Consider the following 57,671-nt stretch of genomic DNA (forward strand, 5'->3'; position numbering starts at 1 on the left):
ATGAACGGCTTGGCCCTCTGATGGAAAAATACGACAAAGATTTCTAAAAAAAATTACACAAAATTCTTGACATACCCACTTGGTCCATTTCCAGTTATTGTAGATGGACTGAACCGCTAAGGGAATAAGGATGAGGCCCCATAATCCTAAATGGAAGTAGGCTAGTCCGATATAGGTGGCACTGATACTGATGACGCCAAAGAAGATGAAGCTGAAGGTATATGGCAGCTTATTCATGGTACTGATGAAGCAAGCAGAACTTCGATGGCGATTCAAGAGATAAATGGACAGTGCCAGCATCAGGAAGGCCGGTCGTTCAATGACGAAGTCATGGCGCAAGAGTTGTACGATGGGAATACCAATCGCTGCAAAGGCGATTTCACCTCAGAAACTGAAAAAAATCCCAGACTGCGCCTTGACACAATGCGCATTATGCGTATAATATAAGTATTCCAGTATGAAGGTGGTGATAAATTAATGACCTTCATTGAAGTCGATAAATTACTTCAGAAGGATGGCTGGCAGTTAAAAAAAGTTAGAGGTTCGCATTATATGTATGAGAATCCTAACAAACCCAAATGTGGAAAAATTACAGTTCCTTATCATGGTAAGAACAAGGAGCTGAATCCAAAGACTGCTAATGCAATCTTCAAACAGGCTGGGCTTTAATAGCCCTTGCTTGTTTGAACATTGTTTAACATAAAATCATTATCATGAAACTCTACTAATGTTTAGAAAGGATGAAAAGCATGGAAAAGTTAATTTATCCTGCTTGTTTTTATCCATGCGAAAATCAAAAGGATACTTATACCGTTATTGTTCCTGACCTACCAGGATGTATCACTGAAGGTTCTTCTCTAGCAGAAGCTATTGAAATGGCTACAGATGCTGCTTCTGGATGGATTTTAGATGAACTGGAAGAAGATAACCCTATTCCAAAAGCTCGAAACATAAAAGATGTTAAATTAAATGAGTCCAGTGGGTTCATTTCTCTACTAACCCTGGATATAGACTCATATGCTGAAAAAAATGGAGATAAGCTTATCCGAAAAAATTTGACTATTCCAGCATGGTTAAATACATTTGCAGAAAAAAATCATTTGAATTTTTCACAAGTATTAAAAGACGCCTTATTTGCTCTTTTTAAAAAGAAACATAATCTCTCTTGAAAATTTTCTGAGAAGTTCTCAGAAGAAAAAATCCGACCTTGCAATTCACTGCGGTCGGATTTTTTTATGATTCCTTATCTATATTTTATTTTTATCAAATAATTTTTCTTATATGCCTATTTCTAAACATCATCTACATTCCAATAAACACTCATTACAATTTATAAATATCAATGAAAAAGTTGTAAAGCGCCAGCGCTTCAAGTAACATCATTTGTTCAATCTATATTTTTTAATTTGTCTCTTAAATCCAGGTTCATTTATTGGATTTGTCATTATATTGATAATACGTTGCTCAGAAACATTTTTACCTATTTCAATCCAGCTTTCCTTAAAATTGTAATAAAAATATTTGTAACTTTTGCATTCAAATACCATTGATAAAGGAATCTTAAAATCTGGAACTTTTGAATCTATATTCACACCAATAAATATAGCAGCATAATCTTTTACATGACGTGTTCGATATCCAAGGCTTTCTAAATATTGAATATGATCTTGAACAGGATGATGATGGGTATTATTGACACCATAAGAATATATAGCCATCTTATTCTTAACTCTATTCTCTCTCTTATCAGAAGAAGGTGAGCATTGAGAAATTCCTGCCTCTCCGCCATGATGAGCAGCTATTAGAAAATTATATTCATGCTCTGGTATCTTCAAATCATCTGGCCAAGCACAGTACGCACAATCTCCAGGAAAAATAACCTTATTCCCAGTAACAAATATCAAGCCCTGGTCATTATATTTTTCATTCGAGTCCTTTCTCCCTGTAGTCCCCGTATTCCCCTTATAGATAGCAAAGTTCTCGTTCTGCCATACATTATCATTATTAAAGTCCTCGCCAATCATAATGAGTTCATAATGATTCCGGCACAAATAAGCAAGCAATCTACATAAAAACATTTGATGCCTATTTGTTTCTACAACAGATGGCGCTATCCATATTTTGGGAAAGTTTGGATCATCTATCAAACATATGCCTAATAAGTGATCAATATCCCAGTGTGTCAAAAGGATAACTTGTGGTTTTGCTTTGTTAATACATTCATAACTATGTTTTATAACTTCTTTCTCTTCTGCCGGTAATGGATGCGTTTTCCAAAAATATCTCTGATCCATTCCAATGTCAATAAAGATGCGTTTTTTATCTTTTGTGCGCATATATCCACAAAATCCTTGTCCAACATTGTAAATTTTAATAAGCCCAGGAGAACTCTTACTAGGAATATAAGATAAAATATGATAAAAGCTTTCATTAACCTGTACCGAATTATGAACTATATACTGTTCTAGATTTCTCCATTGAACGCTCTGATTATTTTTAAGCTTTTTGCTCTCCTCTTTTAATTGTTTAAGTTCCTCTTCTTCGGCTCGACTGCATGGAGTGATATTAAAATATAAAGTGACAGAATTGCTTTTAAACGGACTCGCTGCAAAAACAACTGTCGCATCAATTCCTCCAGCACCCGTATCTTTGACTAATCGGCAAGGAATGCCTTTCTCAACAGATTCTAAGATAAGTTGCTTGTTTTGATAAACAAACTCTATCATTTGGTCATCAATAGACAAAAACATGGCATATAGATACGGCGTATAAAATTCTTGATTTCTCCCTTCATAGAAAGCATTATCATTTTTAGCCATAGATAAATTGATAATAGAAAACCAAAGCATACCGCATCTTTTTAATGTTTTCACTATATCCTTACCTTCTGAATCAGGGATCCAGTGCGCTAAAACAAGCTGCGAACTAGGAGAGTTGGGGGGTTGATACTCAGTAAGAAATGGTTCTAGTTCTTCAACAAATAATTCATGTTTTTTCTTATACTCATCATTCATCTCTTTCTTATCAGGCATCATTCACCACTTCTTTCAATAAATTTCATTTCTCCTCACTATACAATCTAACAGATTATTTTATATTTTTTCTTCATCCATTTTAAATTGACAAATTTTAAGTATTGCCTCTTTTCAAAATACCGCCTTCACCAAAAAGCTTAATATTTTCACTATTAGGACGATATTTCTTCGCTAATTGCTGGATTTTTACAAAGCATGGCATATTCATTCCCGTCCCCGAAACCACACATTCTCCTAGCCCTAATACAGTTAATGCATTCATTGAGTTCTCATCTAAAAATGCTACTGCTTTTCTTATTCGATTCAAATCATAAGGATTTACTAATTTACAGCAAAGTTTACAACTTTTTGAACAACTAAATATCGCGTAACCACACTTTGAAGTATAATGAATACGTTCGTTAATTTATCTTTAGTTTATGGCAAAACAAATATCGTGTCAAGGCATCTCTATACTGTCATAAACAATCCGGCCCAGTGATTTCACCGCAGCCGGATTATTTTTATGATTTGGTTTTAAAGAGTTTATTCCCTACTATCCGCATAAGATCCGCCGTTCCTTGTCTCATCAATCTGATTTCTGTGGTATGCAGATAGCGATTGACGACTTGGTTCCATTTCCAGTTATTGTAGATGGACTGGACCGCTAAGGGAATAAGGATGAGGCCCCATAATCCTAAATGGAAATAGGCTAGTCCAACATAGGTGGCACTGATACTGATGACGCCAAAGAAGATGAAGCTGAAGGTGAATGGCAGCTTATTCATCGTTGAGATAAAGGCTGCAGAATTACGATGCCGACTCAATAGATACATGGCAAACGCCAATACGAAAAAAGAAGATTTTTCAATAATAAAATCATGCCGTAAAAGCTGTACAATAGGAATACCGACGAGGATAAAGCCAATGACTCCCCAAAAGCTCAGATGAAAGGTACAAGCCATGGACTTAGCATATAATTGCCGCATTAACTTCCGATTTTTAGAAATATAGGCAGATTGAATCGCCGGGAAATAAGCTCCAAACATCCCATTAGCAATCCCTAAAAGGGCATTAATGACTTGCATGGAAAACGAATAGATGCCTGTTTCATATAAAGTAAGGAAGCTGCTGCTCATAAGCACCGTCGCCTGTCCTGTCAAATAGAAAGTAACCGTAACCAGTCCATCCCGCCAGGCATTGGGCCACATCATAGCTAAGACATGGCGTTTGGAATATTCATTCTGGTGATGAAATTGAAGGAATAATTCATCGAAATGATGGGTTTTAATCAAATAATGCTTACAAAGAAACCGGGTAACAAAGCCACTCACAAAGTAAGCCACACCTAAACTTAAAATACCAAATCCGCTTATCAAGCCGATAGTACCCAAAATCAAAAAGAAAGCTTTCGCTAAAATATTTGCTTTATTTTTATGAAAAATATCCCCAATCCCCACTAGGACGACCGCATAATAGCCAATATAAAGATTGATAAATGTAGACGCAATATAGAGTCCCCATGTCGCATATACTTGCCAATTCAGATAAGAAGCCGCAATACGTTGAAGATAAAAAGTCCCAGCCACAAGCATCACCAACGAAGCCACAACAGCAATGCCGAAATACAATGTCCTGCAAGTGCTTAAAATGCCATAAACCAACGGATAATTCGGTCCACTGCGGTCTTCAGAAAAAACAACTCCCTGCTTTTTTAAATCTCTTGCCCCACTCCAGGCATACGACATAGAATGGCTAAGTGTGGGGGTAAAGCCACTATCTAATAATTCTACCATCCCCCCTATACTGACAAAAACATACCATAAGCCCAGAATATCTGGCGGTAAGTAGTGAATCAGTACAGGGAGCCATATAACCTGGGATCCTAAGGAGAAAAAGATGCCTAAATAGTTCCATATAATATCTTTTTTCCGTATATTAATTTGCATATCGTTCACCTAAATCATATTTCATGATTAACAATCAATCTTCGCCATGATTTCTTGATCATATTTTTTTAAAATATCTGAATCGAATTCTTTAATAAAGCCTCCTGCTTCATTAACGTATCGGCCCACCAAGGGAATTTTCTTGGTTGCATGTAACTTGTACCATTCATATTCCACATCAATATGTCCAATATCTAATGCCTGATAGCCCGCATCCACTAAAAAAGGAACCATAATAGTGGCCGTCGGCCCTAGAGCTAATAAAATCAAGGACGACGGTTCTAAAGGAACATTTTCCTTTACAAAAGACAAGATTTTTTGATAACTAGAAAACGCATTCTTAGCCGGTGCCAGAATACGATGAACAGAAGAAGCCGTCGAAAATAAATCATTCCCTACACCTAGTCGAGAAAATTCTCCCTCAACAATATAAATATTGCGATGAGAAAAAATACTCTTCCAATAATCAAGTATTGTTTCAACATGGCTCTTATCCAAATAGTCCATATAAAAACGAGTAATATTAAGATTCCCAAAAATATATTCATCTGGAATAAAGGATTGTATCATATTACGACGTTTATACATTTCATGACTCCAATAATTTATCGCAAACGCATTATATTGGGACAAATCACCAAATGTATCAGGAATACAAAGCAATAGGCGCTTATCTCGTAAAGCGAATGTCTTCGTTAATAATTCCCGAAGTTTAGCATCATCATTCTGAAATGATTGCTGTTTTATCCCCATCATCCATTTAAATTCACCATCGCCAAATCGAGAAATAGATAAATGATTATCCAAAATATCTTTTAACGACTCTTCCAAAGTCATAATGCGTGGCTGCCAAGCACCTCTTTTTACATTAGCCGCATTTTTTCTTCTGTAATATGGATTTAAGCATCTTTCTTTTAATCGACTCAATAAAAACATGTCCATCCCTCTCATTTATTTTTCAAATTCAATAAAGCTCTTAATAGACTATCCATTCCTATTATGGCACAAATAGCTTTAATCTTTACCCTTTTACCCACGCCTTTATCACGTAGAATCTCACCTTGATGAAGGCGTAAATTTCTCCGAACGATGGCACTTTTTTCTGACCATTTTATTCCATGACATTCATTTTGATACAAATATCCTACGAAATGAATAGCACAGTCATTTATACTTATCGGTAACCCTAATGCCTTATAATAATCATAGCGTCTTTGGACGATATCTATATTATTCCAACGAACCTCAGATGAAACGGTATGGGTCAGACTGCTTTCAGTCTGGACATAATGATATAAGCATTTATCGATATGTACAATTTTTTTGAACTTTGGTGTCACCTGAGTCAGTACATCATAGTCTTCCAACATATGGTACGTTTCGTTAAACTTCACCTTTTTAAGCAATGACGCCCGAATTACCTGGTTCCACAAAAAGTTTTTCAATTCACGCTCAAGACTCTGCTCGTAAACAAAAGCCTTTAAATCCACCTTTTCTGGCAAGGCAATATGCCAAGGTTCGTCGACATCGTCACGAGTATAAAAATAATCAAAGACGAAACAATCGGGTTTGTATTTTTCCAATCCCTCATGAATCGTTACATACCAATCCGTTGTCACATAATCATCTGAATCCACCCAGGCAATATAGTTTCCTGCTGCTTGGGATAAACCTAAGTTTCTTGCCGATCCTACTCCACCATTTTCCTTATGGAAAATGCGGAGGCAAGCATATTTCTTTGAATAGGATTGCAATATATTCCAAGTATCATCTTTCGATCCATCATCAACACAGATAATTTCCACGGGAGCTTGCTGTACAGACTGCAATAATGAGTCTAAGCAGCGCCCAATTGTTTGACCCGCATTATATGCAGGAATAATTATAGATAACTCTATAGAACTCATTCGATAATCCCTTCATCTTTTTATATTTTTTCAAAACTATTTTTTTCGAAGTAATTGCCTCTTTATCAACTTCTAAAATTTCTTTTCCACATTTTTGGGCATATTTTAATTCACGTTGAACCCAATATGAACTTTTAGAATTAACAGATGACACAAAAATAACCGCGTGTGACTGCCGTATCCTTTGCTCTAAAATGTGCACTGTATCCTCACAAAATAAAGTTCTTTTAAGATAATCTTTATCAGAAATCCAATCACAGTATATATTCTTCTTTTTATAATTAAGAAAATCTATCAAGTATTGAACCGACTTAAAGTCTTTATAGCTGTGTGAAATAAAGTAATCATAATTCTTATACTTTTGTTCTTTGGCTTGATTGTTTATTCGATATGCTAATTCTTTCGGAGTTTCTGGTATGATATACCTAATTTTACCGCTTTCTTTGATTCGCTTTCTCCTTCTTTTATTTTTTGTATGTATCTGCATGTATTTCTGTTTTCGCAATTCTACAAAATGACCAAAGCTCTGTAAATAATAGAAAGCCATTTCTCGTAATTGAAAATTATATTCACTGTTTGTGAGTTTTTTAAAAAATCTAACCGTTTTCGGAGAATAATATTTTTTTAATTCCATTAATATATATACTTTATCTTTTTGGCTAGCATTTTTTCTATCATAAAAGCCCATAAGCTTATCTAAAAAAGCTGGGCCAACCATTTGAACATATTGCCGAGCTTGATCAATTTTATTTCTCTTTTTATTAATTCTAGGCAACCGTACTTTTTTTAACTCATTTTCTCTTTGTTCTTGTATTAATTTTGAAAACGTCTCCTTATGATGCTTCAAAACCGTTAAAGTCAGAAGTTTTTTCTTACGAATAATCCTTTCTAAAAAAGTATTAGGTTCTACCGGATTATATCTTCTTTTTTTATGAACTTTTACTAGTTTTATATCTGCCCCATTATAGTATTTATATTGTTCTTCTAGTAAGCTATATTCAAAAGGATAATATTGTTTTAGATAGTTAATAATAGTCTGAGCCGTATACTCTGCTGGCAATATAGGAATAATTGTATCAATATACTTCGCAAAATCTGTTTGGTTCTTTTTGAAGATTTCCTCATACTTATGTTTTGTATACGACATATATCTCACTCCATGTAATAAATAGCATCTACTCTGAAACTATCATTATATCACTATTTAAAATTACTTTTATCTATATTCTGGGGCACCATTTGTATGACACGATTCCATTGATTGTCCGTATGAGAAATTATGCTTTCAGTTCTTTCAACTAACAACGAAAAACAATCTTGACAATTTGAATATTTTGAACTCTGTGTTTCAAAAAAATATTTTTCTTTTTGCAATAACTCATAAGCAGTTCTGTATTTATACCACAATTCATAATAAGTTTCTATTCTACTCCAAAATTGTAAGTACGCAATAATTGCACCAATTAAAATTAAAAACAGTTTATTAATTGCATAATCTCCTAAGGGAATTATTCCAACTACTGGCAAAAAGAAGGTCAAAAAATATTCTGCCTTCTTAAACCTTTTATATCGCTTTTGATTATATATACTTTTTTCATCAAACCATTGTATTTGAGCATTTAATCGCGTACTTATATACTCTTGTGGTGATATTTGCATATAACTCTTCTCTTTCGGTATTTTCGCCACTAGCTCACACCCGCTTATCTATTATTCCAGTAATCACTTTAATAACGTTTAATAGCATCAATAAGTGATTTACGTTGCCATCCTATCATTTCAGTTGCACAATCTTGAATTTTCCTGGGTATACGTTCACTTCCCCAAGGTTTTAACCCTAATATTGTTTTATTCATCCGAATAGCTTCATCAATTTCATAATCAATCCACTGACTATACGCAGCATACATCCCAGATATAACAATAACGACACTGCTAGGGCTGATCTGACCCGTGAGTTCTTCTTTCAATTTTTTTGTATTATTAGCATCTAGCGGATCATGAGAGGGAACACTATAATTTTTATACTTAATATCCGAATCATCTAGCCATGATACTACTGTGCAATAATCCGCATCATATTTCCAAGCATGACTAATAAATAAATTATATGTTTTTTTCTGTCTAAATTCATAAAAATTCATAATATTACCTCCGAACATATTTTTGATTCTCAATAAATTATTTGTTTTTATTTTGTTTGTCAAAAACCACCTGGATAATCAAATCTTTTGTATTTTTGAAAGTTTCTTGTTCCCATTTTACAGGACCACTCTCTAAGAATTTTTTTTCATATTTCGCTGCATTGGTTCTATCCCCTAAGTGCAGGTAACAATTAGATAGGGTTGCAACTTCCCATTTGTCCAAGATTTTATCTTTTACTTCTTTATTTGATAATTGTTTTACAAGTTCTCTACATACTTGACGACGAATGTAATTCAAACCTCTCCAATCATCTTCATCCAGTCTACTATTCTGAAGTTTTAGTAGAATACAATTTGCATAATTTTCTCCAGTATAATAATCATGCTTTAAAAGATATCCATTCTGATAAAAACCGATTGCTTGATCTAAATATTCTTTGGTTTCTTTCAGTGAATTCATCTTTAATTGAGATAAGTTTTTACAAATTGCTCCTGCAATTCCTAAAGTTTCTGTATCTAGAGTTTTACTTACAGGCAAAATATTAATAATTTTCCAAGCCGCTTCTAATGCTTCTTTTTCTGACGGCTTCTTCAATTTATAAGTAGCCAATGCCCATTGTTGGATAAAATATGAATTGTTAGGTAAAATATCATGCAACGACTTCCAACAAGATATAGCTTTATCAAAATCAGAATCGCTCATTGATTTCTGCCCTAAAGATGCCTTCTCTGCAATTTGTTGAATTTTATCAATTTCCTCATCAGTTATATTCGAGCCTTCACTTTTCGTAGGAGGCTGCAATTCTCTTAAATAAGTATAAACAGGACTATCTACATGTCTGTCTTCTGAGCTACGAATAGCTAATTTTAAGGTCTCCGATAATTGTTTTTTATGTAATTCACCATTAGGGGTATCTAACTTGTCGTAAAAAAAGATTCGAATATGACTCAAATCAAAGGGTATATGATTCTTTCCACCTTCTTCACACTGTGCAGTTACAATTGTACTAGCTTGCCTTAAGGCATAACGAACTCCCAGTTCATATAAAGCATTATCATTATGGGTCGTTATATCAGCTATAACCAGGTCTGCATCCAAAAGTAATTTATACATAGAAAGATCAATCTCTCCTGATGAAGTTATGTCGTCCCCCCGTATCACTTCATATTCAGGAAACTCTTTTTCCATTAATGGTTTAATTACATCATTATAGACAATATCTAAATCAACAGTATTACCTGTTATATAATCCATTTTTTCCCCGAATCCCATAACGACAAAGCACTTCTTCAATGTGAATCCCTCCTCAATTTCAACTATATTTTTTTAATATTATGTCAAATCATTTAAAACCGCTTCAAATTTATCTACGGACCGATTCCAATCCAAGGACAGAATATCTTCATATCCTTGTTGTGCTAATTTGATGCGTTCGTCATCGTAATCAAATAAATAAGAAATATGTTCGACAAGGCCTTCGACGTCTTTTGGAGGTGAAAGCAGGACATTGCGCCCATCTGTTGCATATTCATGGACACCACCATAGTCGCTGGCAACGTAAGCACATCCACAAGCCATGGCTTCGGCACCTGTCAGGCCAAAGCCTTCTTTGATGGAAGGGCAAAGATAAATTTTGGATTGGTTATAAACTTGCCGCAATTGAGGCTGCGTTGCACTCTGAATATATTGAATCCAAGCAGGTAAATTATCGGGGCGTTTCGGTACACCGAATAAGGTAGCCTGTAAATCAGGATATCGTTCTTTTAATTTTTTCAATGCAGCAATTCCATATACCGAGCCCTTATGCACCTGCTCATGGTACAGCATGGAAACCGTATGCCCCTTTCGAGAAGCAATGGGAATATCAATATTAAAAACATCAAAATCTATCCCATTAGGAATCAAGACACAATCGGCTCCGCTATCTAGAACAATCTTTTCTAACCATTTAGCAATAACAATATTCTTCATCCTCAAGCGGTAGGTCTCTTTTACTGCATCAGCAGTCCAGCTTCCCCAATTTTCAAAGTCTTGTATAAAATATAGTTTTTTCCCTTTATTTATACTTAACTTAGCTACATCATCAGCTGTACCTACAGCAGTCGCGCAAACAAAGTCCGCATCCGGAAGCTCTTGATCATTGATGCCGGTATAAGCACAAATTTTATGAACTTTAGGATTTAAAGCAAACCATTTTGGATAATACCACACCAGAAATTTATAACAAAGCCTCCTAAAAAAAACTGGAATCTCTTGATGATGTTTTGCTCCACCAGAACAATCAAAAACAATGGATACTTCGTGTCCACGTGTAACAAAGCGATTTGCATATTCAAAAACCATTTTGAAACCGCCAATAGGTGCTTTGGAATATCCTGGCAATACCAATGTAATCCTCATATCATTTATGCCTTTCAAGATAATATTTAATGATCAAAATTTAAAAGTGTCTTTCAACCCAAGCCACTGCTGATCTTTATCGCTCAGATTCAAGGTTGTGCCGTCTTCGAGATGATAACCGGCGGCGCTGGGCGAACCCTGATAGTCGCCGACGAGCTGCGGCCACTGGATGCCGATTTCCGGGTCATTCCAGGCCATGCCGCCTTCATCATTGGGATGCCAGAAATCATTGACCTTATAGCAGAATTCCGCCACGTCGCTGAGAACCAGAAACCCATGGGCAAAGCCTTCAGGAATGAGGAACTGCTTCTTATTTTCTTCCGTTAATTCGACACCGTACCATTTACCATAGGTCTTAGAATCGCGGCGCAAATCGACAGCCACATCGAAGACACTGCCGCGGACAGCACGGACAAGCTTGCACTGGGGAAAATGCTTCTGGAAATGAAGCCCCCGCAAGACCCCTTTCGTCGACATAGACTGATTATCCTGGACAAAATTAATATGGAATCCCGCTTCCTCCATATCCTTCTGATTATACGTTTCCATAAAATATCCACGGCCATCGCCATGAACCGTCGGCATAATGACACAAAGCCCGTCAATGCCGCCCACATTCTTTTCAACCTTTATCTGACCCATTGTTGTATCTCCCTTCATGTATATTTCTTTATTATAACATATTCAATTTGCAGGCCGCCCTTATCGTTCATCGTAGTTCGTTCGTCGTTCATCGAAAGGTGCCCCTGCGAAAGGGCGCTGTTAGCGTAGCGACTGAGGGGTTCTTTTTTGCCTCTATACGCTTGTCCTGTAAGCCTTTTTGGCCCATCAGGTACCGACCAAAGGGAGGGTGTAGGCCGGCTGCCAAAACGGACAGCAGAGGCTGGCGTCCCGCGTGAATTCCGTACACAGCCAGAATTTATGACAAGTATCACACGGTCATAATACAATCATAAGTCTGTCGCCGCGCAGCGGCATCTGAGTCCGAGGCGAACTTCGGCCTGCGAACTGCGACCTGCGGCCGGGACTTCAGTCCCGGCTCCCATACATCTTCTGGTAATACTGCTGGTATTCCCCGGAAATGATGGGCTGCCACCAGTCTTCGTGATCCAAGTACCACTGGATGGTTTTCTTGATGCCGTCGGCGAATTTCGTTTCCGGCAGCCAGCCTAATTCGTTGTGGATTTTCGTCGGGTCGATGGCGTAACGGCGGTCATGGCCTTTGCGGTCGGTGACATGGTGGATGAGGCTTTCCGGCTTGTCCAATTCTTTGCAGATTAATTTGACGATGTCGATATTCCTCATTTCATTATGGCCGCCGACGTTATAGACTTCGCCGACACGCCCCTTCTGGAGAATGAGGTCGATGGCCCGGCAATGGTCTTCGACATAGAGCCAGTCGCGGACATTGAGTCCATCCCCATAGACAGGCAGGGGCTTGTCATGCAGGGCATTGATGATCATAAGGGGAATCAGCTTTTCGGGAAAATGGTACGGTCCATAGTTATTGGAGCAGCGGCTGATGGTCACCGGCAAACCATAGGTTCGATGATAGGCTAATACCAGGAGGTCAGCCGAAGCCTTTGAGGAACTATACGGACTGGACGTGTGAATCGGCGTCGTTTCCGTAAAGAACAAATCGGGCCGGTCCAAGGGCAAATCGCCATAGACTTCATCCGTCGATACCTGATGATAGCGCTGGATACCGTATTTGCGGCAGGCATCCATGAGCACAGCCGTCCCCATGATATTCGTTTCCAAGAAAATCGCCGGATTCTCAATAGACCGGTCGACATGCGATTCCGCCGCAAAATTGACGACCACATCGGGATGTTCCTCTTCAAACAACTGATACACCGCATTGCGGTCGCAGATATCAGCCTTGACAAAACGGAAATTATCCTGACCCATAACCGGTGCCAGCGTAGACAAATTCCCGGCATACGTCAACTTATCCAAACAAATCACCCGGTCCTGCGGATGCTCCTTCAACATATGAAACACAAAATTCGAACCAATAAACCCGGCACCGCCGGTTATTATTATAGTCATGTTAGGGTTCCTCCTCATCATGTACTACGTATTTTTTCATTTATAGCAGTTAGCCATTAGGGACTAGGGATTAGTCGGAGATATCGTGCAATGCACTCATCTCCTAAATCGACAATTGCTTCTTCCTAAGTTTAGCAATCAGCGCATTCAATAAACGGCCTACTTCATTACTCTGCAATTTAACCCGTCGGACATCCACATCGGTTAAATATCCAAAATCAACACACAAAATAAGCTGCGTCATTAATTCCGCATTCGAACCACGGGCAATATATAAGAAATGCACAAATTCCTTATCAGAACCGCGCGCATGCCCTTCTGCAATATTCGAGGGAATCGAAACTGCCGAGCGCCGCAGCTGGTCAGATAACGCAAATTTTTCCTCACACGGCAATTTTTTTGCAATAAGATATGCCTCCCGAGCCAAACGCATCGCTTTTTGCCAAACGACCAAATCTTGATAACATTTCACTGGCATAGTACATTACTCCCTTCCATTTACGAAAAAAGAAAAATGCCTTGCCAATACACACCCATCAGACACTAACCCCTGACAGCTAATCCCTAACTGCTGATTTTTAATCCTTTAGGAATCTCCCTTCCGCGACTTTCTTCAGATATTGTCCATACGGGCTCTTGCCGTATTTGACAGCGCTTTCCATGAGGGTGGCTTTGTCGATCCAGCCGTGGCCGTAGGCAATGTCTTCCAATGCAGCAATATGAATGCCAGCTCTGGTTTCTACGGCTTTGACGAAATTGGAGGCTTCGCTCAGGCTGTTGACTGTTCCCGTATCGAGCCAGGCATAGCCCCGTCCGAGGGTGACGACATTGAGATTCCCTTTTTCCAGATACATCTGATTCAAATCCGTTATTTCCAGTTCGCCCCGCGCCGACGGCTTGACTTGTTTGGCATATTCACAAACATGCTCATCATAAAAATACAGCCCCGTGACGGCATAATTCGTCTTAGGCTGTGCCGGTTTTTCTTCAATGGAAATCGCCTTGCCCTGCTCATCGAACTCAATGACGCCGAACCGTTCCGGATCGTCAACGTAATAACCAAAGACCGTGGCCCCTTCCGTGTTGGCCGCAGCCTGCTGCAAATGGTGGGTCAGACCGGCGCCGTAGAAAATATTATCGCCCAAAACCATGGCACACGGTTCTCCGTCGATAAATTCTTCGCCGAGAATAAAGGCCTGCGCCAATCCATCTGGCGACGGCTGCACCTTATAACTCAGATGGATACCATAACGGGACCCATCCCCCAGAAGCCGTTCAAAATTCGGCAAATCCGTCGGCGTTGAAATAATCAAAATCTCCCGGATTCCAGCCAACATCAACGTCGACAACGGATAATAAATCATCGGCTTATCATATACCGGCAACAACTGCTTAGACGTCACCATCGTCAGCGGATACAACCGCGTCCCGCTACCTCCAGCTAATACAATACCTTTCATATAACCAGCTCCTCGCACAATTACATATTATATCAAATCACGCTTATAAATCCGGAATATTTAGTGAAAAGAACCGCTCTATACCACAATGATGCAACATACAAGGATTCCCATTCTTACAAACTTCACAATGATTGTTCGTGCAATATCGTCTCCCATATAACCAAGGATGATTGAAATAGTGTTCTGAAATAGATTGATAATTACCGTATTGCCCATTAGATATAATCAAATTACAGCTTTTAGGCAAACGAACCGTATAATATGTGCTGGTTCCATGGTGAGGGCATTTCATATATTTATAAAAATTATTTTTAAAATAATCTCTATATAAATATTTATCAACAATCCTCCTAGGAACATCTCCTGTCATCACATGATTAAATTTTAATACTTTTTTAAGCTCTATTTCTTTAGGCCATAAAACTTCCATTTCCGTATTTGAATGTTGAAAAAAGTCACCTTGTCTCAAGGCATACACCAATCCATCAAGCTCTACACATTCACAAATAAATATGATTTGATTGCTTAACAGAAAAGAAACATTTGCAGCGGGTTTTATATATAAAAGATATAAATAGATAGCAATATCGCATAAATCCACTCTTTTTTTATCAAAATTTATCCAAGGTAAATATAATACATCCGCTTTGCGTCCACTATGATGAACTAAAGCTTCAAAATGGTTAAAATGGTCTTCGTGAAAATGCGTAAGCATAAAGCTAATGCTCTTGGAGTCATTCATACCACTCCAAATCCATTCGATTTGCGATTCTACATTATCTTTCCGTTTGCTACCACAATCCACAAGTAAGGACTCTCTATCCTTTTGTAATAAGATACTCTCCCCAAATCCCATATTAAAAACATTCATCAGCATATAATCACCTCCTACTCACTCATTCGTATTTGAACCTTGATTGATACTTTCACGCCTCTGTTATTTTATCAGGCTCATTTCTTTTATTCATTATCAAAGAGGTAAAATATAATAATACTGGGGAATAGTTAAAAAATAAAGGAGTGGACTCTCCAAAGCAATATACTTCACAAGCAAGAATAGTCAAAAATAAAATGCTATTTTGTTTTTTATAAGCATACCTAGATATATATATAAACATAAAATTATATACTATTGACATGCTAATCCCGTAATATATCAATAAATATAAAAATCCATTATCCAACGCATCCGTATTTAAAGTCATGTTATTTCCAAAAAATTGAAGTCCATATGTTTTAATAAAATTTTGCCATAAAAATAATCGCCCAGACATCAATAGATTTAAATCTTGCCAACTTGAATCTAGCGCATAAAAATTAAATGCAACAAAAATGGTGAAAATCGTACCACCAAGGAATAGATATTGTAACGGCCATAAGATCCATCTGAGAGATGAAAAAATAAAACGTTTTCGCAAAAATAACAAGAGTAACAAATATACTGCAGTAACACCAGAGGCCGTTCTACTCTGAAATAAATAAAAAACAATACCATTAATGATAAACTCAATAATTATCTCTTTATTGCGAAGAGCATATCCTCTTAGTAAATTATATCCAGTTATAAAAGCAAATATAATAATTGGCGGCGTATTAGGATTCCTAAAACCAAAAACATATACGACTTGGCGATAAGAAATTTTATCTGATGTGGCTACCCAATGCATATCAGTAATTCCAACTAGACTCGACATAACGACCATCAAAAACGCAATAAACAGCATTTTATTATTATAAGAAATCATTTTTTTATACGTAAGTCCTCGAGCAATTAATGTAAATAAAAAAACACGAAATGCCGCTAAGGTTCCTGTATAAATGTAAGATAACACCGATATAAAAAATAATATTATCGCAAAGATAATTCCCGTGACCTTAACTGCTCCCAATTGAAAATAACTGCACAACAATAATATTCCCGCAACAAAAAGTAACCCCATAGTTCCCACTTGGGGAACCGTAATCTGACTAGTACTTAAACAATTTGATAGACTAATACATAGAAAAAACAACAATGCTGTAATATCTATTAATGAATATCTCGATTCCATTAAATCACCACTTAACTCTAGAAGTAATATATCAGCTCATTTGCTAAATGCCCTTTTATAATAAAATTTGGCAAAAATATCCTTGAATATGTTTCTAATCGCTTGTCTACTATCTACACAATATTTAAAATACATCTTCCAACTAATAAAAGAATATTTGAAACAGATATATTGGATTCTATTCTCTATAAACTTCAATAATTGATTAACATTGTTTTTAAAATCTGAATCAATATTATCTGAATAGTGATAGCAAAGAACATTCAATACCGTTTTACGATTTTCAATTTGTTGCACATGTTTTTTTACAGATTCTCTAGCTTTTGTACGCCAAAGATGGATACCTTGATGAAAGGTCCGAACTTCACCACCAATTTGATTATTTCCCTGCCGATATTTCATCAAAGGCTGAGAAATGGGAAGAATCCCTCCCGAAATAGCAGCTACCAATGCCAACCACTCATCATGAACAGCTTCCTTGGGAAAAGGAGAAGCTGTTCTAAAAAGTTCTCGGCGAAATGCACACGCACTTCCTTGTACAACATTTCCTAATAGTAACCTTTTATATCCAGTCCGTGAAAAATCATCAGGATTAAAACTCAACAAATGCCAAAAAGAAGGGTGTAACAATTGTAACCGCTGGTCTACTAAAACAGCATCATGAAACACCAACTTAATTTCTGGATGATTCAGGAATACCTGATAAATGATTTCAATTTTTTTTAAATCCCAAACATCATCTTGATCGCTTAAAAAAATAACATCTCCTGTGCACAAACTAATAGCTTTTTGAAAATTTAACCGATATCCTAAGTTATGAGTATTTTTAATAATCTTCACATTGCCCGACCAGGTTCTTAGAACTTCTTCTGCTTTTTGAATAGTGTTATCCTGTGAACAATCATCACATATAACAATCTCATCAGGCTGCTTAGTTTGACCTATGATACTATTTAACTGTTCTTCAATAAATGCTTCCCCATTATAGGTACACATTGCTACTGAAATCACGATATACACTCCTTAAATCCACTTACCGATAGCCCAACACACGTACTTCTTTACGAATCATATTTACGATTCCAGAAAATAAAGTATCTGGAATAAAAGGCAGCATCAACTCAAAAATAGTGATTGTTGGGCGCGTTTTAATAAAAGACAATAAATGAATAAAGGAACGAATGCCATGATGTTTACTATACGCTTCTCTAGCTCTAATCCAAGCAGCTTCTGTCTGATACATATCTTCGCAAGGTAAATGTTGAATAAGAAAATCAAAAAAGCTAACTTCTCGAGTCAGTTTTATACGATAGTAATCTCTTTTATTCGAAATGCCATGTAAAGTTTGGCTATTATTGGAACCATGAACGCGATGCTGTATTAAACAATCAGATATATAACAAAAATCGCCTAATGCCAACGCGTACATTTCTAGCCATTGGTCATGATAGACCATCGTGGGAAAAGGAACCGCTGCTTTCGCAGCTTCCGTTGTCATCATCATAGCGCAGCCTACGTTCCAGCTCTTAACTAAAAACGTTTTTTCTTGATATGCTTTATTATTTATTTTTTCTATACATGCAGGATAAATGCTTTTACGTATAACTTTACTTTCTTCATTAATTAACTCGACATCAGAATGACAGCAAGTACATTTAGGATGGCATTTCATGAACTCAACCATGACTGAAACTTTATTTGTCATCCAAATATCATCTTGATCACTATAGGCAATATACTTTCCATTCGCATGTTTTGTTAATTCTTCAAAAGCTCGAGTTACACCATTATTGTGACCGTTATCTAAAATTTGGTATGGTATATTAGTTATATATCGAGAAACAATATCTTGTCCATCAAAATCCTGCGGACTATCATTCCAAATCAATAATTCTAATGGCCGATAGTCTTGATTATTTATAGATTGTAATTGCTTAATAAACCAATCTATATTGGGCTTATATACAGCCATCGCCACTGTGACCATCGATTTTTCATTCATGTTATGAAAACTCCTATCAAGTATATTTAACGTTTAAACAAAGTTTGTTTCAATTTACCAAAGGCCTTCAAAGAACGTTTTAAGTCTTCTGGATCTTTTAACCCCATATACAAACGGTGCAAGATATAGCGCGGACGTAAATAATATTTCCGCCTTGCATACGAGCAGAAGGCTACGAGGTCATCTGCCGATAAACCAGGAATATTCAAGACACAGCTTACCGTACCATCTTCATGACAATATTCGTCATAGTTCCCAGAAATGTAGCCATTACTTTTAGCCCAGTCATAAGCTTCGGTTCCTGGATATGGAATAAGTGGAAAGAACTGCGCTGTGTCCGTATTAAACTTAAGGGCAGCCTGTAAAGTCCGTTCCATCGTTTCTCGAGTTTCTCCCTGGTTCCCTACCATATAGCATGCGTGGACTAAGAGCCCTGCTTTTTTTGCATTATGCATATATTCTGTAATCTGTTTTAATGTCGTCCCTTTATGGATATTTTTTAGGATTTGCTGATTAAAACTTTCAACCCCAGGAATTAGCAAGCGGCACCCCGCTTTTCGCATCATCTTCATGGTATCATAGTCCAGATTGACACGAGCATTGCACAACCAGCGGAAGCGCTTATGCAGGCCTTTATCAATCAGCATCTGACAAATTTCCATGACGCGCGCTTTATCAATAGTAAACGTATCATCTTCAATGACAATTTCTTTGACTTCTGGGAATTCTTTGGCAATATATTCAAATTCAGCCACAACGTTTTCAGCACTGCGTTTACGGTAAACATGTCCATGCATGACCTGAGGATACACACAATAATTACAACGAGCTGGACATCCTCTTCCGGTAAATATCTGAATAGCCGGATAAGTAGCTGCTGGAAAGGCATAATCATAAACATCTAAGTGTTCTTTGATAAATTTAGCAGCCATGGGAATATCATCCAAATCAACAATAGGATTACGGTCTGGATTATTTATAATGCCAGAGGCTGTTTTATAAGAAATTCCTTGAACCGCTTTCCAATCTTTCCCGTCACGTAAGCAAGTAGCCAATTCCAAAATAGTCGTATCATATTCACGACGCGCAATGATATCTACAGCTGTCGCTTTAGTCAGCGTTTCTTCAACTGTTGCTGTCGGATGCGTACCTACCATAACAATCTGAGATTGGGGATATAATTTTTTCACTTCTGCTGCAAAATGGATATCACTATTAATAGAAGGCGTACTCGTATCGAGAACAAAAAGCGGGGTATCTTTTGCTTCTTTAGCAACAATGTCAAGGCACGTCTTTTCATCAAATTGTTTCGCTGGAGCATCAATGAAAATAATGTTGAATCCATTTTTTTCAGCTAATGCCGCTGCATAAATAAGCCACAATGGATAATATAAAACGCCACTATGACCAATTGCCGGGCTACGGGATTCTCTTGAAAACTTCCCATATTCAGCTTTAAATGGTGGATTGATAAAACAGATGTTCATTAATGTTCTCCCCTTCTCAAATAGTGCTTTATGACACCATGGTAAATGTAATAACTCATATACAAACTTGATTGCAATACATTTAGATGCTGACTTTTCCGATATACCTGCCAAGTCCAGGTTAGGCTTTTCCATTTATTGCTAGTCAATGACCCATTTTCTTTTCGATAATAGGCTAATTCTTTTGGCAAGGAATAGGCTTTTCCGCCTTGCTTTAAGATGTTGAGCCAAGTGATGTAGTCTTCATGTCTCTGGGACGGCATGACAATGTCATGTACCTGACTACGATCAATCATGACCGTTAAACAACCGATATCATTGCCTTTTAAAAGCCCTCTATAGTCAACGGCTGTTTTCGTTTTAACCAGATTCCCTAAATGATGAATGTCGCCACTAAATTGGCGATACCAGGTATAGGTGAATGCATAGTGATACTTCTGCATAAAACTTACTTGATTAAACAATTTCCGAGGATGCCACAAATCATCACTGTCCAGAAAAGCCAAGTACTGTCCTTGAGCTTCTGAAATCCCCTTATTTCGGGCACATGCAACGCCCTGATTTGTTGGCAACCGGTAGTAACGAATCCGCTGGTCTTCAAATTCATGGGCAATACTTTCTATATCTTCCTCTGAACAATCGTCGATGATTAATAACTCCCAATTAGGATACGTCTGATGGCAAACCGACTGAATGCTGTCTCGGATTGTTTTACTGCTATTGTAAGCCGGCATGATAATGCTGACTAAAGGTACTTCATAAGACATAATGATGAATCCATCCTTTGTAAAAATAGGAAGAAACTCTCCGCCACTTTGTGGCACCTCCAGCACGGCTCTCCGTTTTGGCAACCATCTTGAGGAAGAACCTCTCCGCCACTTCGTGGCACCTCCAGCACGGCTCTCCGTTTTGGCAACCATCTTGCGCTTCCCTGCGGTCAGCACCTGATGGGCCAAAAAGGGCCTATCAGGGGAGGCTTTGTGGGAGGCTTAGGTTTAGCGCTGGAATTTGCTTAGGTCCAGGTCTTTACCGCTGACGTCTTTGCCTTCGGTGGCGCTCTTGGTGACTAGGATCTTGATAGTCTGGATCATGATGATGAAGTCTTCCCAGATGCTGTAGTTTTCGATGTACATCAGGTCGTAGACGAGTTTGTCATACGGCGTGGTGTTGTATTTGGCAAAGACCTGGGCCAGGCCGGTGATGCCCGGTTTGACGTTATGGCGATAAGCGTATTCGGGGTTTTCTTTCTTGAATTGTTCGACAAAGAAGGGCCGTTCCGGTCTTGGGCCGACGAGGCTCATGTCGCCGTTGAGGACGTTGAGGATCTGCGGCAGTTCATCCAGGCGGGTGGCACGGATGAATTTGCCGACTTTGGTAATGCGCGGGTCGTCTTCCGTCGCCAGCTGGGGACCGGAATATTTTTCCGCATCGACGCGCATGGAACGGAATTTATAGACCTTATACTCTTTGCCAAAGCGGCCGACGCGAACCTGGCTGTAAAGAACGGGGCCGCCGTCGCCGAGCTTGATAGCCAGGGCAACAGGGATGGCGAAAGGCAAGGCGAAAATAGACGCAAGACCGGCCACGATGATGTCGACGGTACGCTTGACAGCCCGCTGTTCCACGCTGAGGCGCAAACTCTTGGGCCGGAAGACGGGGACGTCGTCGATTTTCTGCAGCATGGCGCCGTTACAGAAGATTTCGTAAGAGCCGGGGATGATGTACGGCTGGATTTCCTTATCCGTACAGTAGTTGACGATATCCGCCTTGGTCGTAATGGGGATATCTGAGCAGATGATGAGCGTGTCGATGTCACAGGATTCCAATTCTTTCCGCCAATCTTTCTGTGGGTCCATGACGACGTGCTGGAGCTGCAACTTGAGCTGTGGCTGAGCACTCATGCGGTAATAGACATGACGGCATTCATCTTCGTTGCCCATAATCATGACACGGCGTACGGGATGAAGGCTCTGTTCCCAATGCTGGACGGCCCGCTTCCAAAAGCCGAGCAGGACAAACTGCACAGCCGTACTGGAAGCGATCAAGACCCGGGAATAAGCAAACTCATGAATGACGAAGCTCAAGGCCATGATGAGGATGAGGACCAAAAACAAGCTGACGGCCAGGCTGATCAGGACTTCGCTGAAGCGCTTGTGCTCAATCGTATACAGGCCATTGATGCTGAACAGCATGACCGTAAAGATGATAGCAATAGGCAGCATCCCCGAGTATAAGACCGAGTGTATTTCCCTCGCACTGGGCGGGATAATCAGATAGGTCAGGAGTATGTAAGTTAGGGTGATGATAGTCACGTCACCGAGTAAACCGAAAAGTTTACGTGACGTAGGATAGACACGGGTCTTCATGACCTCATTCATTCCTTTCGTAAGTGATCGCGGAGCCACCCTATCGGGCGTTCCGCAGGGGTTAGCAGTTAGGGGCTAGGGGTTAGGGACTGGAGACGGTGTCTCTGTTCTCATGATAGTGTAATTGGTTGTTAACAGTTAGCCGCTAGCTGTTAGGGGTTAGGCTGCGAATCGGGCTCGCTGACGCATCGCCGCTCCGTTCGGATTCAGATGCTGCTTCGCAGCGTCAGGTTCACGCGATTGTATGGCGCAGGAGCGCCTGGAATGGCGGCTTATCGCCTTTTCGGCGATGTCGCGCGCGTTTTTTTGCCGATAGTTCCCGAGACGAGATGCACAGCGTTCGCGCGGGCGCCCCGCGTGGGCGCCCGCTATGCGCCGCAGGGGGCATCCGAGGACGCATTGTCAGTCTGAGTCTAAAGGCGCGCAGCGCCATCTGAGTCCGAGGCGGACTGCGGACTGCGAACTGCGGACGGCGCCTACGAGAAAGAACCCCTCCGCCCCTTTGGGGCACCTCCCCTTCGCAGGGGAGGCTACGCGCTGAGGGTATCCCGAAGCGTCGTTGTCAGTTTGAGTCTGTCGCAGCGGTACGCTGCATCTGAGTCCGAGGCGGACTGCGGACTGCCGACTGCGGACGGCGGGCCGCCGGTTATGGCGGCCCCTACCTTCTCCGGCGCTTTTTGTGGTGTTCTTCGTCGTAATAGTAGTAGTAATAGTAGCCGCTGCGGCGTTTCTGGGGGACTTTGTTGAGGATGACGCCGAGGATGTTGGCGTGGACTTTTTCCAGGAGTTCTTTGGCTTGTTTGCCTTCGTCCGGGCTGATGTCGCCACTGCCCAGGACGAGGATGGTACCATCGACCCGGCTGCTCATGAGGGCAGCATCGGTGACGGCCAGGACTGGCGGCATATCGAGGAAAACGTAATCGTAAGTTTCAGCAGCTTCCTGCAGCAAAGCCTCCATCTTTTTCGAGCCCAGGAGTTCAGCCGGGTTCGGCGGGATGGGGCCGCTGGTAACGATGTCGAGGTTGGGGAAGACGTCGGCCTGGATGACTTCTTTCAGTGGCCAGTCTTCGGCAAAGCAGTTGCTCAGGCCCCGGTTGAGCAGGCTGAAACGGCGATGGACGACGGGTTTACGCATGTCGCAGTCGATGAGCAGGATTTTTTTATTGTCCTGCCCGATGGCAATGGCCAGGTTGGCGACGGTCGTCGACTTCCCTTCGCCGGGAACGGCCGACGTAAAGACGATGGTCTTTACGGTCTTGCCGGCACCAGAAAACTGTAAGTTCGTCCGGATGGCTCGATAGGCTTCGGCTACCGGCGACCGGCTGTCATAATGGGTGATGAAATCTATTTCCGCCATAATTTCCTCCTAATTTTCGACCACAGACCCTCGTTGCCGCCTTTTTCTACCTGCAAGGTATTGGTATCGGGAATCATGCCCAGGACAGGCAGACCCAGTTCTTTTTCCACATCTTCGGCGGTCCGTATCTTGCGATACATGAGAGATTGGACGATGACCGTTCCCATGCCGACGATGAGGCCTAACAAGGTCATGATGGCCATGACCAGGACTTTCCGCGGCTTAATCGGTTTTTCTGGCAGTGTAGCCGCATCGATGACCTGTACTTCATTCGGAACCATGACTTCGGCAACCTTGGCTTCTTCCAGTCGTTTAGCCAGCATGACATAGATTTCGTTGGATACATCGGCATCGCGCTTGACGCGGACGAAGCCCTGTTCTTTTTCCGGCAGCGACGAGATGATGGCATCGTTTTCCGAATCCATCTGGTCCAGGGCCGTCTTTTTGCTCTGAGCGACGGCGATGGCCGCTTCGTTCTTGAATTTATCGGCCAGTAAGCCCTGCTGGACGCTGTTGCTGGACGGTGCCTGCTGGGCGACGATCTTACTGATTTCCTGATTCAGGGAATCGCGGGTGGAATTAATCTGATTATTTATTTCCTGCATCTTCGGATGTTCGTCCGTGTATTTGCCGACGTAGCTGGCCTTGGTCGCTTCCAACTGGGCCAGCTGGGTCTTATACTGCTGGATAGCCGGGCTATCGGCAATGGAGACGCCGGCCGAACTGAGCTGTTCGTTGACGCTCTTCAAGCCGGCCTGGGCCGTTTCCAGGTTGAGCTGGTTTTCGGCCTTGGCCTTGTCGACGATGTTCAGCTTATCCGTGAGCTGCTTCATCTGGTCATCTGTCGAGTACATCTTATTGGCGGCCTGGTACTGCTGTAATTTATCTTCGGCCTGGCTTAGTTCCTCTTTAGAGGCGCCGAGACGCTGTTCCAGGAACTCGCGGGTCCGCTTCTGTTCGTCATGGCTCAGTTCGGTCAGGCGGTTCATGAAGCCCTGGACGATGAGATTATTGGCCTTCTGGGCCTGTTCCGGCGACTTACCGGTGACGTCGACTTCCAAGATTTCCGTATCTTTATACGGCTTAGTGACGATATGCTTTTTGACGTAGCTTTCATAGTCTGGCAATTCGCCGTCGTCATTGCGTTCTTCCGTCTTTTCGATGACAGGCATGACGACGTTGCGGCTCTTGAGGATTTCCGCGTCGGTCATCATGCGCTGCTTATCATCCAGGGTATTCCCCCCGGACACCTTAGACATCAGCGAATCGCCCAGGCCCTTATCCTGCTTGATACGCAGCAGTGACGTCGACTGATACACCGGCGACGCGATGAGCAGATAGGCCCCGCCGGCAATCATGAAGGCCGCCGTGATGGCTGCGATTTTCTTTTTATTGGCCATGACGACTTGAAAGAGGTCTTTCAAATCAATGGTTATTTCTTCCACCCTGTTCAACTCCTGTACGGTAAATACTAATTGTTATCTAAGTTGTCTTTCGCTTCGGTAATCATGTAAATACTGCTGAAGATCGGCGCAATATCACGGGCAAAGTCGATGCGATGGTTCTTGGTCAGGTAAAGGATGTCCCCTTCGCGGAGGGTGACATTCTGCGACATATCGCCGGTTTTGAGCATGTTATTGAGATTAATGGGAATGAGCGATTTCGGCTGGTCCTGATGGATGAGGAAAATCTTCTTCTTCGCCGTATCCCGCGTAAAGCCCTGAGCTGCACCGATAGCATCGATGACGGTATGGCCCTTTTCCAGTTCCACGGCACCGGGCTTCTTGACTTCGCCAAAGACATAGACCCGGACGCGGCCTAACTTGGAAATGTTGACGGATACATCGGGATCGACGATATAGCGGGCCAGGCCCTGCTGCAGGACGTTGGTGAACTGGGAGACCGTCATGCCTTCGGCGTGGATTTCCCCGACTAAGGGAAAGGACACGTTGCCATCGGGCCGGACGACGAAGGGCGACTGGTTGGTCGATGAATTGCCCAGGTCCTGCTGCTGCGTGACGACGATGTTGAGCTCATCGCCAGGCCGCATATAATACTCTTCAGCACAGGCCGTCCCGGTCCACAAAGCGGTTACGGCAGCCAGTGCCAGTATACTTTTCTTTAACATCTGTATTCACATCCTATGTTCAACCAAAGAGACGATGGAAAAAGCCTTTTTTCTCCTTTTGCCAGTGCGACGGCAAATCGGGATAAAAGACGCGGTTCTTCAAGATACATTCGGCATTGCGCGTCGCCGTGTTCCAAAGATTGACGTGCTGCTTGTCCTTGGCTGCCAGGCGGTCCAGTTCTTCATGGGCCTCACGGATATCGGTTGTGCGGAATTCCACCCGGTGTCCGTCGCTGCCGAGGAAGTGGATCATGCCGTTGCGGTAAAGGTCGCGGACGCGCTGCTGCAACTTCGAGCCGAAATAGCCCGTGAAACTGCCTGTATTGCATTGAGCCAGGACGCCCTTATTCATCCATGCCAGAAGCGTTTCCGGGCGCTCCATGAGGCGCTCATAGCGTTCTACGTGGGCCAGAAGTGGCAGGAACCCGCGCATTTGCAGCTCATAAATCATCTTTTCGACGATATCCGGCTGAGACTGGTCGGTCAGTTCCAACATGACATAACGGCTGCCAGCCAGACAATAGTCGTCGTGATTTTCCTTCATGAAACGCAACGTGTCGCCGTTCAGTTCCACTTCCGCACCCGTATAGATACGGATAGGGATCTGGGCCTTATCCGCTTCCTCCTGAAGGGCTGCCACCTTGTCAAGGATCGTCTGCCAGGCCGGAATATGGCCCTGGCGGTTGACATGAGGCGTAGCAATAATATCCGTGACTCCAGAATCGACAGACATGCGCAGCATCTGCAGCGACATATCCAAGGATTCAGAGCCATCATCAATGTCGTATAAAATATGTGAGTGAATATCTATCATGATTGTTCTCCGTTTGGGGCCGGGGCCCCTGTCGTTCATCGTAGGTCGTTCATCGTTCGTCGTTATGGGGCCGATGCCCCCGCTGTCCGCAGGCCGCATGCGCCCTTTATAGGGCGCGCTGTTCGCAGGCCGCAGGCCGCAGGTCGTGGGCGCCCTTATGGGGCGCGCTGTTCGCAGGTCGCAGGTCGCGAATTATCGCCTTCGGCGATGCGTTCGTCGTTCGTCGTAGGTCGTTCGTCGTTATGCCTCCCCTTATAGGGGAGGTGGCCTGAAAGGCCGGAGAGGTTGGTTGGTCGTGGGCGCCCTTATAGGGCGCGCTGTTCGCAGGCCGCATGCGCCCTTTATAGGGCGCGCTGTTCGCAGGCCGCAGTTCGCGAAAATCATGCCACATGGCCCTGTTGAGTATATATCCAACTGTTCGCGACGGGCCGCCCTACCTCCGGGACGGCCCCTACGATGGCCCCGGGCGGGGCCTGTCGTTCGTCGTTATGCCTCCCCTTATAGGGGAGGTGGCCTGAAAGGCCGGAGAGGTTGGTTGGTCGTGGGCGCGCTGTTCGCAGACCGCAGACCGCTGTTCGCAAAACCATGCCACATTGACCAGCTTGGGTATATAGCTGGCTGGTCGCTGTAAGAACCTCTCAGTCAGCTTCGCTGACAGCTCCAGCACGGCTCTCCGTTTTGGCAACCGTCCTGCACTTCCCTCCGGTCAGTCCATGACGGGCCAAAAAGGGCCTATCAGGGGAGCCTATGCGCCCCGGTCGGGGCATTATTTACGAGCCGAGGGTCGTGATACATTATCCCGCACCTGTAGGGGCGACCACGTGGGGCGCCCGTTACGCGCTGAGGGTACCCCGAAGCGTCGTTGTCAGTTTGAGTCTGTCGCCGCGCAGCGGCATCCGTAGGGGACGCCCAAAGGGCGTACCGCTACGCGCTGAGGGTACCCCGAAGCGTCGTTGTCAGTTTAAGTCTGTCGCCGCGCAGCGGCATCTGAGTCCGAGGCGGCCTGCGAAACCTCTCAGTCAGCTTCGCTGACAGCTCTCCTATCAAGAGAGCCGTATTCTAATACCTCCACTGGATGGTGGCGGTGGCGAATTTGTCGTGGTCTGTATGTACTGTGAAGTCGGCGTTTTCTACGTTGGCATAGCCAATGATGCCGTTGAGGTAGACGTCCTGGCCGAGTTTTGTCTGACCGGTGAGGCCGAATTCATTGACTGTGGGATGGATGTGCATGCCCCGTTCCATTTCGGTCCGCTGGGCATAGAGGCCGATGGATGTTTCGTTGGGCAAATAGTGGCGGATGGCGCCGTAATATTTGCGGGCATCGCGTCCCATAGCATCGCCCATGATGGCGTCATGATAGGTCCAGCCATTATTGAAGCGCTGGTGGCCATACCAGGCATCGCTGGTATCGGCCATTTCCAAGGTCATGTCCCAGGAGCCGTCACGAGTCAGTTTCGGCAGGTAGATGCCGGCCCGGTATGCGACTTTGGACGGCATATAGTGCGACTGGTCTTCGCCGTAGAGTTCGCCATAGAAGGTGACGCCAGGCAGGCTCAGGCGGAAGTCGCCGCCGGCGATGTCGTCCCAGCGGTCCTTATCGGCATCGTCATTGCGGCCATAGAGCCAATGGCCCCAGTCGGAGCTATCCAGGCCATTGCCGTCACCGCCGAGCATGGACAGGCGGGACAGGCCGAAGGTGAAGTATGATGTCGGCGAAAAGTCGGCGCGGATGCCGATGAGGCCGGCATTATCATAATCTGTCAATCCCCGGGCAGCCGCGCGGTCAGACCGGTCGCCTTCGAGGAAGCCGTAGAAGAGATGGACGTCAGCCTGACCGAGGAATCGGAAGAAGCCGCCGACGCGCTGGGGTTCGACGAAATGAGCCTGGATGGTCGTCAAGGGGCGCATATTGTTCCCTAATGCCAAGTTCCCCGTTTCTCCCTGCCCCCAGGTCATGGCTTCTTTGCCGGCTTCAAAAGCCCAGATGCCAGCACGGGTCTTGATATAGCCTTCTTCCAGGCTGGCGCTGAAATCGTTGTCCTTGTCATAGCTGAAGCGGGGCCGCAGGGCGATAGCCGTTTCATGGCCGATGTTCCCGGAAATTTCAGCTTCCAAGATGCCATTGCCGTCACGGCCATATTTATAGCCATTGCGATTGGCGCCAAAAGTCTGCCAACCTGCGTTGACAGCGCGGCTATAGGAATGGCGCGCTGTATCCGAAATCTGGGCCGCTGCCGTCAGCGAGACCGAGCGGAGTTTCAGCGGGTCATAGGTCTTTTCTCCACGCAGGGTGGCCACTTCCGGCGCTACGTACTGCGCCAGGGCATCAACCTGATCTGCCAGGTATTTCGGCATCGGTTTGGTCTGTGCCTTATCCTGAGCCTGGACGACCCACTGAGCCATCTGCATCCGGCTGTACGGTTTGGCCCCATTGGGCATGGTATCGAGATACCCCATGGCACTCAATTTTTCGATATAGCCATAATATGGGCTATCTACGGAAACGTTGGCCGTCGTCGCCGGCGCAGCCAATACACTCGCCGTCATGCCCAGACTCAGCATGATGGCGCTCATTAAAGTCTTTTTCATCCTTTTCACCGCCATTAACCTTCGTTGCTTATATATAGTCATTAATTTTATATTTTCTATATATAAAATATTTCATATTAACACTTTATAAGTGTAGAATAAATGCCCCAGCCATGTCAAGACCCTGATTTTGTCATAACTGTCACAAAAATGCCAAAAAACGACAGATGGTGTCCATTTGTCGTTTTTTGGCAATCTACGCAGTTATATAGAATTTATATGGTATAATTCCATATGTTGTATATGTTCATTGTCTTCAGCAAAGGTAATGATGCCTTTTACTTTTTCTTTTTTCAGCAGCATAGGAATCCAGGTCCGGTCGCCTTTCCACATGTCATCGTAGGGAAGGGCTGCCGGTTCGAACCACTGCGGTTCCATTTCTTCGGTTTCCCGGACCGTCCCCTGCCATTGGCGGAGAAAGTAGACGAAACCGATGTGGTCCAGGTCCGGCGAGGCCGAGAAGTGGAAGTCCAGGAAGCCAACGAGCTCCAGGTCTTCTTCCCGGGCGATGAGGCCCGTTTCTTCCCGGAGTTCCCGGACGGCGCACTGCAGGAAGTTTTCACCGGCTTCGATCTTGCCGCCAAAGCCGTTCCATTTGCTGACGCCGAAACCGCGCTTCTTGCGGCCTAATAAAAGTTTCCCGTCCGATCGGACGGGAAAGCAAAGTGTCGTAGGACGCATGGTCTTACCTCTTTTTATGGAAATATTCGTGTTCTTTCGACAATTCCTGCAAAATCGTTTCGATAGTCCAGGAAATGTTATTCGGCGTCAACATGGCCTTGAGGGGCACGTTCTTCAGGCGCCCCCGGCGGATACTGCTCAGGAGCAGGTTGACAGCCTGATTGTCAAAACCACAGAGAATCAACGCTTCCTTAGTGACAGGCGGAAGTTTTTCATCTTCGTTCATCTGTTCGTGAACCTTGGTCTGTTCCGTTTCCTGTTTCATCGCGGCGATTTCAGCGATTTCTTCGTCAGTCAGTCCCAGGACTTTGCCGACGGTTTCGCTCTTTTCAGCTTCCGTAACGGCCTTGACTTTCGACTTCGTCAACAGGGCCAGGAGCTTGACCTGGTCCAGGCGTTCCGGTGTAAAGTTGACAGCTAACATCATACGATATGGCATTTGTATCACTCCTTTGTATCGTTCATCGTAGTTCGTAGGTCGTTCGTCGTTATGCCTCCCCTTATAGGGGAGGTGGCCTAAAAGGCCGGAGAGGTTGGTTGGTCGTGGGCGCCCTTATGGGGCGCGCTGTTCGCAGACCGCAGGTCGCGAATTATCGCCTTCGGCGATGCGTTCGTCGTTCGTCGTAGGTCGTTCATTGTGGGCGCCCTTATAGGGCGCGCTGTTCGCAGGCCGCATGCGCCCTTTATAGGGCGCGCTGTTCGCAGGCCGCAGTTCGCGAAAATCATGCCACATGGCCCTGTTGAGTATATATCCAACTGTTCGCGACGGGCCGCCCTACCTCCGGGACGGCCCCTACGATGGCCCCGGGCGGGGCCTGTCGTTCGTCGTTATGCCTCCCCTTATAGGGGAGGTGGCCTAAAAGGCCGGAGAGGTTGGTCGGTCGTGGGCGCCCTTATAGGGCGCGCTGTTCGCAGACCGCTGTTCGCAAAACCATGCCACATGGACCAGCTTAGTGTATAGCCAACTGGTCGCGGCGGGCCGCCCTACCTCCGGGACGGCCCCTACGATGGCCCCGGTCGGGGCCTGTCGTTCGTCGTAGTTCGTAGGTCGTTCGTCGTTATGCCTCCCCTTATAGGGGAGGTGGCCTAAAAGGCCGGAGAGGTTGGTTGGTCGTGGGCGCCCTTATGGGCGCGCTGGTCGCAGACCGCAGACCGCTGTTCGCGAAACCATGCCACATGGACCCTATTGGTGTATGGCCGTCTGATCACGGCGGGCCGCCCTACCTCCGGGACGGCCCCTACGATGGCCCCGGTCGGGGCATTATTTACGAGCCGAGGGTCGTGATACGTTATCCCGCACCTGTAGGGGCGACCACGTGGGGCGCCCGCTACGCTCTGAGGGTTTCCCGAAGCGTCGTTGTCACTTTGAGTCTGACGCCGCGCAGCGGCATCTGAGTCCGAGGCGGCCTGCGGCATGCGACCGGCGGCCCCTACGCTAGAGCCATGTGCAAAAAAGGAGCTGTCTTGCGACAGCTCCTTTTTTCTTACAAGCTTATACTAATTCGATGATTACCATCGGAGCAGCATCGCCCTGACGAACGCCAGTTTTGATGATGCGAGTGTAACCGCCCTGACGATCTTTGTATTTCGGTGCAATTTCGTCAAACAGTTTTTTGACAACGTCTTCATCCATCATGTATGCCAAGACCTGACGGCGAGCGTGGAGGTCGCCGCGTTTTGCGAGGGTAAGCATTTTGTCAGCGACTTTGCGAAGTTCTTTTGCCTTTGCTTCTGTCGTTTCAATGCGTTCATGCTGGAATAAAGAGGTGACAATGCTGCGCAACAATGCTTTACGTGCGGAGCTGTCTCGTCCCAACTTTCTATAAGCCATCGTTCATCCTCCTCGAACTATTCTTCGTTACTCGATTTTAAATCGTAACCTTCTTTTTGCAACTTTTCAATGATTTCATCGACAGACTTCTTGCCGAGGTTGCGAATCTTGGACAAGTCGTCTTCCGTCCGTTCTACGAGATCACCTAAGGTGTAGATGTTCGCACGTTTCAGGCAGTTCGAAGCGCGTACGGAGAGATCGAGGACATCAATCTTGATGTCGTTGAGGTCCGGTTCTGTCGGTGCTTCCGGTTCTTCGCCATCTTTGTTGGTGAATTCGGCCAATGTGTCATTGACTTTGGCGTCGGTGGCGATGTCCTGGAAGTAGTTCAAATAGCTGATCATAATGGATGCAGCCTTGGCGACGGCGTTTTCAGCAGTGATGCTGCCATCCGTCGTCACTTCAAGCGTCAACGAATCGTAATCCATTTCGTTGCCGACCCGGATATTGCCTACTTCGTAGTTGGTGCGCACAATAGGCGAAAAAATCGAATCGATGGGGATGACCCCGATCATATCCGTTTCTTTCTTGTTCTTCGTAGAAGGAACATACCCTTTGCCGCGTTCAATGTGGCACTGCATGCGGATGTCAGCATCCGTATCCAGCGTGGCAATATGAAGATCCGGGTTCAAAATTTCAATGTCTGAGTTTACGTTAAGATCGTTTGCAGTGAATTCACATTCACCAGAGATATCGACAGTGATATCGAGTTCGTTGATATCATCGTCCAGGAATTTCATCCGAACCTGTTTGAGGTTGAGGATGATTTCCGAAACATCTTCCCGAACGCCGGGGATGGTCGAAAATTCATGGAGAACACCATCGATTTTAATCGAAGTGATTGCTACGCCATCCAGAGATGCCAGGAGGACACGCCGCAAACTATTACCCAATGTGATTCCGTAACCCCGATCGAGAGGTTCACATACGAATTTTCCATAGGTACCGTCGTCATTGATTTCGGCAGTTTTAACTTTAAACTTGTTATCATCGATCATTAGGAAAATCCTCCTATTTCAGAATCAAAACACCTTGGTTAATTATCTACGATTATACGCGTCTCCGTTTCGGCGGACGGCAGCCATTATGCGGAATAGGAGTTACGTCTTTGATGGAGTTGACTTCAAGACCTGCAGCCTGCAATGCGCGGATAGCAGCTTCACGGCCGGAACCCGGACCTTTTACGAATACTTCTACCTGACGGAGGCCATGTTCCATAGCCGCTTTAGCAGCCTGTTCAGCAGCCATCTGTGCAGCGAACGGAGTGCTCTTACGGGAACCGCGGAAACCGAGGCCGCCGGCACTTGCCCAGGACAGTGCATTGCCTTTTGCATCAGTGATCGTAACGATCGTGTTATTGAAAGTAGAACGGATATGTGCTGCGCCCGATTCTACATGTTTCTTTTCTTTTCTTTTGTTGCTTCTTACGTTCTTAGCCAAAATCGTTTCCCTCCTTACTTAAAGAATCTTATTTCTTCTTACCTGCTACAGCTTTTCTCGGGCCTTTACGGGTACGTGCGTTCGTCTTGGTGCGCTGACCGCGGACCGGAAGACCTGCACGATGACGTTTGCCGCGATACGAATTAACTTCGATCAGGCGTTTGATGTTGAGTGCTGTTTCACGGCGAAGGTCGCCTTCAACTTTATATTCAGAACCGATGACTTCACGAATTTTCTGTACTTCGTCTTCTGTCAGGTCGCGAACGCGGGTATCCGGGTTTACGCCAGTCTTAGCCAGGATCTTCTGGGAAGAAGAAAGACCGATACCTAAAATGTAAGTCAAACCAATTTCAACTCGTTTATCACGTGGTAAATCCACACCGGCTATACGTGCCATCTATTCATTCACCTCCTGCTTATTAACCCTGTTTCTGTTTATGTTTCGGATTTTCGCAAATGACCATGACGCGGCCTTTACGTTTGATAATTTTGCATTTTTCGCAAATTCTTTTTACTGACGGTTTTACTTTCATCATTAACCTCCTGCGTAATACTCTTACTTAAAGCGGTACGTGATACGACCGCGATTCAGATCATACGGTGTCAATTCGAGTGTGACCCGGTCGCCCGGAAGGATACGAATGAAGTTCATCCGCATTTTACCGGAGACATGAGCCAGCACGATGTGATCGTTTTCAAGCTTGACTTTAAACATGGCGTTTGGCAAAGCTTCAACGACGACGCCTTCTACTTCAATGACATCTACCTTCGACATAGTAACCTCCCTGGTCAATTCTTCACAGCCCGGTTCAAGACGGACCGTATCCATTCATTGCTGATTCTCGCGGGACCAGCGCTTCCAGTGGATACGCTCGTTCCCAATATCCGGAGATGCCGGCAATTCTTTTTTTTCGGCTTATCCAGGTTGTACTTTCTACCGTCAGCAATCCATACGTAGGGATAAGCCAGACTGCCGACAACAACATACAAGTGGCCTTTATCCCTGCCTGCCAGGCTTTCTACGACCGTGCAGACAGGTATCATCTGTGTCCGTTCCATCTTATTCTTCCGGAAGGGTAAGGATTTCAGGACCGTTTTCCGTGATGGCTACTGTATGTTCGAAGTGGGCTGCCGGTTTGCCGTCACGCGTGACGACGGTCCAGCCGTTCTTCAACTGGCGGACTTTTTCCGTGCCCATATTGATCATCGGTTCAATGGCCAGGACCATACCCGGTTCCAGCAGTTCGCCGTGACCGGCCATGCCGTAGTTCGGCACTTCCGGATCTTCGTGCATGTCCGTACCGATGCCGTGGCCGACGTAGTCGCGGACGACGCCGTATCCAAAGGATTCGGCATACGACTGGACTGCGTGGCCGATGTCGCCGAGGTGATTCCCGGCAACGGCCTGTTCGATGCCCTTATAGAGGCTTTCTTCGGTGACCTTCAAGAGCTTGAGGGTAGCCGGATGAACGTGGCCGACGGGAATCGTTACCGTCGAATCGCCATGGTAGCCATTCTTGTTCACTACTAAATCAATGCTGATTATATCGCCATCTTTGAGCTTGCGGTGGCCCGGGATGCCGTGGACAACTTCTTCATTTACGCTGGCGCAAATGGTTGCCGGGAACCCATAATAGCCTTTGCAGCTCGGAAAAGCGCCGCAGCTGCGGATGTATTCTTCACAGCGCTGGTCGAGTTCGCCTGTCGTGATGCCAGGTTTTGCCAGCTTCTTCATGAGCTGAAGGGCGTTGGCCGTAATGCGGCCAGCTTCGCGAATATACTCAATTTCCCGTTTTGATTTTAAGATAATCATGCTTATTTACTCTTTTCAAGACTAGCAACGATGTCTTTGTAGACATCATCCATGCTCTGTTTGCCATCGATTTCGATGTAGAGATTGGAATTCTTATAGTAGTCGATGAGCGGTTTCGTCTGTGCCGCGTAGACGCTCAAGCGTTTCTTGACGGTTTCTACTTTATCGTCATCGCGCTGATACAATTCGCCGCCGCATTTATCGCAGACGTTCTTCACCTTGGACGGTTTGAATGTGACATGGTATGTCGCACCGCAGGAGCGGCAGATCTGACGGCCCGTCGTCCGTTTGATGAGTTCTTCATCGGGGACGGCGATGTTGATGACGCCATCGAGTTTGATGCCCAAATCGCGGAGGATGGCATCGAGGGACACAGCCTGGCTGGTCGTGCGCGGGAAGCCGTCGAGGATGAAGCCTTTTTTGCAGTCATCTTTGGCGAGGCGTTCTTTGACGATGCCGACCGTAACAGCGTCCGGTACGAGCTGGCCGTTGTCCATGTACTTCTTGGCTTCGAGGCCGAGCGGAGTCTGTTCTTTTACAGCTGCCCGGAACATGTCGCCTGTCGAAATCTGGGGAATACCATATTTTTCAATCAATCGTTCAGCCTGGGTACCTTTGCCAGCACCCGGAGGGCCCATTAAAAGAATATACACTCAAACTACCCCCTTATTATTTCATAAATCCTTGATATTGTCTATTCAAAACTAAGGATTCTGCCTGTTTCATCGTGTCGATGGCAACACCGACGACGATGAGGATGGCCGTACCGCCGAAGTAGACCCCTTCGATCCCCGTGATCCAGCCGATGAAGTTCGGCAGGATGGCGATGAAAGCCAGGAAGAAGGCACCGGCGAGGGTAATTCTCGTCATGATGCGATCGATATACATAGCCGTCGGCTGGCCCGGGCGGATGCCGGGGATGAAGCCGCCGTACTTCTGCATGTTTTCCGTAAGCTGCGGGATATTCAGCGAAATAGCCGTGTAGAAATATGTGAAGAACATAATCAGGAGTGCGTACATGACCGTGTTGGTCACTGTGCCCCATGCAAAGAAGCTTGCAATCCACTGGACTGTTTCATTCTGTACGAACTGTGCGATGGTAATCGGGAACATCAGTACAGACGAAGCAAAGATGATGGGGATGACGCCAGCCTGGTTGACTTTCAGCGGAATATGTGTCGAGTGACCGCCATACATCTTACGGCCGACGATACGTTTCGCATACTGTACCGTGACGCGGCGCTGACCTTGCGTGACTTCGATGACCACGACGATCATGAACAAGGCGATGACAGCAAAAAGCAAGGCCTGGAAGATGTTGATCGAACCAGCCTGGATGTACTTGTAAATCGTCATGCAGCCTTGCGGGAAGCGCGCTACGATACCGGCGAAGATGATGAGAGAAATGCCGTTGCCGATGCCGCCAGCTGTGATCTGGTCACCGAGCCACATGAGGAAACATGTGCCGGCTGTGAGGATCAGGGAGACCATGACGACCATGGCCCAGCTGTCGACGATGAGGGCATTGTTGACTTTCAACGCATAACTCATGGCGAAAGCCTGGATCAGTGCCAGGACAACCGTACCGTACCGCGTGACCTTCTGGATCTTATCGCGGCCTTCCTGATTGTCCTTTGCCCATTGTTCAAAAGTCGGAACGACGGCTGTCAGCAGCTGCATGATGATCGACGCGTTGATGTACGGCGTGATGCTCATGGCCAGGACGGAGAACTTACTCAGTGCCCCGCCGGCGAACAAGTCCAGGAGTCCGAACAAGTTGCCGCTGCTGAAGAGATTTTCAATGACCGACGAATCCACACCCGGTACGGGGATATGGACGCCGAGTCTGAAAATGATGAACATGATGAGAGTGAAGACTGCCCGTTTCCGGAATTCCGGGACGTTCAGTACGTTTTGGATGTTTTCTAACACCGCAAATCACCCCTACTGTTCTGCTACCGGTTCTTCTCCCGGTACTACAACCTTACCGCCTGCAGCTTCGATTTTAGCTTTAGCGGATTTCGTGAAGCCGTTAGCTACGACAGTGAGTTTCTTTTCGAGTTCACCGTTGCCGAGGATACGGACGCCGTCGCGGACATTCTTGAGGATGCCAGCTTCTACGAGAGCGACGGGATCGACAGTCGTGCCGTCTTCAAAGCGGTTGAGTACAGAAACGTTAACTTCTGCATATTCTTTAGCCCAAATGTTTTTGAAGCCGCGTTTCGGGAGCAAACGATACAACGGCATCTGGCCGCCTTCGAAGCCCGGGCGCTTGCCGCCACCGCTACGGGAGAGCTGACCTTTCATACCTTTGCCAGCCGTTTTGCCATTGCCGGAGCCGATGCCGCGGCCGACGCGGTTGCGTTTTTTCTTGGAACCAGGAACAATACTCATTTCATGAAGTTTCAATTCAGCGCACCTCCTTCTATATTAAATTTCTTCTACTTTTACTAAGTGTTCTACTTTATGAAGCATCCCTTTGATCTGCGGGGTGACTTCTTTTACTACGCTGGAGTTCGTCTTGTGGAGACCGAGGGCAACGATGGTTGCGCGCTGGTCGCCAGGACGGCCTGCCAAACTCTTTACGAGTGTAACTTTAACCTGAGCCATCTTGTTATATCCTCCTTATTAACCGTAAATTTCTTCTACAGTTTTGCCACGGAGTTCAGCAACTTTGTTGACATCCTTCAAGCGGCCCAAGCCTTCGAGGGTTGCCTGAACCATGTTGTTCGGGTTGGAAGAACCGATCGATTTGGTGAGGATGTTGCGGACGCCTGCCAGTTCCAATACGGCACGGACCGGGCCGCCAGCGATGACGCCAGTACCTTCAGCAGCCGGTTTCAGGAATACTTTGCCTGCACCGAAGATACCCGTGATCGTGTGGGGAATGGAACCGTTCTTGAGAGGAACGGAAATCATATGTTTCTTAGCGTCTTCAACGCCTTTGCGGATTGCTTCAGGAACTTCGCCAGCTTTACCTAAACCTGCGCCGACATTGCCATTGCCGTCACCGACAACAACGAGGGCACTGAAGGAAAAACGGCGGCCGCCTTTAACTACCTTAGCAACGCGGTTGATGAATACTACATTTTCCTGTAATTCGAGACCTGCATGGTCAACTTTTGCCATGTGTTATTTCCTCCTTGATTAGAATTTCAAGCCAGCTTCACGAGCTGCTTCTGCGAGAGCTGCAACACGGCCGTGATAAATGTAGCCGCCACGGTCGAAGACAACCGTCGTGATACCTTTTTCAATAGCCCGTTTTGCAACTAAAGCACCGACTAATTTTGCGCCTTCGGCGTTGCCGCCGCTGACGTTCTGACCTTTGATTTCTTTATCCAAAGAGCTTGCGGAAACCAAAGTGACACCGTTCTGGTCGTCGATGACCTGAGCGTAGATATTGTTAAGGCTGCGGAAAACGTTGAGACGCGGACGTTCTGCCGTGCCGTTGATGTTCTTGCGTAAACGCCAATGCCGTTTCAAACGGATTGTGTTTTTACTCTTCTTCAAGGAATTCACTCCTTTCTAATTAAATGTTACTTATTTCTTCGTGCCAGCTTTACCAGCTTTACGACGGACATGTTCGCCTACATAACGGATACCTTTGCCCTTGTACGGTTCAGGCAGGCGGTAGCCGCGGATCTTAGCAGCGAATTCGCCGACGACTTCGTTATCAGCACCAGAAACAGTGATCTGCGTAGCGCTCGGGCATTCGATGGTGATACCAGCCGGAGCATCGAGTTCGAGGGGATGGGAGAAGCCAAGAGTCAAGGCGAGTTTCTTGCCTTTCATCTGTGCTCTGTAACCAACACCGACGATTTCCAGTTCTTTTTTGAAGCCTACCGAAACACCTTTTACCATGTTGGCAATAAGGGCACGGGTGAGGCCGTGTAATGCACGATGATTTTTATCGTCAGACGGACGTTCTACAGTGATGACGTTGTCAGCCACTGTGACTTTCATATCCTGGTGGAGCGTACGTGTGAGTTCGCCTTTCGGGCCTTTAACGGTAATTACGTGGCCATCGAGGTTTACATTTACGCCTGCCGGGATATCAATAGGCATTCTACCTACTCGGGACATATTGACACCTCCAAAACGATTTACCAGACGTAAGCGATAACTTCGCCACCCAAGCCGAGTTTACGAGCTTTTTTGTCGCTCATAACGCCCTGGGACGTAGAAATTACAGCGATCCCCAAACCACCGAGAACGCGCGGGAGTTCTTCTTTGCCAGCGTATACGCGCAGGCCCGGTTTGGAAATTCTCTTGATGCCGGTAATTACTTTTTCTTTATTAGAACCATATTTCAACGTAACCTTCAGCGTTTTGCCTTCGTTTACGGATTCGTAGTTTTTGACGAAACCTTCTTCTTTGAGGATGTCGAGCACTGCAGCTTTCATCTTCGAAGCAGGGATTTCTACTTTTTCGTGATATGCCGAGTTAGCATTACGGATTCTTGTGAGCATATCCGCAATCGGATCGGTCATTGCCATAATCTAAAAACCTCCCTCCATGGAATACGTGTTACCAGCTGGCTTTTTTAACGCCAGGGATCTGACCTTTGTAAGCCAGTTCACGGAATGTGATGCGGCAGATGCCGAATTTACGCATATAACCGTGAGGACGGCCGGTTACTTTGCAACGGTTGTGCAGACGAACCGGAGATGCGTTGGCCGGCAGCTGAGAAAGTGCTTCATAGTCGCCTTTTGCTTTGAGTTCAGCGCGGAGCTTAGCGTATTTGGCAACCATTTTTTCACGTTTCTTTTCACGTTCGAGCATCGATTTCTTTGCCATGTATGTTATCCTCCTCTATTACTTTTCAAAAGGCATGCCCATCATTTTCAGCATGTCACGGCCTTCTTCGTCGGTCGTAGCTGTCGTAACGATGGTGATGTCCATGCCGCGTGCTTTATCAACCTTATCGTATTCGATTTCCGGGAAGATAAGCTGTTCTTTCAGGCCGAGGGTATAGTTGCCGCGGCCGTCGAAACCGGTAGCACTGACGCCGTGGAAGTCACGGACGCGGGGCAGTGTCAAGTTCATCAGTTTATCGAGGAATTCATACATCCGTTCGCCGCGCAGGGTAACTTTGCAGCCGAGGTTCATGCCTTCACGGATTTTGAAAGCTGCGATGGATTTCTTGGCTTTCGTGATGATCGGTTTCTGACCGGAAATGATGGTCATATCATTGACAGCAGCGTCCAAAGCTTTGGAGTTGGTAACAGCTTCGCCAACGGCCATGTTGATAACAACTTTGGTAACCTTCGGAATCTGCATTACGTTTTTATAATTGTATTTTTCCTGCAAGCCTTTTACGACTTCGGAAAGGTATTTGTCTTTTAATCTGGACACTCTCAAGGGCCTCCCTTCTTATTAGATAGCTTTACCGCTCTTTACGGCTGTACGGACTTTGGTGCCATCGGCCTGCTGGACCATTTTGACACGAGTCGGTTTGCCGCTTTCAGGATCTACGAGCATTACGTTGGAAACGTGGATTGCTGCTTCCTTGGTGATAATGCCGCCTTGAGGATTGTTCTGACTCGGTTTCGTGTGGCGCTTAACCAGGTTAAGGCCTTCAACTACGACACGGTCTTTTTTCGGATACGTTGCGATGACCTTGCCTTTTTTGCCTTTTTCTTTACCAGCGATGACGATGACCGTATCGCCTGTTTTAACGTGCATTTTACCCATTGAGAACACCTCCTCCTTATAATACTTCCGGAGCCAGGGAGATGATCTTCATGAAATCTTTTTCACGCAATTCTCTGGCAACGGGCCCAAAAATACGAGTACCTTTCGGGCTTTTATCATTATTGATTACGACAGCTGCGTTTTCGTCGAAACGGATATAGGAACCGTCTGCACGGCGCAAACCTTTCTTAGAACGAACGATAACAGCTTTGACTACGTCGCCTTTCTTGACAACGCCACCGGGTGATGCATCTTTAACAGATGCGGTAATGATATCACCAATGTTGCCATATTTACGATACGAGCCACCCATGACCTGGATGCACAAGATTTTCTTGGCGCCAGTGTTATCGGCAACATTCAACACAGTTTCTTGCTGAATCATGGCTTAACCTCCTAATTAATGAAGCTTATTTAGCTTTTTCTACGATTGTCACTACTCTCCAGTGTTTCTGTTTGGACAGCGGACGAGTTTCTTCGATGCGGACTACGTCGCCAACATGGCATTCGTTGTTTTCATCGTGGGCTTTGAATTTTACCGTCGAGATAATCGGTTTTTTGTACAGCTTGTGCTGTGTTTTATATTCTACAGCAACGACAACGGTTTTATCCATTTTATCGCTGACAACTTTACCTACGCGGATTTTCCGTTCATTTCTTTCCATCTGTGCTTGTGACCTCCTTTTAGATTCCAATTATGGACGTTTCTTACGCCTGCGCTTTCAGTTCTGCTTCACGCTGTACCGTTTTGATGCGAGCGATCGTCTTTTTGACTTCGCGGATACGCATTGGATTTTCTAATTGGCCGGTCGCATGTTGAAAACGGAGGTTAAACAATTCTTCTTTCAGGCTAACCACTTTTTCATCCATTTCGGCAGCGCTCAGCGCACGGATTTCTTTAACCTTCATTTTATTCACCACCTAATTCCTGACCTTTAACAACAAACTTCGTTTTAATCGGCAGCTTATGGCCGGCAAGACGCATTGCTTCACGAGCAATTTCTTCGCTTACACCGCCCATTTCAAAGAGTACGCGGCCCGGTTTTGCAACGGCAACCCAGTATTCAGGAGCGCCTTTCCCGGAACCCATACGAGTACCAGCCGGTTTAGCCGTGATCGGTTTGTCCGGGAAGATTTTGATCCAGACTTTACCACCACGTTTGATATAACGGGTCATAGCGATACGGGCTGCTTCGATCTGACGGTTCGTGATCCACGACGGTTCGAGAGCGACGAGACCGAAATCGCCATGAGCTACTTTATTACCACGATGTGCCTGGCCTTTCATGCGGCCACGGAACTGTTTACGATATTTAACACGTTTTGGAATTAACATTATGCTTCACTCCCTTCGCGTTTCTTCGGAGCTTTCTTAGCTTCCGGGAGGATTTCACCTTTGTAAATCCAGCATTTTACGCCGATGCAGCCGTATGTCGTATGAGCTTCAGCGAAGCCATAGTCGATGTCAGCGCGGAGCGTGTGCAAGGGGATGGAACCGTCGCGAAGGCTTTCGCTGCGAGCGATTTCAGCACCGCCAAGACGGCCGGAGCACATGATTTTGATACCTTTAGCGCCCATACGCATGGTACGGCCAACGCACTGTTTCATAGCGCGGCGGAAGCCGATACGGCGTTCGAGCTGACCGGCAACGTTTTCAGCAACCAGGGTTGCATCCATTTCGGCCTGTTTGATTTCTGCGATGTTTACGTCGACAGTCTTAGTGGTGAAGGCTTTCAACGCTTTTTTAATATCTTCGATACCTGCACCGCCACGGCCGATGACCATGCCCGGTTTTGCGGTATGGATAATCAATTTGATACGTTTTGCAGAGCGTTCGATTTCGATACGGGAAACACCTGCGATGTATAACTGTTTCTTTAAGAATTCACGGATCTTGACGTCTTCATTCAAAAGTGCAGCGTAATCTTTTTCTGCATACCATTTTGCGTCCCAAGGTTTGGAAACGCCGACGCGGAATCCATGGGCATTAACTTTCTGACCCACTCCATTTCCCTCCTTATGCTTTTTCGTCAACAACAACCGTCAAATGACTGGAATGTTTGAGAATTTTGAAGGCCTGTCCACGGCTGCGCGGATGAATACGTTTCATCGTGGAATCCTGGTCAACAAAGATTTCAGAAATGAACAATTTTGCAACGTCCATATCATTGTTATGTTCCGCATTAGCAACGGCACTGCGCAAAGTTTTTTCAACTACACGGGAACCCACTTTCGGAGTGAATTTCAAGATAGCGAAAGCTTCGCCGACGTTTTTGCCCCGAACCAAGTCAGCAACAATCCGAATTTTACGGGGAGCAATGCGAATGTGTTTCGTAACAGCTTTTACTGCCATTTATGTTACCCCCTTATTTAGTTACTTTTTCGGCTTTAGCATGACCCTTGAACGTACGAGTCGGTGCGAATTCGCCTAATTTATGACCTACCATATCTTCCGTGATATAGACAGGTACATGTTTACGGCCGTCGTGAACAGCGATGGTGTGGCCGACGAAGCTCGGCAGGATCATCGAAGCACGGGACCAGGTTTTGATTACTTTCTTTTCGTTGGCTTCGTTCATAGCGTCGATTTTCTTCAAGAGATGGTGTGCTACGAATGGGCCCTTTTTAATGGATCTGGACACTTAGTTATCTCCTTTCCTCAACACTTATTTACGTCTCTTCACAATGAATTTATTGGAAGCTTTCTTAGCGTCGCGAGTCTTAACGCCATAAGCAGGTTTACCCCAAGGAGTAACCGGACGTTTACGACCAACAGGAGCTTTACCTTCGCCGCCGCCATGCGGATGATCGCACGGGTTCATGACAACACCGCGGTTGCCCGGACGGATGCCCTTCCAACGGGAACGGCCGGCTTTACCGATGGTAATGTTTTCATAATCCGTATTGCTGACTACGCCGATCGTAGCGCGGCAGCGTACGTGTACCTGACGAAGTTCGCCGGACGGAAGGCGGAGCAGTGCATAGTTGCCTTCTTTAGCCATGAGCTGAGCCGATTCACCAGCAGAACGGACCATCTGGCCGCCTTTGCCGATTTTCAGTTCAACGTTGTGTACGAGCGTGCCGAGGGGGATATTCTGGAGCGGCAATGCGTTGCCGACTTTGATATCCGATTCCGGGCCGCTGTAGACGACGTCGCCAACTTTAAGGCCGTTCGGAGCGATGATATATTTCTTTTCGCCATCTGCGTAGAACAGAAGAGCGATGTTAGCAGAGCGGTTCGGATCGTATTCGATCGTCGCAACTTTTGCCGGGATGTTATCTTTAATACGTTTGAAGTCGATCAAACGATAACGGCGTTTGTGACCACCGCCCTGATGGCGGACAGTCATACGGCCGCTGTTATTACGACCGCCCTTATTGGTTACTTTAGCCAATAAGGATTTTTCCGGTTTAGACGCCGTGATTTCTTCGAATGTCGAAACAGTCATGAAACGGCGGCTAGCGGAGTACGGTTTAAATGATTTAATGGCCATTGTAGTGCCTCCTCCTTATTCGTTAATTCCTTAAGCTCCTTCGAAGAATTCGATGGTTTCGCCTTCCTGAAGGGTTACGATGGCTTTCTTGTAATCCGGGCGCTTGCCGATGTATTTGCCCATGCGCTTGAATTTGCCCATCGTGCGAAGTGTTGCTACGCTTTTAACTTTGACGCCGAAAACGGCTTCAACAGCTTTACGGATTTCAACTTTATTAGCACGGAGCGGTACTTTGAATGTGTATTTGCCATCAGACATCATCATCGTTGTTTTTTCAGTGATGACCGGTTTCAGCAAGAGATCATGCATGTTCATTATGCGAGCACCTCCTCAATCTTAGCTACAGCGCTCTTCGTAACGAACAATTTCGTGTAGTGGAGCAGGTCAAAGATGTTGACGCCAGTAGTGGAAATGGCTTTAACGCCTTTGATGTTGCGTGCGCAGCGTTCTACGACTTCATCGTTGTCGGTGATGAAAAGGACTTTTTCACCAGCGAATTTGAAGTTGTTGATGAGTGCGACGACTTCTTTCGTCTTCGGAGCTGCGAGATTGATTTCGTCAAGGACGAACAATTCGTTAGTATTAACTTTATCGCTCAAAGCGGATTTAACGGCGAGACGACGAGCTTTACGCGGCATTTTCTGTGCGTAAGAGCGCGGATGGGGACCCCAGATGGTGCCGCCACCAACCCACAACGGGCTGCGGCTGCTGCCTACACGGGCCCGGCCGGTTCCTTTTTGTTTCCAAGGCTTTCTGCCACCACCGCGAACGACGCCGCGAGTTTTGGTGGAATGTGTGCCCAAGCGCTGGTTGGCGAGCTGACGGAGAACGGCCTGACGCATAACGGCTTCGTTCACTTCAACGCCAAATACGCTATCGTTCAATTCGATTTCACCGGTCTGTGCGCCGGTAATATTATACGTGCTTACTTTTGGCATTATATTTTATCCTCCTTCCTGTAGACAACTATTAGCGGGGTTTTACAGTATCGCGAATCATGACGAGGCTGCCTTTGGCGCCCGGGATACCACCTTTAACCAGGATCAGGTTCTTGTCCATGTCGACTTTGACGATGGAGAGATGAAGAACGGTTGCCTGATTGCCACCCATTTGTCCAGGAAGTTTTTTACCTTTGACGACTTTACCGCCGCCACCACTGGTCATAGGTCCGAGAGAACCGGGTTCACGATGAGATTTGGAGCCGTGACCCATCGGTCCGCGGTGGAAACCGTGACGTTTGATGGTACCTGCAAAACCTTTACCCTTGCTGGTGCCAATTACGTCGACGAGATCGCCGCTTGCGAAAATATCAGCTGCCAGAGTTTGGCCCACCGTATATTCCGGCGTATCTGTCAAACGGAATTCGCGAAGATACTTAACAGGAGCAACGCCTGCTTTGTCGAATTGACCCTTAACGGGTTTTGTCAGATGTTTTTCTTTGATTTCACCATAGCCGAGCTGAATGGAGTTGTATCCGTCCGTATCAACGGTCTTGACACGTACAACTACGTTCGGGGAAGCTTCGACGACGGTTACAGGGACGACTGCGCCTTCTTCAGTAAAGACCTGAGTCATACCTAATTTTTTACCCAAAATAGCTTTAGACATAATCGCACCTCCTCCTATAATTTGATTTCGATGTCTACGCCTGCCGGCAGATCGAGTCTTGTCAAGGCATCAACGGTCTTGTTGGATGCTTCGAGAATGTCGATCAAGCGTTTGTGCGTACGGAGTTCGAACTGTTCACGAGAGTCTTTGTTGACATGGGGAGAACGAAGAATCGTGAAGATGTTCTTTTCTGTCGGAAGCGGAATCGGTCCGGATACCATAGCACCGGTACGTTTCGCCGTGTCGACGATTTTCGCCGCGCTCTGATCAAGCGTTTTGTGATCGTAAGCTTTGAGGCGAATACGAATTCTTTCCTGTTTTGCCATTACTTAATTCCTCCTAACGTCTATTTCCTTGAATAGACTGCTCCATAAGAGTTTCCCCGCAAGGCGGGCAACATCTTATATCATAGTTTAGCGCGCCGTAGAGGGTATTACCCTGTTGTCGCGTACTTACTTAGTTTACTACAAAAAGGCGCATCATGCAAGGAATTTTCTATGTTTTTGAGAAATAATAGAACTAATTTGACATGGGTCCCATGTCGTTGCATCATGCTAAAGGACTTGTCGCATGACGACAAGTCCTTTAAGTTGTTAGTAGCTAGTGGCTAGTGGCTAGCGGATGACATCCCCCTTTGTGCGACAGCCCCACGTGGGGCGCCCGCAGGTCGCAGTCCGCAGGCCGTGGCTAGTGGCTAGTGGCTAGTGGCTAGTGGCCCGGCTCTCCTGCTAGGAGAGCTGTCAGCGCAGCTGACTGAGAGGTTAACCTCTCCGGCCCTTCGGGCCACCTCTCCTATAAGGCGAGGCTTTGGCGCCCACGTTACCGTAACCGTAATCCCCTCAGGAGTCAAGCGGGTAGCCCAAAGGGCAATGGTGACCCGCTGTGAAGAATGATCATATACCTAACGGGCCAATGTGGCATGGTTTTGCGAATTGCGAACTGCGGTCTGCGAACGGCCAACCAACCTCTCCGGCCCTTCGGGCCACCTCTCCTATAAGGCGAGGCTTAAATGTATGCAAAAAAAGAGGCTGTCGCATATGCGACAGCCCCTTTGCGAACAGCGGACTGCGAACAGCCAACTGCCAACGACTTTATGTAATTCTTAGCCTTCGATTTCGGAAACGACGCCAGCGCCTACTGTACGGCCGCCTTCGCGGATAGCGAAGCGGAGGCCGGCTTCGATAGCGATCGGAGTGATGAGTTCAACTTCCATCTTGACGTTATCGCCAGGCATGCACATTTCAGTGCCTTCCGGAAGAGTGATGACGCCAGTTACGTCCGTTGTACGGAAGTAGAACTGCGGACGATAGCCGTTGAAGAACGGAGTATGACGGCCGCCTTCGTCTTTGGTCAAAACGTAAACCTGAGCTTTGAATTTCGTGTGCGGATGAATGGTACCCGGTTTAGCGAGAACCTGGCCGCGTTCGATTTCTTTACGGTCGATACCGCGGAGAAGAGCGCCGATGTTGTCGCCTGCTTCAGCACGGTCGAGGATCTTACGGAACATTTCAACGCCCGTAACAACCGTATCTTTCGGTTCGTCAGCGAGGCCGACGATTTCAACTGCGTCGCCAACTTTGAGTTCGCCACGTTCAACACGGCCTGTAGCAACAGTGCCGCGGCCTGTGATGGTGAAGACGTCTTCGACAGGCATGAGGAACGGCTGGTCCGTCGGGCGCTGCGGAGTCGGGATGTATTCGTCAACAGCATCCATCAATTTGAGGATGGACTGTTTGCCGATTTCGCTTTCGTCGCCTTCGAGGGCTTTGAGAGCAGAGCCAACTACGATAGGAACTTCGTCGCCGGGGAAATCGTAGGAGCTGAGGAGATCACGAACTTCCATTTCAACGAGTTCGATGAGTTCCGGATCATCAACCTGGTCAGCTTTGTTGAGGTATACGACGATAGCCGGTACACCAACCTGGCGGGCCAAGAGGATGTGTTCACGAGTCTGGGGCATCGGGCCGTCAGCAGCGGAAACGACGAGGATAGCGCCGTCCATCTGAGCAGCACCGGTGATCATGTTCTTGACATAGTCAGCATGCCCCGGGCAGTCAACGTGTGCATAATGACGTTTGTCTGTTTCATATTCAACGTGTGCCGTGTTGATTGTGATACCACGTTCACGTTCTTCCGGAGCTTTGTCGATATCAGCATAGTCTTCGAATTTAGCATAGCCTTTTTCAGCCAAAACTTTGGTGATGGCAGCTGTCAAAGTAGTTTTGCCGTGGTCGACGTGACCGATCGTGCCAATGTTAACATGCGGTTTGGTTCTTTCGTAATGTTCTTTAGCCATTTGCTGTTCCTCCAGTGTGAGTTAAATTATATTAGCCTTTTTCGCTGATGACTTTTTCGGCTACGTTCTTCGGAACTTCTTCGTAGTGGTCGAATGTCATCGTATAAACGCCACGGCCCTGCGTACGGGAACGCAAATCCGTTGCATAGCCAAACATTTCTGCCAGCGGTACGAATGCGTTGATATGTTCTGCACCGGAGCGCATTTCCATACCTTCGACACGACCACGGCGGGAGTTGAGGTCGCCGATGACGTCGCCCATGTATTCTTCAGGAACGACAACTTCGACTTTCGTGTACGGTTCGAGGAGAACCGGGTCTGCCTTGCGGGCACCTTCTTTGAAGCCCATAGAGCCAGCGATCTTGAAGGCCATTTCCGAGGAGTCGACTTCATGGTAAGAACCGTCGTATACGACGACTTTGATATCGACCATCGGGAAACCAGCCAAAACGCCTGTTTCCATTGCTTCTTTGACACCGGCTTCAACGGAGCCGATGTATTCCTTAGGAATAGCGCCGCCAACGACTTTGTTTTCAAATTCGTAGCCTTTGCCCTGTTCCTGCGGAATGAGTTCGAGCCAGCAGTCACCATACTGACCACGGCCGCCGGACTGACGCTTGAAGAAACCACGAGACTTGACATCTTTGCGGATGGTTTCGCGGTAAGCAACCTGCGGTTTGCCGACGTTGCAGTCTACTTTGAATTCGCGGGACATGCGGTCGACGATGATATCCAAATGGAGTTCGCCCATACCGGAGATGATGGTCTGGCCGGTTTCAGCATCGGTCTTGACTTTGAACGTCGGGTCTTCTTCAGCCAGACGAGCCAAGGCAATGCCCATTTTTTCCTGGTCAGCTTTGGTCTTCGGTTCAACGGCTACGGAAATAACCGGATCCGGGAATTCCATCTTTTCGAGGATGATCGGGTGTTTTTCATCGCACAGTGTATCGCCTGTGGTCGTATCTTTCAGGCCGACGATACCGCCGATGTCGCCCGTGTAGGCTTCCTGGACTTCTTCACGGTGGTTAGCGTGCATCCGGAGGATACGGCCAACGCGTTCTTTTTTACCTTTTGTCGAGTTGTAGACGTAGGTGCCGGCCTGTAACGTACCGGAGTAAATGCGGAAGAATGCCAGTTTGCCGACAAAGGGGTCAGCCATGATCTTGAAGGCCAATGCGGAGAACGGTGCATTGTCATCAGCTTCACGGGTTTCTTCTTCGTCTGTGTCGGGGTTGGTGCCTTTGACCGGAGGAATATCCAACGGGCTCGGCATGTAGTCGACGACAGCGTCGAGGAGCATCTGGATCCCTTTGTTCTTGTAAGCAGAACCGCAGAGGACCGGGAACAATTTGTTCGTGCAGACGCCTTTACGGATAGCTGCTTTCAATTCGTCGATGGTGATTTCTTCACCTTCGAGGTATTTCATCATGAGGTCTTCATCGGTATCGCAAACAGCTTCAACCATGATGTCATGATATTTCTTAGCTTCTTCTAATTCGTCTTCCGGGATGTCGACAACTTCGATTTCTTTACCGAGAGCATCGTCATAGACTTCTGCTTTCATGGTAATGAGGTCGATGATGCCGCGGAAGGTTGCTTCAGCACCAATCGGGAGCTGAATGGCAACGGCATTCGCCTGGAGACGATCTTTCATCATGTCGACAACGTTCAGGAAGTCAGCACCGGTCGTATCCATCTTGTTGACGAATGCGATACGGGGAACATGATAATGTTCAGCCTGACGCCATACCGTTTCCGACTGCGGTTCTACGCCGCCCTTTGCGGAGAAAACAGCAACAGAGCCGTCGAGTACGCGCAGCGAGCGTTCAACTTCAACGGTGAAGTCAACGTGCCCCGGAGTATCGATGATGTTGATGCGGTATCCTTTCCAGTGAGCTGTCGTAGCAGCCGACGTGATGGTGATACCACGTTCCTGTTCCTGAGCCATCCAGTCCATGGTAGCAGCGCCATCATGAACTTCGCCGATCTTGTGGACGCGGCCGGTGTAGAACAGGATACGTTCTGTTGTCGTGGTTTTACCAGCATCGATGTGAGCCATGATGCCAATATTTCTCGTTTTTTCCAAAGAAAATTCTCTTGGCACGGTTTTTTCCACTCCTCAAAAAATAATAAATATCGTAAATTACCAACGATAATGTGCGAAAGCTTTGTTAGCTTCAGCCATTTTATGAGTATCTTCCTTTTTCTTGATAGCAGCGCCTGTGTTGTTGAAGGCGTCCATCAATTCGCCAGCGAGCTTTTCTTTCATCGTACGTTCGCCGCGTTTACGGGCATAGCCGACAGTCCAGCGGATACCGAGGGACAGGCGACGGTCTGCACGTACTTCGACAGGAACCTGGTAGTTAGCACCACCGACGCGGCGGGCACGGACTTCCAGGACAGGCATAACGTTGTTGAGAGCCTGTTCGAATACTTCCAAAGGATCTTTATTCATTTTAGAACGGATGATGTCGAAAGCATCATAAACGATGGTTTCAGCGACACCTTTTTTGCCGTCCAACATAACTTTGTTGATGAAGCGCGTTACCAATTTGGAATGGTACACCGGATCCGGCAGCACATCACGCTTCGGCACGGGGCCTTTTCTTGGCATGTCTAATTCCTCCTCTATGCTATGTAAGTCATCTGGTTCATCTTAAATGGCAAATCTTATTTGCCCTTCTTAGCGCCGTATTTAGAACGGGACTGCTGACGATCTGCTACGCCAGCTGTATCCAAGGCACCGCGGACGATGTGATAACGTACACCAGGAAGGTCTTTGACACGACCGCCTCTGATTAATACAACACTGTGTTCCTGTAAATTGTGACCAATGCCGGGAATATAAGCAGTTACTTCGATGGAGTTCGTCAAGCGAACACGGGCAACTTTACGCAGAGCAGAGTTAGGTTTTTTCGGGGTAGCTGTGTACACACGAGTGCAAACACCGCGTTTCTGCGGGCAGTTTTTCAAAGCCGGTGCTGTCGATTTTGTGACGGCGACCTGACGTCCTTTACGAACCAATTGGCTGATTGTTGGCATTTGGGCACCTCCTCTCCAAACAATTAGATTTATAATGTAATCATCAACGAGCAGAGCTCATGAGATGATGTTACCGAAAATTATTTTAACAAGCCGACGGCTGCAGCTTTTACCTTGATGTGGCAGGCCATGCCCAGCTCCGTCATGGTATACGTGCGGTCGACAGGGATGTGAGCGCCTTCGGCTTCTGCAATCAGCGGCGCTACGACCTGTTCATCGCAATCATTGGCGATGTACAGTTGTGTGACTTCGTTTCGTTTCATTGCTTTCAGGGTTTGCTTCGCGCCCACGGTCTTGCGGACACTGGCAGCTAGTTCCAAGCTCACGAAACCTCACTCCTTACGTCTTGCAATTTAGACGCAATGCTTTCATTGCGACACTTAGATATTTTATCATCACGCTTATTATATGTCAATGAGTTTTTTGGTAAAAACTGCGTAATCAGTACATCTTTTATTACACGTGTCCTAGTGATTCGTGGCTCGTGGCTCGTGGCTCGTGGCTCGTGGTTCGTGACTCGTGGTTCGTGACTCGTGGTTCGTGGCTCGTGACTCGTGGTTCGTGGCTCGTGGCTTGTGACTCGTGGTTCGTGAACCGCAAGGCGTAGGAGCCGTCCCCAAGGGCGACCCGCTTGATTCCTGAGGGGATTACGGTTACGGTAAGGTGGGCACCAAAGCCTCGCCTCATAGGAGAGGTGGCCCGAAGGGCCGGAGAGGTTAACCTCTCAGTCAGCTGCGCTGACAGCTCTCCTACCAGGAGAGCCGGGACTACGAAATCGCAGCCAGGCAATAAAATAAGGCGCGGCCTTACTGTCCATGAACCTTCCCACATATGCAAAACGGGCTCGCCACGTGCGAGCCCCTACAAACCACGAACCTTCCCACATATGCAAAACGGGCTCGCCACGTGCGAGCCCCTACGAACCACTAACCGTCCCACATATGCAAAACGGGCTCGCCACGTGCGAGCCCCTACGAACCACTAACCGTCCCACATATGCAAAACGGGCTCGCCACGTGCGAGCCCCTACGAACCACTAACAACGCAAAAACAGGCTGCCGCAATGCGACAGCCTGTTTTCACTCTCTTAATGTCCGGCTTCCGGTGTCGTATCGGCACCTTCCGGTGCGTCTACGGGGTTGCCTTCTTCGTCTTCATAGCTGATAGACGGGACGGTCTTTACGACCTTGATCTTACGGTAGCGGCTCATGCCCGTACCTGCCGGGATGAGTTTACCGATGATGACGTTTTCTTTGAGGCCCAGGAGCGGGTCGATCTTGCCTTTGATAGCGGCATCGGTCAGGACACGTGTCGTTTCCTGGAAGGATGCAGCCGACAGGAAGGAATCCGTTGCCAGTGCGGCCTTAGTGATACCGAGGAGCATCGGTTTGCCGATAGCCGGCTTGCCGCCGTTGCTTTCGATACGCTTGTTCATATCTTCAAAGATATTGACGTCGATATAATCGCCCGGCAATACATCGGCATCGCCAGCGTCTTCGATCTTCATCTTGCGCAGCATCTGGCGTACGATGACTTCGATGTGCTTATCGTTGATACCAACACCCTGGGATTTGTATACCTTCTGTACTTCGTATACGAGGTACCGCTGGGTAGCTTCGACACCCAGGATACGCAGGATGTCGTGGGGGTTGATGGAGCCAGCCGTGATACGGCTGCCCTTTTCGATGACATCGCCTTCATGTACGACGAGGTGCGAACCGAACGGAATGGTGTAACTCCGTTCTTCGCCGTCCTTGGAAGTAACGTGGACGATGTTGATATCGTGGTGGTCTTCTTTTTCCGTAATCGATACGGTCCCGCTGATTTCCGTGACGATAGCATTGCCCTTCGGCTTACGGGCTTCAAACAATTCTTCGACACGAGGAAGACCCTGGGTAATATCGCCGGCCGTTGCAACACCGCCCGTATGGAAGGTACGCATGGTCAGCTGTGTGCCCGGTTCGCCGATGGACTGGGCAGCGATGGTGCCGACCGATTCGCCGACGTTTACCTTGCCGCCCGTACCGAGGTCGCGGCCATAGCACTTGGCGCAGACACCATAACGGCTGCGGCAGGTGAGGACGCTGCGGATCCGGACTTTATCATAGTATTTTGCAATTTCTTTAGCCTGGTCGGCCATGATTTCTTCGTTGAGGGCCACGATGACTTCACCCGTTTCCGGATTGACCAGGGTTTCGGCAGCCGTACGGCCTTCGATGCGTTCTTCCAGCGATTCGATGACGCCGTTGCCGCTGTCTTCGACGATAGCCGTGACTTCGACGCCGCGGATGTCGTTGTTGCGGACCTTGACTTCATCGACATCACTGTTGAGGATGCGGTCGATGGCATCTTCCGTAAGCGGCGTGCCTTTAGCGCAGATTTCAATGCCGTTGGAATCGATGACGGCCTTTTCAACGGTCTTGCCGAGCATATTTTCCGCCATGGATTTGCGGATAGCTGCGCGGAAGCCTTCTTCCGGTGCGCCGAGGGAAACCGTTTCGATGACGTTGGTGTGGTTCAGGTCATCGTTGATATCCATCTGGCTGCCGCGGAGGTAGAGCTTGGGAATCTGGTGTTCGATGACGGTATCCATATCGTCGTTGGTCAGGAGATGTTCTGCCGGGAAGACGATATCGCCAGTTTCCGGATCAGCTACATCGCGGGCCAGGACGCGGCCGATGAGTTTGTCGCGCAGGAGGTTGACAGCCTGACGGCACGAGCTTGCCAGACGGGCGCGTTCGCGGACGAGGTCGATGCCGAATACGTCGCAGTCGTCTTCGCGGACAATGACGTCCTGGGAAACGTCGACGAGGCGGCGGGTCAGATAACCCGAGTCAGCTGTACGCAGTGCCGTATCGGCCAAGCCTTTACGGGCGCCGTGGGATGAAGTGAAGTAGTCCAGTACGGACAGGCCTTCACGGAAGTTTGCTTTGATCGGCAAGTCGATGATACGGCCCGACGGGTCAGCCATCAAGCCACGCATACCGGCAACCTGGCGAATCTGGTCACGGCTGCCTCGAGCGCCGGAGTCAGCCATCATGAAGATCGAGTTGAACGGGTCCATGTTATCCATCATGACATCCGTAACGTCTTCTGTAGCTTGTTTCCAGATTTCGACACTCTTGTTATAACGTTCTTCTTCCGTAATCAAGCCGCGCTGGTACATAGCATAAGCATTCTGGACTTTCTTGTCGGCTTCGTTGAGGATATCCCATTTTTCTTCCGGAATCTGAATGTCCGAAATAGCGATGGACATACCGGCCTGACGGGCGTAATGGTAACCGATGGCCTTAATCTTATCCAGGAGTTCTGCCGTCTTGGTATTGCCGACGAGGTGGAAGCAGGCATCGACGAGTTTGCCGATCTGTTTCTTGTTCATGAGGACGCCCAGGCAATTGACGTCAACATATTCTTTACCTTTTTTGAATTCGGCCACAGCGGCTGCGTCGATTTTACGTTTCGGCAAGGGACGCGTAGCGGTCAGGTCGACACCGAATTTTTCTTTCAACTGCGAGAACCCATAGTCATGGATATGGCCGTTTTCGTCTTTGATCTTGACGAAGTGGGACCAGTCGATGACACCGTTTTCATAGGCGAAGACCGTATCTTTCGGGTCCGTGAAGACCATGACCTTATCGGTATGGAAGAGGCGCAGTGGTTCATAAATCTGATAGTTATAGAGCAGTTTACCTGCCGTCGTTTCGATGAGGCCGTGACCAGGGATGCGGACCTTGATCAGGGCTTCGATGTCGATGACTTTGGCATCGTAAGCGAGCATGACTTCATCGTAGTTGGAGAAGATCTTGCCTTCGCCTTTGGCAGCCGGTTTGACCAGGGTCAGGTAATAAGCACCGAGGACCATGTCCTGTGTCGGGACGGCAACTGGTTTACCATCTTTTGGAGCCAGGATGTTATGCGACGAAAGCATGAGCGTACGGGCTTCGGACTGTGCTTCTACGGAAAGGGGCAGATGGCAGGCCATCTGGTCACCGTCGAAGTCGGCGTTGAAAGCGGTGCAGACCAGCGGATGCAGTTTGATAGCACGGCCTTCCCAAAGGATCGGTTCGAATGCCTGGATCCCCAGACGATGCAGTGTCGGGGCACGGTTCAAGAGAACCGGATGTTCCTTGATGACGTCTTCCAGGACGTCCCATACTTCACTGTTAACGCGTTCGACTTTCTTCTTGGCGTTCTTGATATTCGTAGCAATGCCTTTTTCGACAAGTTTCTTCATGACGAAAGGCTTGAAGAGTTCCAGGGCCATTTCTTTCGGCAGGCCGCACTGGTGCATCTTCATTTCCGGTCCGACGACGATAACCGAACGGCCGGAGTAGTCGACACGTTTACCGAGCAAGTTCTGACGGAAACGGCCCTGTTTCCCTTTCAGCATATCCGACAGGGATTTCAAGGGACGGTTGCCCGGGCCTGTGACCGGACGGCCGCGGCGGCCGTTATCGATGAGGGCGTCGACGGCTTCCTGGAGCATACGTTTTTCGTTGCGGACGATGATGTCCGGTGCGCCCAGTTCCAGGAGGCGGCTCAGGCGGTTATTACGGTTGATGACCCGGCGATAGAGATCGTTCAGGTCGGACGTAGCGAAGCGGCCGCCGTCGAGCTGTACCATCGGGCGCAGTTCCGGCGGGATGACCGGGATGACATCCATGATCATCCATTCCGGTTTATTGCCGGAGTGGCGGAAAGCTTCGACGACTTCCAGCCGGCGGATGGCGCGGACGCGGCGCTGGCCCGACGAATCGCGGAGTTCATCACGGAGCTGTTTGTCCAGCTGGTCCAGGTCCAGGCCTTGCAGCAGTTCCTTGATAGCTGCAGCACCCATGCCGACGCGGAATTTATCGCCGTACATATCCAGATACTGACGATATTCCGTTTCCGTCATCAGCTGCTGCTTCGTGAGCGGCGTATCGCCCGGATCGAGGACGATGTACGAGGCGAAGTACAAGACTTTTTCCAGCGAACGGGGAGAAATATCGAGGATCAGGCCCATCCGGCTGGGGATGCCTTTAAAATACCAAATATGAGATACAGGGGTAGCCAATTTAATATGGCCCATCCGTTCACGACGAACCTTGGCGCGCGTGACTTCGACGCCGCAGCGGTCGCAGACGACACCTTTATACCGGATACGTTTATATTTACCGCAGTGACATTCCCAGTCCTTTGTAGGCCCAAAAATGCGTTCGCAGAACAACCCATCCCGTTCCGGTTTCAATGTACGGTAATTGATCGTTTCTGGTTTCTTGACTTCCCCGTGAGACCATTCGAGAATCTTTTCCGGCGAAGCAAGGCCGATCCGCATGGAATCGAATTCATTCACATCAAGCACTAATACCGCTCCCTTCTATCGACTCGTTATTCATCATCTTCATTAGTATCATCATCGTCAGCCTGTTCAGCTTCGACGACAGCGTCGAGGCTCATGGCACTCATGACGTCATCTTCGTTGCCATTGGCGACAGGTTCCTGAGATTCTCCGTCTTCTCCTTCGGCAGGAGCATTGTCAGCCGGTGCGGCCGGAGCTTCCGGACCATTGTCACCTTCCATGACGCGGCGGAGTTCATCTGTCTGTTCCGGTTCCGTTTCATCGTCATCATCGAGTTCCTTGATGACGACTTCTTCCCCGTCTTCGTTCAGGATCTGGACATCGAGGCCGATAGCCTGGAGTTCTTTGAGGAGGACCTTGAACGATTCCGGTACGCCCGGTTCAGGAATATTTTCACCTTTGACGATCTTTTCGTAAGCCTTGACACGGCCGACGACATCGTCAGACTTAACAGTCAGCATTTCCTGGAGGGTATAGGCTGCGCCATACGCTTCCAGAGCCCAAACTTCCATTTCGCCGAAACGCTGGCCGCCGAACTGGGCTTTACCACCGAGCGGCTGCTGCGTGACCAGGGAGTACGGGCCTGTCGAACGAGCATGGATCTTGTCGTCGACGAGGTGATGCAGTTTGAGGAAGTATGTATAACCGACAGTGACACGGCGGTCCATCGGTTCCCCGGTGCGGCCATCATAGAGGACGGATTTACC

The 57,671-nt window shown here is 46.7% G+C and carries 68 protein-coding genes (1 of these 68 running past the window's edge); 2 read left to right on the forward strand and 66 right to left on the reverse strand.

Annotated features, from left to right (window positions below; translation table 11 throughout):
• Positions 1–477 precede the first annotated feature (477 nt).
• Positions 478–669 (forward strand): type II toxin-antitoxin system HicA family toxin, encoded by a 192-nt coding sequence (locus ACE418_RS03815; RefSeq protein WP_416449398.1) that lies wholly within the window; start codon positions 478–480, stop codon positions 667–669.
• A gap of 80 nt (positions 670–749) precedes the next feature.
• Complete coding sequence (locus tag ACE418_RS03820; protein ID WP_416449399.1) at positions 750–1,169, forward strand: type II toxin-antitoxin system HicB family antitoxin; 420 nt, start codon at positions 750–752, stop codon at positions 1,167–1,169.
• A 210-nt stretch (positions 1,170–1,379) separates the two neighbouring features.
• Here ACE418_RS03820 and ACE418_RS03825 read toward each other — a convergent pair whose 3' ends face one another.
• From ACE418_RS03825 to rpoB, 66 genes are all read right to left on the reverse strand, one after another.
• The gene (locus ACE418_RS03825; RefSeq protein ID WP_416449400.1) at positions 1,380–3,035 is read right to left on the reverse strand and encodes a ComEC/Rec2 family competence protein; all 1,656 of its coding nucleotides are present in this window, start codon (positions 3,033–3,035) and stop codon (positions 1,380–1,382) included.
• Between the two features lie 94 nt (positions 3,036–3,129).
• Positions 3,130–3,297, reverse strand: coding sequence for a hypothetical protein (locus ACE418_RS03830; protein WP_416449401.1), 168 nt, complete (start codon positions 3,295–3,297; stop codon positions 3,130–3,132).
• Positions 3,298–3,538: 241 nt separating this feature from the next.
• The gene (gene wzx / locus ACE418_RS03835; RefSeq protein ID WP_416449402.1) at positions 3,539–4,963 is read right to left on the reverse strand and encodes an O-unit flippase-like protein; all 1,425 of its coding nucleotides are present in this window, start codon (positions 4,961–4,963) and stop codon (positions 3,539–3,541) included.
• Positions 4,964–4,990: 27 nt separating this feature from the next.
• Positions 4,991–5,899: a GT-D fold domain-containing glycosyltransferase gene (locus ACE418_RS03840; RefSeq protein ID WP_416449469.1), complete on the reverse strand. Its 909-nt coding sequence runs from the start codon at positions 5,897–5,899 to the stop codon at positions 4,991–4,993.
• Positions 5,900–5,910: 11 nt separating this feature from the next.
• The gene (locus ACE418_RS03845) at positions 5,911–6,870 is read right to left on the reverse strand and encodes a glycosyltransferase family 2 protein (protein ID WP_416449403.1); all 960 of its coding nucleotides are present in this window, start codon (positions 6,868–6,870) and stop codon (positions 5,911–5,913) included.
• Entirely contained in the window at positions 6,830–8,017 is a 1,188-nt protein-coding gene (locus ACE418_RS03850; protein ID WP_416449404.1) for a toll/interleukin-1 receptor domain-containing protein, read from the reverse strand. Before ACE418_RS03850 ends, ACE418_RS03845 begins: the two co-directional genes overlap by 41 nt.
• A 53-nt stretch (positions 8,018–8,070) precedes the next feature.
• Complete coding sequence (locus tag ACE418_RS03855) at positions 8,071–8,559, reverse strand: DUF4231 domain-containing protein (RefSeq protein ID WP_416449405.1); 489 nt, start codon at positions 8,557–8,559, stop codon at positions 8,071–8,073.
• A 38-nt stretch (positions 8,560–8,597) separates the two neighbouring features.
• Positions 8,598–9,014 (reverse strand): TIR domain-containing protein, encoded by a 417-nt coding sequence (locus ACE418_RS03860; protein ID WP_416449406.1) that lies wholly within the window; start codon positions 9,012–9,014, stop codon positions 8,598–8,600.
• A 37-nt stretch (positions 9,015–9,051) separates the two neighbouring features.
• Entirely contained in the window at positions 9,052–10,308 is a 1,257-nt protein-coding gene (locus tag ACE418_RS03865; RefSeq protein WP_416449407.1) for a tetratricopeptide repeat-containing protein, read from the reverse strand.
• Between the two features lie 39 nt (positions 10,309–10,347).
• A complete protein-coding gene (locus ACE418_RS03870) occupies positions 10,348–11,433 on the reverse strand; it encodes a glycosyltransferase family 4 protein (RefSeq protein ID WP_416449408.1) in 1,086 nt (361 codons plus the stop codon).
• A gap of 15 nt (positions 11,434–11,448) precedes the next feature.
• Entirely contained in the window at positions 11,449–12,057 is a 609-nt protein-coding gene (gene rfbC / locus ACE418_RS03875; protein WP_416449409.1) for a dTDP-4-dehydrorhamnose 3,5-epimerase, read from the reverse strand.
• 387 nt (positions 12,058–12,444) lie between these two features.
• The gene (rfbB, locus tag ACE418_RS03880) at positions 12,445–13,467 is read right to left on the reverse strand and encodes a dTDP-glucose 4,6-dehydratase (RefSeq protein ID WP_416449410.1); all 1,023 of its coding nucleotides are present in this window, start codon (positions 13,465–13,467) and stop codon (positions 12,445–12,447) included.
• A gap of 103 nt (positions 13,468–13,570) precedes the next feature.
• On the reverse strand, positions 13,571–13,945 hold the full coding sequence (locus ACE418_RS03885; RefSeq protein ID WP_416449411.1) for a four helix bundle protein: 375 nt from the start codon (positions 13,943–13,945) through the stop codon (positions 13,571–13,573).
• Positions 13,946–14,045: 100 nt separating this feature from the next.
• Positions 14,046–14,927: a glucose-1-phosphate thymidylyltransferase RfbA gene (gene rfbA, locus ACE418_RS03890; RefSeq protein ID WP_416449412.1), complete on the reverse strand. Its 882-nt coding sequence runs from the start codon at positions 14,925–14,927 to the stop codon at positions 14,046–14,048.
• Between the two features lie 43 nt (positions 14,928–14,970).
• On the reverse strand, positions 14,971–15,807 hold the full coding sequence (locus ACE418_RS03895; protein ID WP_416449413.1) for a ComEC/Rec2 family competence protein: 837 nt from the start codon (positions 15,805–15,807) through the stop codon (positions 14,971–14,973).
• A gap of 49 nt (positions 15,808–15,856) precedes the next feature.
• Positions 15,857–16,981: a hypothetical protein gene (locus tag ACE418_RS03900; protein ID WP_416449414.1), complete on the reverse strand. Its 1,125-nt coding sequence runs from the start codon at positions 16,979–16,981 to the stop codon at positions 15,857–15,859.
• A gap of 36 nt (positions 16,982–17,017) precedes the next feature.
• On the reverse strand, positions 17,018–17,992 hold the full coding sequence (locus ACE418_RS03905; RefSeq protein WP_416449415.1) for a glycosyltransferase family 2 protein: 975 nt from the start codon (positions 17,990–17,992) through the stop codon (positions 17,018–17,020).
• 22 nt (positions 17,993–18,014) lie between these two features.
• Positions 18,015–18,983: a glycosyltransferase gene (locus ACE418_RS03910; protein ID WP_416449416.1), complete on the reverse strand. Its 969-nt coding sequence runs from the start codon at positions 18,981–18,983 to the stop codon at positions 18,015–18,017.
• A gap of 26 nt (positions 18,984–19,009) precedes the next feature.
• On the reverse strand, positions 19,010–20,470 hold the full coding sequence (locus ACE418_RS03915; RefSeq protein WP_416449417.1) for a B12-binding domain-containing radical SAM protein: 1,461 nt from the start codon (positions 20,468–20,470) through the stop codon (positions 19,010–19,012).
• Positions 20,470–21,390, reverse strand: coding sequence for a glycosyltransferase family 2 protein (locus tag ACE418_RS03920; RefSeq protein ID WP_416449418.1), 921 nt, complete (start codon positions 21,388–21,390; stop codon positions 20,470–20,472). Before ACE418_RS03920 ends, ACE418_RS03915 begins: the two co-directional genes overlap by 1 nt.
• 75 nt (positions 21,391–21,465) lie before the next feature.
• Entirely contained in the window at positions 21,466–22,848 is a 1,383-nt protein-coding gene (locus ACE418_RS03925; RefSeq protein ID WP_416449419.1) for a sugar transferase, read from the reverse strand.
• A gap of 646 nt (positions 22,849–23,494) precedes the next feature.
• Positions 23,495–24,193, reverse strand: coding sequence for a CpsD/CapB family tyrosine-protein kinase (locus ACE418_RS03930; protein WP_416449420.1), 699 nt, complete (start codon positions 24,191–24,193; stop codon positions 23,495–23,497).
• Positions 24,181–25,638, reverse strand: a complete 1,458-nt coding sequence (locus ACE418_RS03935) for a GumC family protein (protein WP_416449421.1) — start codon at positions 25,636–25,638, stop codon at positions 24,181–24,183. Before ACE418_RS03935 ends, ACE418_RS03930 begins: the two co-directional genes overlap by 13 nt.
• A 26-nt stretch (positions 25,639–25,664) precedes the next feature.
• A complete protein-coding gene (locus ACE418_RS03940; RefSeq protein WP_416449422.1) occupies positions 25,665–26,321 on the reverse strand; it encodes a polysaccharide biosynthesis/export family protein in 657 nt (218 codons plus the stop codon).
• Positions 26,322–26,340: 19 nt separating this feature from the next.
• Positions 26,341–27,135 carry a tyrosine-protein phosphatase gene (locus ACE418_RS03945; RefSeq protein ID WP_416449423.1) on the reverse strand — a complete coding sequence of 265 codons (795 nt, stop codon included), beginning with the start codon at positions 27,133–27,135 and terminating at the stop codon, positions 26,341–26,343.
• 1,059 nt (positions 27,136–28,194) lie between these two features.
• A complete protein-coding gene (locus ACE418_RS03950) occupies positions 28,195–29,724 on the reverse strand; it encodes a capsule assembly Wzi family protein (protein ID WP_416449424.1) in 1,530 nt (509 codons plus the stop codon).
• Positions 29,725–29,928: 204 nt separating this feature from the next.
• Positions 29,929–30,405, reverse strand: coding sequence for an 8-oxo-dGTP diphosphatase (locus tag ACE418_RS03955; RefSeq protein ID WP_416449425.1), 477 nt, complete (start codon positions 30,403–30,405; stop codon positions 29,929–29,931).
• A 4-nt stretch (positions 30,406–30,409) separates the two neighbouring features.
• Positions 30,410–30,832, reverse strand: coding sequence for a DUF3783 domain-containing protein (locus ACE418_RS03960; RefSeq protein WP_416449426.1), 423 nt, complete (start codon positions 30,830–30,832; stop codon positions 30,410–30,412).
• 1,065 nt (positions 30,833–31,897) lie between these two features.
• Complete coding sequence (gene rplQ / locus ACE418_RS03965; RefSeq protein ID WP_014015763.1) at positions 31,898–32,236, reverse strand: 50S ribosomal protein L17; 339 nt, start codon at positions 32,234–32,236, stop codon at positions 31,898–31,900.
• Positions 32,237–32,253: 17 nt separating this feature from the next.
• Positions 32,254–33,234: a DNA-directed RNA polymerase subunit alpha gene (locus ACE418_RS03970; RefSeq protein WP_416449427.1), complete on the reverse strand. Its 981-nt coding sequence runs from the start codon at positions 33,232–33,234 to the stop codon at positions 32,254–32,256.
• A gap of 52 nt (positions 33,235–33,286) precedes the next feature.
• The gene (gene rpsK / locus ACE418_RS03975) at positions 33,287–33,676 is read right to left on the reverse strand and encodes a 30S ribosomal protein S11 (protein WP_014015761.1); all 390 of its coding nucleotides are present in this window, start codon (positions 33,674–33,676) and stop codon (positions 33,287–33,289) included.
• Positions 33,677–33,704: 28 nt separating this feature from the next.
• Positions 33,705–34,073 carry a 30S ribosomal protein S13 gene (gene rpsM, locus ACE418_RS03980; protein WP_014015760.1) on the reverse strand — a complete coding sequence of 123 codons (369 nt, stop codon included), beginning with the start codon at positions 34,071–34,073 and terminating at the stop codon, positions 33,705–33,707.
• A gap of 22 nt (positions 34,074–34,095) precedes the next feature.
• Positions 34,096–34,209 carry a 50S ribosomal protein L36 gene (gene rpmJ / locus ACE418_RS03985; RefSeq protein WP_020311734.1) on the reverse strand — a complete coding sequence of 38 codons (114 nt, stop codon included), beginning with the start codon at positions 34,207–34,209 and terminating at the stop codon, positions 34,096–34,098.
• A gap of 23 nt (positions 34,210–34,232) precedes the next feature.
• Positions 34,233–34,451, reverse strand: coding sequence for a translation initiation factor IF-1 (gene infA / locus ACE418_RS03990; protein ID WP_014015759.1), 219 nt, complete (start codon positions 34,449–34,451; stop codon positions 34,233–34,235).
• A 14-nt stretch (positions 34,452–34,465) separates the two neighbouring features.
• Positions 34,466–34,735, reverse strand: coding sequence for a KOW domain-containing RNA-binding protein (locus tag ACE418_RS03995; RefSeq protein ID WP_014015758.1), 270 nt, complete (start codon positions 34,733–34,735; stop codon positions 34,466–34,468).
• A 1-nt stretch (position 34,736) separates the two neighbouring features.
• The gene (gene map / locus ACE418_RS04000; RefSeq protein ID WP_020311735.1) at positions 34,737–35,489 is read right to left on the reverse strand and encodes a type I methionyl aminopeptidase; all 753 of its coding nucleotides are present in this window, start codon (positions 35,487–35,489) and stop codon (positions 34,737–34,739) included.
• 2 nt (positions 35,490–35,491) lie between these two features.
• Positions 35,492–36,142 carry an adenylate kinase gene (locus tag ACE418_RS04005; protein ID WP_329991575.1) on the reverse strand — a complete coding sequence of 217 codons (651 nt, stop codon included), beginning with the start codon at positions 36,140–36,142 and terminating at the stop codon, positions 35,492–35,494.
• Positions 36,143–36,158: 16 nt separating this feature from the next.
• On the reverse strand, positions 36,159–37,421 hold the full coding sequence (secY, locus tag ACE418_RS04010) for a preprotein translocase subunit SecY (RefSeq protein WP_416449428.1): 1,263 nt from the start codon (positions 37,419–37,421) through the stop codon (positions 36,159–36,161).
• A 12-nt stretch (positions 37,422–37,433) separates the two neighbouring features.
• A complete protein-coding gene (gene rplO / locus ACE418_RS04015; protein ID WP_014015754.1) occupies positions 37,434–37,898 on the reverse strand; it encodes a 50S ribosomal protein L15 in 465 nt (154 codons plus the stop codon).
• Positions 37,899–37,919: 21 nt separating this feature from the next.
• A complete protein-coding gene (gene rpmD / locus ACE418_RS04020; protein WP_014015753.1) occupies positions 37,920–38,099 on the reverse strand; it encodes a 50S ribosomal protein L30 in 180 nt (59 codons plus the stop codon).
• Positions 38,100–38,117: 18 nt separating this feature from the next.
• A complete protein-coding gene (gene rpsE / locus ACE418_RS04025; protein WP_020311738.1) occupies positions 38,118–38,618 on the reverse strand; it encodes a 30S ribosomal protein S5 in 501 nt (166 codons plus the stop codon).
• An 18-nt stretch (positions 38,619–38,636) separates the two neighbouring features.
• On the reverse strand, positions 38,637–38,999 hold the full coding sequence (gene rplR / locus ACE418_RS04030) for a 50S ribosomal protein L18 (RefSeq protein WP_014015751.1): 363 nt from the start codon (positions 38,997–38,999) through the stop codon (positions 38,637–38,639).
• A gap of 30 nt (positions 39,000–39,029) precedes the next feature.
• Entirely contained in the window at positions 39,030–39,572 is a 543-nt protein-coding gene (gene rplF / locus ACE418_RS04035) for a 50S ribosomal protein L6 (RefSeq protein ID WP_416449429.1), read from the reverse strand.
• Positions 39,573–39,592: 20 nt separating this feature from the next.
• The gene (gene rpsH / locus ACE418_RS04040) at positions 39,593–39,985 is read right to left on the reverse strand and encodes a 30S ribosomal protein S8 (RefSeq protein WP_014015749.1); all 393 of its coding nucleotides are present in this window, start codon (positions 39,983–39,985) and stop codon (positions 39,593–39,595) included.
• Between the two features lie 31 nt (positions 39,986–40,016).
• A complete protein-coding gene (gene rpsN, locus ACE418_RS04045; RefSeq protein WP_014015748.1) occupies positions 40,017–40,286 on the reverse strand; it encodes a 30S ribosomal protein S14 in 270 nt (89 codons plus the stop codon).
• Positions 40,287–40,304: 18 nt separating this feature from the next.
• Positions 40,305–40,844: a 50S ribosomal protein L5 gene (gene rplE, locus ACE418_RS04050; RefSeq protein ID WP_014015747.1), complete on the reverse strand. Its 540-nt coding sequence runs from the start codon at positions 40,842–40,844 to the stop codon at positions 40,305–40,307.
• Between the two features lie 21 nt (positions 40,845–40,865).
• Positions 40,866–41,183 carry a 50S ribosomal protein L24 gene (gene rplX, locus ACE418_RS04055; RefSeq protein WP_014015746.1) on the reverse strand — a complete coding sequence of 106 codons (318 nt, stop codon included), beginning with the start codon at positions 41,181–41,183 and terminating at the stop codon, positions 40,866–40,868.
• A 16-nt stretch (positions 41,184–41,199) separates the two neighbouring features.
• A complete protein-coding gene (gene rplN / locus ACE418_RS04060) occupies positions 41,200–41,568 on the reverse strand; it encodes a 50S ribosomal protein L14 (RefSeq protein ID WP_014015745.1) in 369 nt (122 codons plus the stop codon).
• A 25-nt stretch (positions 41,569–41,593) separates the two neighbouring features.
• Entirely contained in the window at positions 41,594–41,848 is a 255-nt protein-coding gene (gene rpsQ, locus ACE418_RS04065; protein ID WP_014015744.1) for a 30S ribosomal protein S17, read from the reverse strand.
• Between the two features lie 43 nt (positions 41,849–41,891).
• Positions 41,892–42,092 (reverse strand): 50S ribosomal protein L29, encoded by a 201-nt coding sequence (gene rpmC, locus ACE418_RS04070; protein WP_014015743.1) that lies wholly within the window; start codon positions 42,090–42,092, stop codon positions 41,892–41,894.
• Position 42,093: 1 nt separating this feature from the next.
• Entirely contained in the window at positions 42,094–42,519 is a 426-nt protein-coding gene (gene rplP, locus ACE418_RS04075; protein ID WP_020310052.1) for a 50S ribosomal protein L16, read from the reverse strand.
• Entirely contained in the window at positions 42,519–43,187 is a 669-nt protein-coding gene (gene rpsC, locus ACE418_RS04080) for a 30S ribosomal protein S3 (protein ID WP_014015741.1), read from the reverse strand. The genes rplP and rpsC overlap by 1 nt, the downstream gene beginning before the upstream one ends.
• A 13-nt stretch (positions 43,188–43,200) precedes the next feature.
• Positions 43,201–43,536, reverse strand: coding sequence for a 50S ribosomal protein L22 (gene rplV, locus ACE418_RS04085; protein ID WP_014015740.1), 336 nt, complete (start codon positions 43,534–43,536; stop codon positions 43,201–43,203).
• A gap of 13 nt (positions 43,537–43,549) precedes the next feature.
• The gene (rpsS, locus tag ACE418_RS04090) at positions 43,550–43,825 is read right to left on the reverse strand and encodes a 30S ribosomal protein S19 (RefSeq protein WP_014015739.1); all 276 of its coding nucleotides are present in this window, start codon (positions 43,823–43,825) and stop codon (positions 43,550–43,552) included.
• A gap of 24 nt (positions 43,826–43,849) precedes the next feature.
• Positions 43,850–44,677: a 50S ribosomal protein L2 gene (gene rplB, locus ACE418_RS04095; RefSeq protein WP_020310054.1), complete on the reverse strand. Its 828-nt coding sequence runs from the start codon at positions 44,675–44,677 to the stop codon at positions 43,850–43,852.
• A 30-nt stretch (positions 44,678–44,707) separates the two neighbouring features.
• Positions 44,708–44,992 (reverse strand): 50S ribosomal protein L23, encoded by a 285-nt coding sequence (gene rplW, locus ACE418_RS04100; RefSeq protein WP_014015737.1) that lies wholly within the window; start codon positions 44,990–44,992, stop codon positions 44,708–44,710.
• Positions 44,992–45,615 (reverse strand): 50S ribosomal protein L4, encoded by a 624-nt coding sequence (gene rplD, locus ACE418_RS04105; protein WP_226885140.1) that lies wholly within the window; start codon positions 45,613–45,615, stop codon positions 44,992–44,994. The genes rplW and rplD overlap by 1 nt, the downstream gene beginning before the upstream one ends.
• A gap of 31 nt (positions 45,616–45,646) precedes the next feature.
• The gene (gene rplC / locus ACE418_RS04110) at positions 45,647–46,285 is read right to left on the reverse strand and encodes a 50S ribosomal protein L3 (protein WP_014015735.1); all 639 of its coding nucleotides are present in this window, start codon (positions 46,283–46,285) and stop codon (positions 45,647–45,649) included.
• Between the two features lie 14 nt (positions 46,286–46,299).
• The gene (gene rpsJ / locus ACE418_RS04115) at positions 46,300–46,611 is read right to left on the reverse strand and encodes a 30S ribosomal protein S10 (protein WP_014015734.1); all 312 of its coding nucleotides are present in this window, start codon (positions 46,609–46,611) and stop codon (positions 46,300–46,302) included.
• A 776-nt stretch (positions 46,612–47,387) separates the two neighbouring features.
• Positions 47,388–48,581: an elongation factor Tu gene (gene tuf, locus ACE418_RS04120; protein WP_416449430.1), complete on the reverse strand. Its 1,194-nt coding sequence runs from the start codon at positions 48,579–48,581 to the stop codon at positions 47,388–47,390.
• A gap of 31 nt (positions 48,582–48,612) precedes the next feature.
• Positions 48,613–50,685 (reverse strand): elongation factor G, encoded by a 2,073-nt coding sequence (gene fusA / locus ACE418_RS04125; RefSeq protein WP_298588499.1) that lies wholly within the window; start codon positions 50,683–50,685, stop codon positions 48,613–48,615.
• Between the two features lie 39 nt (positions 50,686–50,724).
• Entirely contained in the window at positions 50,725–51,195 is a 471-nt protein-coding gene (rpsG, locus tag ACE418_RS04130) for a 30S ribosomal protein S7 (protein ID WP_014015731.1), read from the reverse strand.
• 56 nt (positions 51,196–51,251) lie between these two features.
• Positions 51,252–51,623 (reverse strand): 30S ribosomal protein S12, encoded by a 372-nt coding sequence (gene rpsL / locus ACE418_RS04135; protein WP_014015730.1) that lies wholly within the window; start codon positions 51,621–51,623, stop codon positions 51,252–51,254.
• A gap of 80 nt (positions 51,624–51,703) precedes the next feature.
• Complete coding sequence (locus ACE418_RS04140) at positions 51,704–51,949, reverse strand: L7Ae/L30e/S12e/Gadd45 family ribosomal protein (RefSeq protein WP_293986058.1); 246 nt, start codon at positions 51,947–51,949, stop codon at positions 51,704–51,706.
• A 761-nt stretch (positions 51,950–52,710) separates the two neighbouring features.
• The gene (gene rpoC, locus ACE418_RS04145) at positions 52,711–56,967 is read right to left on the reverse strand and encodes a DNA-directed RNA polymerase subunit beta' (protein WP_416449431.1); all 4,257 of its coding nucleotides are present in this window, start codon (positions 56,965–56,967) and stop codon (positions 52,711–52,713) included.
• Between the two features lie 26 nt (positions 56,968–56,993).
• Positions 56,994–57,671: the 3' portion of a DNA-directed RNA polymerase subunit beta gene (gene rpoB / locus ACE418_RS04150; RefSeq protein WP_416449432.1), read on the reverse strand. Its footprint extends 3,084 nt past the window's final position; the window shows 678 of its 3,762 coding nt (coding positions 3,085–3,762); the start codon falls outside the window, past its right edge — the gene reads right to left on this strand; the stop codon is at positions 56,994–56,996.

This window comes from Megasphaera jansseni (assembly GCF_047974155.1).
GTDB lineage: Bacteria > Bacillota > Negativicutes > Veillonellales > Megasphaeraceae > Megasphaera.

Excerpts from the sequence above, each read along its gene's own strand:
- rplN (WP_014015745.1), bottom strand. The coding sequence starts at position 41,568 with ATGATTCAGCAAGAAACTGTGTTGAATGTTGCCGATAACACTGGCGCC.
- ACE418_RS03820 (WP_416449399.1), top strand. The coding sequence starts at position 750 with ATGGAAAAGTTAATTTATCCTGCTTGTTTTTATCCATGCGAAAATCAA.
- rpsG (WP_014015731.1), bottom strand. The coding sequence starts at position 51,195 with ATGCCAAGAAAAGGCCCCGTGCCGAAGCGTGATGTGCTGCCGGATCCG.
- rpsQ (WP_014015744.1), bottom strand. The coding sequence starts at position 41,848 with ATGGAAAGAAATGAACGGAAAATCCGCGTAGGTAAAGTTGTCAGCGAT.
- rpsE (WP_020311738.1), bottom strand. The coding sequence starts at position 38,618 with ATGGCAAAAGTTGACCATGCAGGTCTCGAATTACAGGAAAATGTAGTA.
- rplW (WP_014015737.1), bottom strand. The coding sequence starts at position 44,992 with ATGAACATGCATGATCTCTTGCTGAAACCGGTCATCACTGAAAAAACA.
- rplF (WP_416449429.1), bottom strand. The coding sequence starts at position 39,572 with ATGTCCCGAGTAGGTAGAATGCCTATTGATATCCCGGCAGGCGTAAAT.
- ACE418_RS03900 (WP_416449414.1), bottom strand. The coding sequence starts at position 16,981 with ATGGAATCGAGATATTCATTAATAGATATTACAGCATTGTTGTTTTTT.
- ACE418_RS03940 (WP_416449422.1), bottom strand. The coding sequence starts at position 26,321 with ATGTTAAAGAAAAGTATACTGGCACTGGCTGCCGTAACCGCTTTGTGG.
- rfbB (WP_416449410.1), bottom strand. The coding sequence starts at position 13,467 with ATGACTATAATAATAACCGGCGGTGCCGGGTTTATTGGTTCGAATTTT.
- ACE418_RS03925 (WP_416449419.1), bottom strand. The coding sequence starts at position 22,848 with ATGAATGAGGTCATGAAGACCCGTGTCTATCCTACGTCACGTAAACTT.
- map (WP_020311735.1), bottom strand. The coding sequence starts at position 35,489 with ATGATTATCTTAAAATCAAAACGGGAAATTGAGTATATTCGCGAAGCT.
- ACE418_RS03840 (WP_416449469.1), bottom strand. The coding sequence starts at position 5,899 with ATGTTTTTATTGAGTCGATTAAAAGAAAGATGCTTAAATCCATATTAC.
- ACE418_RS03950 (WP_416449424.1), bottom strand. The coding sequence starts at position 29,724 with ATGAAAAAGACTTTAATGAGCGCCATCATGCTGAGTCTGGGCATGACG.
- rplD (WP_226885140.1), bottom strand. The coding sequence starts at position 45,615 with ATGCCAAAAGTAAGCACGTATAATATTACCGGCGCACAGACCGGTGAA.
- tuf (WP_416449430.1), bottom strand. The coding sequence starts at position 48,581 with ATGGCTAAAGAACATTACGAAAGAACCAAACCGCATGTTAACATTGGC.
- rpsL (WP_014015730.1), bottom strand. The coding sequence starts at position 51,623 with ATGCCAACAATCAGCCAATTGGTTCGTAAAGGACGTCAGGTCGCCGTC.
- rpmD (WP_014015753.1), bottom strand. The coding sequence starts at position 38,099 with ATGGCTCAGGTTAAAGTTACACTCGTAAAGAGTTTGGCAGGCCGTCCT.
- rplX (WP_014015746.1), bottom strand. The coding sequence starts at position 41,183 with ATGGGTAAAATGCACGTTAAAACAGGCGATACGGTCATCGTCATCGCT.
- ACE418_RS03910 (WP_416449416.1), bottom strand. The coding sequence starts at position 18,983 with ATGAATGAAAAATCGATGGTCACAGTGGCGATGGCTGTATATAAGCCC.
- rplP (WP_020310052.1), bottom strand. The coding sequence starts at position 42,519 with ATGTTAATTCCAAAACGTGTTAAATATCGTAAACAGTTCCGTGGCCGC.
- rplV (WP_014015740.1), bottom strand. The coding sequence starts at position 43,536 with ATGGCAGTAAAAGCTGTTACGAAACACATTCGCATTGCTCCCCGTAAA.
- rpsJ (WP_014015734.1), bottom strand. The coding sequence starts at position 46,611 with ATGGCAAAACAGGAAAGAATTCGTATTCGCCTCAAAGCTTACGATCAC.
- ACE418_RS03930 (WP_416449420.1), bottom strand. The coding sequence starts at position 24,193 with ATGGCGGAAATAGATTTCATCACCCATTATGACAGCCGGTCGCCGGTA.
- ACE418_RS03920 (WP_416449418.1), bottom strand. The coding sequence starts at position 21,390 with ATGGTTGCCAAAACGGAGAGCCGTGCTGGAGGTGCCACGAAGTGGCGG.
- rplQ (WP_014015763.1), bottom strand. The coding sequence starts at position 32,236 with ATGGCTTATAGAAAGTTGGGACGAGACAGCTCCGCACGTAAAGCATTG.
- rpsH (WP_014015749.1), bottom strand. The coding sequence starts at position 39,985 with ATGGCAATGACCGATCCGATTGCGGATATGCTCACAAGAATCCGTAAT.
- ACE418_RS03955 (WP_416449425.1), bottom strand. The coding sequence starts at position 30,405 with ATGCGTCCTACGACACTTTGCTTTCCCGTCCGATCGGACGGGAAACTT.
- ACE418_RS03860 (WP_416449406.1), bottom strand. The coding sequence starts at position 9,014 with ATGAATTTTTATGAATTTAGACAGAAAAAAACATATAATTTATTTATT.
- rpsN (WP_014015748.1), bottom strand. The coding sequence starts at position 40,286 with ATGGCAAAGAAATCGATGCTCGAACGTGAAAAGAAACGTGAAAAAATG.
- ACE418_RS03970 (WP_416449427.1), bottom strand. The coding sequence starts at position 33,234 with ATGATCGATGATAACAAGTTTAAAGTTAAAACTGCCGAAATCAATGAC.
- ACE418_RS03825 (WP_416449400.1), bottom strand. The coding sequence starts at position 3,035 with ATGATGCCTGATAAGAAAGAGATGAATGATGAGTATAAGAAAAAACAT.
- ACE418_RS03960 (WP_416449426.1), bottom strand. The coding sequence starts at position 30,832 with ATGATGTTAGCTGTCAACTTTACACCGGAACGCCTGGACCAGGTCAAG.
- ACE418_RS03885 (WP_416449411.1), bottom strand. The coding sequence starts at position 13,945 with ATGCCAGTGAAATGTTATCAAGATTTGGTCGTTTGGCAAAAAGCGATG.
- ACE418_RS03850 (WP_416449404.1), bottom strand. The coding sequence starts at position 8,017 with ATGTCGTATACAAAACATAAGTATGAGGAAATCTTCAAAAAGAACCAA.
- rfbC (WP_416449409.1), bottom strand. The coding sequence starts at position 12,057 with ATGGGTCAGATAAAGGTTGAAAAGAATGTGGGCGGCATTGACGGGCTT.
- infA (WP_014015759.1), bottom strand. The coding sequence starts at position 34,451 with ATGTCGAAGGTAGATGTCATTGAAGTAGAAGGCGTCGTCGTTGAAGCT.
- rplB (WP_020310054.1), bottom strand. The coding sequence starts at position 44,677 with ATGGCCATTAAATCATTTAAACCGTACTCCGCTAGCCGCCGTTTCATG.
- ACE418_RS03830 (WP_416449401.1), bottom strand. The coding sequence starts at position 3,297 with ATGAATGCATTAACTGTATTAGGGCTAGGAGAATGTGTGGTTTCGGGG.
- rfbA (WP_416449412.1), bottom strand. The coding sequence starts at position 14,927 with ATGAAAGGTATTGTATTAGCTGGAGGTAGCGGGACGCGGTTGTATCCG.
- wzx (WP_416449402.1), bottom strand. The coding sequence starts at position 4,963 with ATGCAAATTAATATACGGAAAAAAGATATTATATGGAACTATTTAGGC.
- rpmC (WP_014015743.1), bottom strand. The coding sequence starts at position 42,092 with ATGAAGGTTAAAGAAATCCGTGCGCTGAGCGCTGCCGAAATGGATGAA.
- ACE418_RS03995 (WP_014015758.1), bottom strand. The coding sequence starts at position 34,735 with ATGGAACGGACACAGATGATACCTGTCTGCACGGTCGTAGAAAGCCTG.
- ACE418_RS03815 (WP_416449398.1), top strand. The coding sequence starts at position 478 with ATGACCTTCATTGAAGTCGATAAATTACTTCAGAAGGATGGCTGGCAG.
- rplC (WP_014015735.1), bottom strand. The coding sequence starts at position 46,285 with ATGTCTAAAGCTATTTTGGGTAAAAAATTAGGTATGACTCAGGTCTTT.
- ACE418_RS03945 (WP_416449423.1), bottom strand. The coding sequence starts at position 27,135 with ATGATAGATATTCACTCACATATTTTATACGACATTGATGATGGCTCT.
- ACE418_RS03845 (WP_416449403.1), bottom strand. The coding sequence starts at position 6,870 with ATGAGTTCTATAGAGTTATCTATAATTATTCCTGCATATAATGCGGGT.
- rpmJ (WP_020311734.1), bottom strand. The coding sequence starts at position 34,209 with ATGAAAGTAAAACCGTCAGTAAAAAGAATTTGCGAAAAATGCAAAATT.
- rpsM (WP_014015760.1), bottom strand. The coding sequence starts at position 34,073 with ATGGCACGTATAGCCGGTGTGGATTTACCACGTGATAAACGAGTTGAA.
- ACE418_RS03895 (WP_416449413.1), bottom strand. The coding sequence starts at position 15,807 with ATGCTGATGAATGTTTTTAATATGGGATTTGGGGAGAGTATCTTATTA.
- ACE418_RS03915 (WP_416449417.1), bottom strand. The coding sequence starts at position 20,470 with ATGAACATCTGTTTTATCAATCCACCATTTAAAGCTGAATATGGGAAG.